The organism is Geodermatophilus obscurus (genome assembly GCF_900115395.1).
GTDB lineage: Bacteria > Actinomycetota > Actinomycetes > Mycobacteriales > Geodermatophilaceae > Geodermatophilus > Geodermatophilus obscurus_B.
In genome coordinates, this window is the sequence record NZ_FOWE01000009.1 from 172,598 (window position 1) to 230,131 (window position 57,534).

The following is a 57,534-nucleotide window of genomic DNA, read 5'->3' on the forward strand; positions in this document are numbered from 1 at the left end:
CGTGCAGACGTTCTCGTCGTACGAGGACGCCACGACGCCGCCGACGACGAGGCCGGCGCCGTGGCGACGCGAGCCGTAGGGGCGGCGCTCCTCCCGTCGCCGACCGGTCCCGACCTCGGCGGCCTGCTGCGCTGCTATGCCCGCGCCGTCGCCCGGCCGGGCTGGGCTTCGCCCGAGGCGACCCGCCACACGTCGTCGATCTCCAGTGACCCCGATGCGCGGGTCGCGGCCGCGGTCGCCCGAGCGCAGCAGGCCGGCATCAGCGAGACCCTGGTGGCCCAGGTCGTGGCAGCCGAGCGCGGCCGCGTCACAGCGCGGTGGGACCGTCTCGCCGAGGCTCGCCATCGGCGCCGGCCATCGCGACGGCGCTCCTGATCGGCTGCGTCGCCATCACCGTCGCGTCCACGGCCGCGTTCGCCGGCCGCGACATGCGCCCGAGCTGCGGTCGACGCTTCTCGGCGTCACCGCGCTCATCTTCACGGCGTCGCTGCTCGTGATCCTCAACCTCGACCAACCCTTGGCGGCATGGCCAGGATCGATCCCACGGCCATGCGCGCCGTAAAGGAGCAGATCGGCACCTCGCCCTTCGGCGCCAACCCTCCGTGTGACCTGTCAGGTGCCCGCCGGTAGGTGAACTGGGGCGCGTCTCGGCTGCCGGACGGCGGCATCAACCGATCCCGGCCAAGACGCGGAACTCGTCGCCCTCCGTCGGCGGCGACCCTTCACGGCACTTTGCCTCGCCCACGAGGGCGGGCGTCACCGAGAGCTGGAGGCGCGCGGCCTAAGCCGCATGCGGGCCGCCGAGTGATGGCGGAGTCGGCGTCCTGAGCTGACGCGACACGGGCGGCCAGAGCCCGAGGCCTACTTCTGCAACGTCTTCTCTGCCTCTGCGAGCAGTCCGCCATCACGCACTGACGATCCTTCCGAGCAGTGCACGACCGCGCACGGACGCCGGCTGCCGTGGTCTCCTCACCTGCCGGTCGTGGCCCAACCACCCCTCCCGCGGCAGCGAAGCCACACCGCATCCCCCGGCGACCTTGGCCCAGCTCCTTGACCGTAGCTAGCCCGGTGACCACAATTTAGGTCATGACCACGCAGTCGCTGGCGGCGGTCAAGGCGCACTTCAGCCAGGTGATCGACGAGGTCGCCAGCACGCACGAACGCGTCACCGTCACCAAGAACGGCAACCCGGTCGCGGTCATCCTCGCCGTCGAGGACTACGAGTCCCTGGTCGAGACCCTGGAGATCCTCTCCGATCCTCGAGCACGCTCGGACATCAGACAGGCCGAGGAGGCGATGGCCGCCGGTGAGGTCCACGGCGAGGCCGAGGTGCGGGCCGCACTCGCGGCCCGCCGGCGGTGACCGGCCCTCCTCGACACACCGTCGTCCTCTCGGCAGCGGCCAAGCGGGCCACCGAGCGTGACGCGCGGGAACTCGCCCGACAACCACCCGATCCCGCTCACGGGCGACCTGGCCTCTTGTCGCGCTGGACAGCGCTTCCGGGTTTCGCTCCCCGAAGATGCCGGGCGAGCCGATGCGCGTCCAGCCCAGCCGCGCCAGACGTCCTACCAGCGAGGATGCCTCATCCGGCCGTCGGCGGAGGGGTAGCACAGCGCTGTTTCCCCGGATGACCTGCCGCCGTGGCGATCCGGCTCGAGGACCTGCTCGCGTCCTCCCGGCGGCATCTGCGGGCCGCCACCAAGGCGCCGCGGACGATCGAGTTCTACAGCCAGTCCGTCGTCTCCTTCAGCCGCTGGCTGAGCGACCGGAACCGGCCGGCGACGCTGGACGAGCTGACCCGGCACGCGATCTCTGCTTGGCCGGCCGAGCTCGCCGAGACGAACGAACCCTCCACCGTCGGCACCCGGCTGCGCGGGATGCGCCGGTCCTGCCGCTGGCTGGTCACTGAAGGAGAACTGGAGAAGGCCCCCACCGACGGCGTCGAGATCCCCAGCCCGCCCGACAAGCCGGTGCTGCCTGGGTGGCGGCCGAGAAGGACAGGACGTGCCGTCCCGCTCTCGCCAGTCACCGGCCCCGGAGGAGGTCGATCACCCGGTCCGTGGCGTGACCGTCCTCCAGGTGGCACCACAGTTCCCGGAAGGCGGCATACCGGTCCCGGTACTCGTGCTGCGTGGCGTCCAGCCGGGACAGCGCGTCGAGCAGCGTGGGCATCGTCTCCACCACCGGCCCGGGCGCCTCGGGGATGAAGTCGAAGTAGAACCCCCGCACCGAGTCCCGGTAGTGGGCCAGGTCGTAGGTGTAGAAGATCATCGGCTTGCCGGTGACGGCGAAGTCGAACATCGCCGAGGAGTAATCGGTGACCATGACGTCGGCGGCCAGGTACAGGTCACGGATGTCCGGGTAGTAGGACACGTCGCGCACCCTCGGGTCGTTCTGCGGCAGCGCGAAGCGATCGGCCATGTAGTAGTGGATCCGGGGCAGCAGGCACCAGCCCTCACCCATGTTGTCGGTGAACTGCTCGACGTCCAGGCCGAGGGCGACGTCCTGGGCGTAGTACTCGTCGTCGCGCCACGTCGGTACGTACAACACGGCCGTGGTGCCGTCGTCGAGACCGAGCTCCGCTCGCACGTCCGCCCGACGGCGATCCCGGTCGCCGGCGAGCAGCAGGTCGTTGCGCGGATAGCCGGTCTCCACCACCGTGCCCTCGTACCGGAACGCCTTCCGCAGCCGCTCGGTGCTGGGGTGGTTCGGCGAGAGCAGGTAGTCCCAGCGGGCGACGTCGACGTCCAGGAGGGCCAACCGGTTCTCCGGCCCGATGTCGGGCGCGTCGTAGTGGATCCGCTTCACCGGGGTGCCGTGCCAGGTCTGGAGGTACACCGCCTCTGGGCGCTTGGTCCAGTCCAACTCCAGGTAGGTGTTGCTGACCACGGCATCCGCCCCCTCCAGGGCCGCGCGGCACTCCTCACTGCCGATCGTCACGGTGTCGGCCTCCGCCGGGAAGCTGTGTTCGTGTCCTTCCCCTACCAGCCACACGTGGCTGTGGTCACCCTCGATCCCGAGCAGGCGTTCGTAGATGGCCCGCGGACTGTCGGAGTACCGGCCGTAGAACGAGTTGTAGACGAAGCGCACGGGTGCATCATCGCCTGCCCGCGTCCGCACGGTGGACCGGCGCTTGTTCCGGGGCCGTCCTGGTCGCTGCCGGTTCCGGCCGTACCACGGACAGGCGTGCGATGCGTCCGACCGTCGATCCGCCGCCTTCCGGCACGGGACACTGCGCGAGTGGCTGCACACTCCGAGGTCGAGATCGTCATCGAGACGCCGCGCAACAGCCGCAACAAGTACGAAGTCGACGAGCAGGGAGTGGTGCGCTTCGATCGGCGCCTGCCGGGCGCGTTCGCCTTTCCCGCCGATTACGGCTTCATCCCGGGCGCGGTCGGCACCGATGGCGAGCCGCTGGATGCTCTGGTGCTCATGGTCGAGCCCACCTACCCCGGTGTTCGGGTGCGGGCCCGGGTGGTGGGCGTGATCTGGGTGCGCACCGGCCACGGCCGAGAGGCCAAGCTGGTCTGCGTCCCGATGGGTGATCCGGCGTACCGTGAGGTGCAGGATCTGGGGCAGTTGCCGGATCACCTGGTACGTGAGATCACGCACTTCTTCGACATCTACCGCGACCTCGATCCGGGCAAGGACGTCTCCTTCGCCGGCTCGGACGGGGTGGACGTCGCCATCGAGACTCTCCAGCGGGCCCGCGGCTGAGTCGGGGTGGCCGGCTCGACGGCGGCGCGAGACTCAGGACCCGGGAGGCACGGACGGGCACTCGCGCAGATCCGGGGGTGCGAACTCACCTGATGACCCACCCACTCGCGCTCGCGCCGCCTGCGGTTTCGCCGCTCTGGACAGCGCTTCCGGGTTCCGCTCCCGGAGATGCCGGGCGCGATGCGGGTGCAGCCCGATCGCGCCAGGAAGCCGGCCGGCGCAGACGAGTAGTCCGGCCTTCGATGGATGGTGCTCAGGAACGATCCGGCGGGTGCAGCAGCGCCCGACCCGTGGCGGGGTCGAAGACGTGCGCGCGCGTGGCGTCGACGGTGATCCGCACCGCGTCCCCGGAGCGGATCACCGCCCGTGGGGGGAAGAAGGAGTGCAGGGTGCCGCCGGAGGGACCGCCTCCGAGCAGCCCGCCGCCCGGGTCGTCCGGCGCTGCCTCCACCTGGACCGCGACCACGTTCTGCCGTCCGGTGTACTCGACGTGGCTCACCACCGCGTCCAGCGCGACGGCGTCCGGGTCACGCCCGGCCTCGGCGGGGTGCACGTCCTCGGCACGCAGGCCGAGGACCACCTCACGGCCGACGTGGCCGAGCAGCGGCGGTGGCACCGCCTGCCACAGGGGCAGGGTCCGGGCGCCCACCCGGAACCCGGCCTGTCCACCGGCGGACACCAGCCGGGCGGGCAGCAGCCCGATCTGCGGGGCGCCGATGAACTCGGCGACGAACAGGTCCACCGGCCGCTCGTACAACTCCCTGGGCCTGCCCACCTGCACGATGCGGCCCTCGTGCAGCAGCGCGACCCGATCGGCGATCGCCAGACCCTCGGCCGGATCGTGCGTGACGTAGAACGTCGGGACGCCGAGGGACCGGGCGACCTCGACGATCTGACGCCGCACCTCGACGCGCTGCACGGCGTCGAGGTCGCCGAGCGGCTCGTCGAGCAGGAGGACGTCCGGGACCTGCACGAGCGCCCGGCCGATGCCGACCAGGCCTCGCTCGCCCCCGGACAGCTGGCCCGGTCGACGGCCCAGCAGGCGGCTGAGCCGCAACTGCCGAGCCCGGCCGCTGACCCGCTCCTGCACCTCTGCTTCCGGCCGGTGCTGCACACGCAGGCTCCACCCGAGGTTGTGCGCCACGTCGAGGAACGGGAGCAGGGCGGACGACTGGAACACCATGGCCACGTGTCGCTCACCGGACGGCAGCCTGGTGACCCGGCGGCCCCTGATCAGCACCTCACCGGAGCTGACCCCGTCGAGCCCCGCGACGACCCGCAGCAGCGTCGTCTTGCCGCTGCCCGACGAGCCCAGCACCACGATCAGTTCGCCGTCGGCCGCCAGCAGCGTCACGTCGCGCAGCACCGTCGCGCCGCCGCGGACCACGGTCACGCCGTCCACGCCCGTATCCGTCATCGGTCCCGCCCGCCGCCTCGTCCCGCCAGATCGTCCCGCCCGGTCTCCCCGCCCGATCGCCCCGTGGGAGGGAGTGTGCACCGAGGACGGGGTGGCGAGCTGCGCGGCAGCAGCACCCGTGGTGCGGAGCGGCCGGCTGATCGGCATGGTCCGCCTCAGGTCGTGCGCGGGCCCGCAGCACCGGCCCCCGCGGGTCGGGGGCTCGGCACGTCCCGGGCGCCGACGCAGCGACGCTGCCCAACGACCGCTCCGGGTCGGGGACCGCCCGATGACCCGCCCCTGCTCGCGCGCGACCCGCGGTCCTGCTGCTCCGAACAGCGCTCCCGGATCCCGCTCGCCCTCCCGGCCTCAGCTCCGGGCCGCCGGGAAGGCGCGGGGACGATCGAGCCGGAGAGCCGGCCGGTGCGGCACTCCAGCCATCGGCTGACCCTCCGTGACCGGCCGACGCCCCTGGATGAGCTCACCCACCCCAGGGGCCGGCCGGGAGCCGCGGTCAGTCGCGACTGAGCAGGAGCTCCTCGGTGTCGATCTCGCGCATGATGTCGGTGAGGACCTCCTCCTCGATGCGGCCCTCGTCCCTCGCGCGGAGGAACACCGCCCGCTCCACGGCCAGCATCTCCCGCCGCAGCCGGCGGTAGGCGTGCGACGGCAGCTCGCGGTCCTGGCTGCCGAGCCGCTCCCAGGCGAACAGCCCCCGGATCTCGGCCTTGTCCCGCAGCCGGTCGACCACCTCCGAGGGCACCTCGCCGTCGCCGGCGACGAGCTCGTCGAGCCGCTCGACCGCCGCCTCGGCCGCCTCGTGCTGGACGGCGGCCTCCTGCAGCGCGTCCTCGGTGGCACTGGGTCCCGGCAGCGCCAGCCGCCGGATCAGCCACGGCAGCGTCAGCCCCTGCCCGACGAGGGTGGCGACCACGACGACGAACGTGATGAACGTGAGCAGCTCGCCCTGCGGCACCCCTTCCAGGTAGGCCAGGGCCGCCGCCAGCGAGACGACGCCGCGCATGCCGGCCCAGGAGATGACGGCGGGGAACTGCCACGGCGGGGCCGGGTCGCGCCGGCGCACGCGCGGCACCAGCCGCGCCAGGTAGGTCGCCGGGAAGACCCACAGCGCGCGGCTGAGCACCACGGCGAGCGTCACGGTGACCGCGCTGCCGACGACGGTGCCCAGCGGCAGGCCCCGGATGCCGTCGAGGATGGCCGGCAGCTCCAGGCCGATGAGCACGAACACGAGCCCGGTGAGGACGAAGTCGATGACGGTCCACAGCGGGTCGGCCAGCGTCCGCGACGCCGCGGAGAAGGTGCGGTACCACCGGGTGCTCAGCCACAGCCCGGTGCTCACCACGGCGACGACGCCGGAGGCGTGCACGGCCTCGGCGAGCAGGTACGAGGTGAACGGCGTCAGGAGGGTGAGGACGACGTCGATCATCGGCTCGTCGTTGCGCCGGTGCAGCTGCGCGGCGACCCAGGCGGTGGCCAGCCCGATCGCGGCTCCCCCGGCCGCGGCGAGGACGAACTCCCCGGCGAAGTCCATGACCGTCACCGACCCGGCGACCGCGGCGATCGCCACGCGCAGCGTGGTCAGCGCGGTCGCGTCGTTCACCAGGCTCTCGCCCTCGAGGATGCTGACCACCCGCCGGGGCAGGCCGGTGCGCCGGGCGACCGCCGTCGCGGCGACGGCGTCGGGCGGGGCCACGATCGCGCCGAGCGCGAACGCCGCGGCGAGCGGGAGACCGGGGACCACCGCCCAGGCCACCAGCCCGACGACGAGCGTGGTGAACAGCACCAGCCCGACCGACAGCAGGGCGATGGGGCGCAGGTTCGCGCGCAGCGACCGGTTCGAGGTCCGCCAGGCCGCGGAGTACAGCAGCGGCGGGAGGAAGAGCAGCAGCACGACGTTGGGGTCGATCCGGTACTCCGGCACACCGGGCACGTAGGACAGCGCGAAGCCGACCAGCACGCACAGGATCGGGCCGGCCACCGGCACCCGGCGGCTCAGCGCCGCCACGGCCACGACGATGACGACCAGCCCCAGGATCTCGAACAGGCCCCCGACCGTGACCGCGCTGTCCGCCGCGGCCGCCAGGGTCGTCCCGTCCGTCGCCATGGAGCCTCCTCGGGGTCGCCCGGGGGTCGCTCCCCCGCGAGCAGTATCCCGGCCCCGCGACGGACCCTGGGTGTCGTGGGCAGGGGGCGGCCCGCGGTCACGGGTCGGTGACGGAACTGCCCGTTCCTTGACGCCGTCTCCCGCCCCGACGGACGATGCGCGCTCCGCGCGACCCGCGGTCCTCACGACGTCGAAAGGGCCAGTCCGTGCGCTCCTCCCCGAAGGTCCTGATGGTGTCCGCGTGCCTGCTGGCGACGGCCTGCACCGGCCAGACCGGCTCCGACGACGGCGGTGGCGGCGGTGGCGGCGACGGGGCGAACACCCTGCGCTACCTCATCGAGCAGCTGGAGGACGCCGACGAGCTCACCCGGCTCGAGGAGCACCTGGCCGACTTCGAGGAGTCCTCGGGCATCGACGTCCAGGTGCAGCAGCTCGACGTCGACACCATGCGCACCGTGCTCCAGACGCAGCTGCGCGCCGACGACGGCCCCGACGTCATCAGCTGGGGCTCGGGCCCGGGCAGCGGCGGGGCCCTCGCGGAGGCGGGACTGCTGTACGACCTCACCGACGCCTACGAGGAGAACGGCTGGGAGGTCTACGACTTCGCCAAGGAGCGGGTCACCTACGACGGCAGGGTGTACGGCATCCCCGGTGAGCTGGAGACGGTCGGGCTCTACTACAACACCCAGGTCCTCGCAGACGTGGGCATCGACCCGCCCCGGACGCTCGACGAGCTGCGCGCCGCCTGCCGGACCATCAGCGAGGCGGGCCTGGTCCCGATGGCCTTCGGCGACCAGGAGGGCTGGCCGGGCAGCCACCTGCTGAGCATGGCGCTGTCGAGCGCCCTGGGATCCGACGGCATGCAGGCGCTGCTGGCCGGCGAGGGTTCCTGGGAGTCCCCGGAGGTCGTCGACGCGCTCACCTTCTGGCAGGAGGCGAACACCAACGGGTGGCTCGGGGAGTCGCCGGTGTCGATCGACTACGACACCATGACGGCCCTCTACATCTCCGGCGAGGCGGCGATGATCCCCACCGGCAGCTGGTTCGTGAACGACCTGGCCATCGGCGCGGACTTCGAGTCCGGCTACGTCCCCTTCCCCGCGCCGGACGGCGAGGGCGTCTTCGCCAGCGGCCTGGGCTCGGGCCCCTTCGTCTCGGCCAACACCGACAACCCCGAGGGCGCGATCGAACTGCTGGACTTCCTGGCCTCCGAGGAGCACGCCCAGTGGGTGGTGGAGAACTTGCAGACCATCCCGGCCCGCCCCGTGGACACCGCGGGACTCGACGTCGACCCGCTGCTGGCGCAGGTGCTCGAGGAGGTCTCCGCGCTGTCGGAGGGCGGCGGCGGGCTCGGCTACAACATCGACGTCCTCATGCCCGAGGCCTTCAACGACGTGATGTTCGACGGCGTCCAGGCCGTGCTGACCGGCCAGTCGACACCGGCCGAGGTGGCGGCCGCGCTGCAGGCGGCGTCCGAGCAGTGAGCCCGGGCGGAGGCGGCGGGGGGCCGGCGTGAGCGCGGCGCCCGCCCCGACGGTGACAGCGGTGCCCGCCGCGCCGGGGCGGCCGGGCCGCCGGGGACGGCGCCCGGCGCGGCTGGGCGTCTCGGCGGCCACCCGCCGGCAGCAGGCCCGCCTGGGCGTCCTGCTCGTCGCGCCGGCGGTGGCGCTGATGCTGGTGTTCCTCGTCTTCCCGGTGCTCAACGCCGTCTACTACGTCTTCGTCGACTTCGACGGCCTCGACGTCACGCCACCGTGGGTGGGCCTCGGCAACTTCACCGAGCTGGCGCAGGACCGGCAGGTGTGGGCGGCGGCCTGGAACAACCTGATCTGGATCGTGCTCGGCACCGTCGGGCCACTGGTCCTGGGACTGACCCTGGCGCTGCTGCTGTGGGGGGTGCGGCGCGGCTCGACCCTCTACCGCATCGTCTTCTTCCTCCCGTACGTGCTGCCCCAGGTGGCAGTCGGCGTGGTGTGGGGCTGGATCTACGCACCCACCCGCGGCTGGCTCAACCGCGGGCTCGAGGCGGTCGGCCTCGGCGGGCTGGCCCGGGGCTGGCTCGGCGACCCGGACACCGCCCTCTACGCGGTGATCGCCACGGCGGTGTGGACGGCCACCGGCTTCGTCTTCGTGATCATCCTGTCGGCGCTGCGCAACGTCGACACCGAGCAGGTCGACGCGGCCATGCTCGACGGCGCGGGGTACCTGCAGCGGCTGCGCTACGTCGTCCTGCCCCAGATCAGGCCCGTCTTCCTCATGGTCACCGCGCTCACGCTCATCGGCGGGTTCGCCGTCTTCGACCTCGTCTTCGTGATGACCGGGGGCGGCCCGGCGAACGCCACGGAGGTCCTCGGCACCTACGCCTACAGCAACGCCTTCCAGCTCAGCCGGATCAGCTACGGCACCACCCTCGCCCTCGTGGTGACGGCACTGGCGGTGCCGGTCGCGGTGTGGCTCGACCGGCTGCAGCGGCGGGCCGCCCTGGACGGAGGAGGGGCGTGAGCCGGCCGCAGCGGGCTTACGTGACCGGCCGGCCGGGCGCGGGGCGCACCGTCGTGCTCGCCCTGCTCGCCGCCCTGACGCTGTTCCCCGTGGTCCTCGTCGTGTCGACGACGCTGAAGACCACCCAGGACGTGCGCGCCAACCCGTTCGGGCTCTTCAGCAGCTTCTCGTTGGAGAACCTCGAGACGGCCTGGACGGTCGGCAACTTCGACGAGTACCTGCTCAACAGCCTCCTGCTCAGCGTGCCCAGCACGCTGATCGTGGTCGTGCTCTCGACCATGGCCGGCTACGCGTTCGCGCGGTTGCCGTTCCCCGGGCGCACCGCCGCGTTCTACGTCGTGGTCTTCGGCCTGCTGGTGCCCTTCTTCGCCTACATGGTGCCGCTGTACTTCCAGATGCGGTCGATGGGCCTGCTCGACAGCCTGATCGGGGTCAACCTCGTCCTGGCCACGACCCAGCTGTCGTTCGGTGCCTGGTTCATGCGGGCCTTCTTCTCCGACCTGCCGAGCGAGCTGGAGCAGGCGGCCCGGATGGACGGCGCCAGCGAGTGGCAGCTCTTCCTGCGGATCATGGTGCCGCTGGTCACCTCCGGCATGGGCGCGCTGGCCGTCTTCACCTTCCTGCAGCAGTGGAACAACTTCCTCGTCCCGCTGCTCTACATGCCCGGCGGGGAGTACCGGCCACTGACCCTGGGCCTGTACCTGTTCATCGGCGGCCGCTCGGTCGACATCGGCCCGCTGGCCGCCGGCACCCTGATCACGATCCTGCCGGTGGTCGTGCTCTACGTCGTCCTGCAGCGCCAGGTCACCCAGGGCTTCCTGTCCGGAGCCGTCAAGGGCTGAGCCGACACGGGACGAGAGTCCGCCGGAGGTCCGTGACCACGGGAAAGGCGAGGTCACGGGCGCATCGTGCCCTCGCTCCCGGCTCCGCATCCGGTGGACTCTGGGTAGCCGCCCGGCTGCCGTCCGGGTCGACCAGCGGGGCGGACTGTGATTCCGCTCACAGGAGCCTCGCGAGAACCGTCCAGGGAGAGTCCCCTCGTCCCGTTCAGGGACCAACCCACGACTCACGGACGGGGACGGGCGTGACCCGGAAACTCACGGCAGTGGCGGCAGCGGGCGTACTGGTGGCGATGGGCACCGGCACGGCCGTGGCGGACGGAGGCGGCGGCGGGGATCCGCAACCCGGGGCGCCGGGCATCGGCGATCCGTACTACCCGCTCGACGGCAACGGCGGGTACGACGTCGACCACTACGACCTCGACCTGCGCTACGACCCGGCCACCGACGTCCTCGCGGGCACGGCGACCGTCTCGGCGCACGCCACCCAGGACCTGTCCAGCTTCGACCTCGACCTGCAGGGGCTGGAGGTCCGCTCGGTCGAGGTGGACGGGCAGGAGGCCGTGTGGAGCCGTCAGGGGCAGGAGCTGGTGATCACGCCGCACCGCCCGCTCCGCGAGGACCAGGAGTTCACCGTCGGTGTGACCTACGACGGCGTCCCGCAGACCCAGGAGGACGCGCTGGGCATCTCCGGGTTCATCCACACCGACGACGGCGCCGTGGTCGCCGGCGAGCCGCACGGCGCGGCGACCTGGTTCCCGGCCAACGACCACCCGCGGGACGCCGCGTCGGTGGACGTGCGCGTGGCCGTCCCCGAGGGCCTGGAGGGCGTCTCCAACGGCGTGCTGTGCGGCTCGTGGACGCACCACGGCTGGACCACGTGGGCGTGGTCTGCCGACGAGCCGATGGCTCCCTACCTGGTGACGCTGGCCGTGGGCGAGTTCGACCTGCGCGCCTACGAGGCCGAGGGGCTGGCCTTCTGGGACGCCGTCGACCCCGACCTGGCCACCTTCGACGCCGACCCGGAGACCGAGGGACCGCTGGTCGGCGAGGTCGTCGACCACGCGCTCGGCCGGCAGGCGGAGATCATCGGGTTCCTCGAGGAGCACTTCGGGCCCTACCCGTTCAGCGCCGCCGGCGGCATCGTCGACGACACCCCGGACCTGCAGTTCGCCCTCGAGACGCAGACCCGGCCGATCTACGCGCCGTTCTTCTTCGTCGACCCGGTGTTCGCCGAGGTCGTCGTCACGCACGAGTACGCCCACCAGTGGTACGGCGACTCGGTGCGCCTCGACCTCTGGCGGGACATCTGGCTCAACGAGGGCTTCGCCACCTACGCCGAGTGGCTGTGGCTCGAGCACGAGGGCCTCTCGACGCCGCAGCAGGAGTTCGACTTCCTGGCCACGCTCTCCGACGAGGAGCTGGGACCGGACTTCTGGCAGGTCACCATCGGTGACCCGGGTCCGGCGGTCGACCAGCTGTTCCACCCGGCGGTCTACCAGCGCGGCGCGATGACGCTGCACGCCCTGCGCACGGAGGTCGGCGACGACGCCTTCTTCACGATCCTGCGTGGGTGGGCGGAGTCGAACGCCGGGGAGACGGTGACCACGGAGGAGTTCGTCGCCTTCGCCGAGGAGGTGTCGGGCCGGGAGCTCGACGAGCTGTTCACCGCGTGGCTCTACACAGCGGGCCGCCCGGCCGGGCTGCCCGAGCAGGCCCCGGCGCCAGCACCCGCGCCCTGACCGGCCAGCGGTGAGCGCCCCCGGGTCCTGACCCCCTCCCCCGTGGCGGGGGTCAGGACCCGGCGGGCCGGCTCAGTCGGCCAGCAGGGCGGCGTGCGCGCCGAGGCGGTGCGCCAGGGCGGCGGCCGTGCCCATCGAGCGCAGGACCTCGCCCAGCAGGGTGGCCGGCTCGTCGCCGGTCCCGGGGCGCCCGGCGCCGGGGCCGGCGCCAGGGCCGTGGCCGGGGTCGTGGCCGGGGTCGTGGCCGGGGTCGGGGTCGGGGTCGTGGCCGGGGTCGGCCAGCTCCACCAGCACCAGGGGCGTGCGGGTGGCGGGCGCGGCGGACCCCATGACGGTGCTCCTCGGGTCGGGCCGGGTCGCTCCCCGGCACCCGCCGACCGTGGGCGCGCTCCCGCAGCGGTGGCGCGCTGCAACCGCACGATCGGCGCAAGACGCCTCCCGCTCACCCGTCGGGGTGGGACCCGGCCGTCCGGGGTGTGAGCGGGCCCGGCGCAGTCATCGAGGTTCCCCGTCCGGCACCGGCCGGACACGAGCGGATCCGCACGTCGCAGCCCCGGTCCCCCACGCTGGGCTCCGGACGGCTAGGGTCGACGCGTCGGGAAGGCCCTGCGCTCTGGCAGGACCCCGATGCACCAACGCAGCTAGGAGCGAGCAATGCCCGAAGGAACTGTCAAGTGGTTCAACGCGGAGAAGGGGTTCGGCTTCGCCACCCCTGACGGTGGCGGACCGGATGTGTTCGTCCACTACTCGGCCATCCAGTCCAGCGGGTACCGCTCGCTCGATGAGGGCCAGCGGATCTCGTTCGACGTCGAGCAGGGCCAGAAGGGTCCGCAGGCGGCGAACGTCACCCCGCTCTGATCCTCTAGATCAGCACAGCGCCCCCGTCCGGTCCGCCGGGCGGGGGCGCTGTCGTGTCCGGGGCCGGCCGGGCTCAGCGGGCGCGCGGCACGTACCCACCGATGAGGGCGGACATCAGCAGCGCGCCGTCGTCGGCCCCGACGGCGCTCGCGGCGTCGGCGAGGGCCCGCCAGCGGGACCGCTCGACGTCGGTCGGGGCGTTCGCCGCCCGCGTGGTCACCTGCTCCACCAGCCGCTCCCACTCCGACTGCGGCGTCGGCCAGAGCCCGGCCAGCCGGCGCGCCTCCGGCGAGATCCCGGTGAACCGGACGATCTCCCCCGAGTAGGTCGTGAGCACCTCGACGTAGCCGGCGGCGGCCAGCACGCGGGCCGCGGCCAGCACGTCGGGCTTCGGCAGGCCGCTGGCCGGCACCACCTGGCCGAGATAGGGGTTGCCGCCGTGCTCGGGGCCGTCGACCAGCCGCGCCACCGCGCGGAGGACGGGCAGGTCGCGGTGGAACCAGGTGTCGGGCAGGGGCCGGTCGAGGGCGCTCACCCGGGCAGTCTCCGCCGCGCGCGGCGGCGCCCCGCCACCCGGGTGCACGGGGTGGCGGGGCGCCGGCGGGCGGTTCAGTGGTCGCGGGCCCCGGTCAGCTCGGGCCGGGTGGCCAGGACGACGCCGAGGGCCACGTACCCGACCAGCAGGTGACCGCCGGCGGTGTAGGCCATGAGCTCCGGCGCGATCTGCGCGACCGGGATGTTCACCGGCGCCCAGCTCTCGGCGACCATCGGCCACCAACGCGCGGCGCCGGTCCAGCGGCCGGCGATCGCGATGCGGATGCCGATGAAGAACATGCCGACCATCGACAGCGGCCAGAAGACGTCGAGGGCGAGGTACCAGCCCTCCTCGGCGTACTGCGGCAGGAACGCCGAGCTCAGCGTCGACAGCATCGCCAAGCCCAGCAGGGCGTGCTCGAGGTGCAGGAAGAAGCGGGCCAGCCGGCCGGTGCCGGTCGCCCCCGTCCGCAACTGCACGGCGACCAGGGCGACGAGGCCGAGCTGGAACAGCAGCGCCGTCAGCTCGTAGACCAGGTCCTGCCAGGCGGTCGCGGAGTCGATGCCGAAGGCGAGGGTGGCGGCGGCCCAGGCCAGCGAACCGGTGGCCACCGCGATGCCGGCGCGGCGGACCGTGCGGGTGGCGACGGGCACGGATGCCGGTGCGCCGCCGCGGGCGGTCGCCGCCGTGTCGGTGCGGGCGGGGGCGGGGGTGGTGCTGAGGGACATCTCGTCTCCCGGGTCGTGGTCGCGGTGCCCTGCGCACCGCCTGGGAGAACCGTCTCGGGGCGCCGTCCCGGGCAGCCAGGGCGCGCCGCCCCCGATCCGGTCCCGCTCGCCGTCCCGGGGGACACGAGACACCTGCCTCCTGACGGCCGGGACGGGAGTCGGCGAGGATCGCCCGCGTGCACACCCAGGCCCCGGTGACCGGGCGCGCGACGCCACCCGAGGCCCCCTCCCCCACGGAGCCGAAGCCGGAGCCGAGGGACGCCGCGCCCGGGCTCCGGCTGCTCGGGTGGCTGGTCGTCGCGGTCACCGTCGCGGCAGCGGCGGGGGCCGCCCTGCTCGACGTCCTGACCCCGGCCGCGGCGCGCGAGGCGGCCGCGGCGACGCCCGGCTGGACCGTCGGGCTCCCGGGCGTCGGGCTCGCCGTCCCCGCGGCGCTCCTGCTGCGCCGCGTGCCGCGCCACGCCGTCTCGTGGGTGCTGGGCCTGACGGGACTGCTCTGGGCCCTCGACGGCCTGGCACAGTCGTGGCTGACGTTCGCGGTCCGGCACGACCCGCCGCTGGCCGGGGCCACGGCGTCCTTCTGGTTCGTCAACCGCTTCGGCGCCTGGTTGCTGCTGGGCCTGCCGCTGCTGCTCCTGCTCTACCCCGACGGCCGGCTGCCCACCGGCCGCTGGCGCCCGGTCGCGGTGCTGAGCCTGGCGTCGACGGCGCTGCTGCCCACGCTGCTCATGGTCGTGCCGTCCGAGATCGCCGACGCCCGGGCCGGCAGTCGGGTGCCGGAGGTGTTCCGCGACCTCGACCTCGACCTCGACCCGACGAGCCTGCCGCTGCCCGGAGCGATCGCGCTGCCCCTGCTGCGGCTGGCGTTCCCGGTGGCCGTCCTCGGTGTGGTGGTGCCGGTCGCGGTCGTCGTCGGCCGGTACCGGCGGTCCGGCGGCGAGGACCGGCGGCGGATGCGGTGGCTGCTCTGGGCCGCGGTCATCGACCTCCTGGTCATGGTCGCGATCCTGTTCCTCCCCGGCGACGAGGCGTCGTTCGGGCTGTCGCTCGCCGTCACCCTCACCGGGGCGGCGGTCGCGGTCGGCGTCCTGCAGCCGCAGGCGGTCGACGTCGACCGGCTGCTCGGCGCCACCCTGGTCTACGGCGGGCTCGCCGTCGGGGTCGTGCTGCTCGACCTCGCCGTCCTGGGTGCCGCCGGCGCGCTGCTCGGCGACGCGCTGGGCGAGCGCGACGCCACCCTGCTCACCCTGCTGCTCGTGGCGGTCGTCTACGTCCCGCTGCGCGACCCGCTGTGGCGGCTGGTCCGCCGGTGGGTGCTCGGCGAGCGGGAGGACCCCTACCGCGTCGTCTCCGGGCTGGCCGAGCGGCTGGAGCGATCCGACGGTGCCGAGGAGCAGCTCATGGCGGTCGCCGCGGGCATCGCCGAGGCGTTCCGGGTGCCCTACGTCGGCGTCGAGGTCGACTCCGCCGACGGCGGCCGGCTGGTCGCCGAGCACGGCACCCGGCCCGCCGTCGTCACGCCGCTGCCCATCGCCTACCGCGGCGAGCAGGTCGGCCGCCTGCTGCTCCCCCGCGACGGCGTCCGCGCGCACCTGGTCACCCGCGGCGAGCGGCTGCTGGCCGACGTCGTCCGGCAGGCCGCCGCGGCCGCGCGGGCCGGGTCGCTGGCCGCGCAGGTGCAGGCCAGCCGCGAGTCCCTGGTGACCGCCCGCGAGGAGGAGCGCCGCCGGCTGCGCCGCGACCTGCACGACGGCCTGGGCCCGTCGCTGGGCGCCGTCGTGCTGCGCATCGACACCGCCCGCAACCTGGCCGCCACCCGGCCGGACGACGCCGACCGGCTGCTGCGCCAGGCCCGCGACGACGTCGCCGCCGCGTTGGCCGACGTCCGCCGGCTGGTGCACGACCTGCGCCCTCCGGCGCTGGACGACCTCGGCCTGGCCGGCGCCGTCCGCCAGCAGGCCGAGCGGCTGCTGGCGCCGCCGGTGACGGTCACCGTCGACGCCGACGGGGTCGCCGACCTGCCCGCCGCCGTCGAGGTGGCGGCCTACCGGATCGCGTCGGAGGCGCTGGCCAACGTCGCCCGCCACGCGGCCGCGTCCCGCGCGCGGGTGCGCCTGTCCCGCGCCGGCGGCGACCTGGTGGTCGAGGTCGCCGACGACGGCGTCGGCATCCCGCCGGGGCGCGCGGCCGGCGTCGGGCTGGTGTCCCTGCGCGAGCGGGCCGCCGAGCTCGGCGGACACTGCACGGTCAGCTGCCCGCCGGAGGGCGGCACGCGGGTGCGGGCGGTGCTGCCCGCCCAGGGAGGGGGATCCGGTGACCGAGCCTGACGAGCCGCTGCGGGTGGTCGTCGCCGACGACCACCCGGTCTACCGGGACGGGCTGGCGATGCTGCTCGGCTCGGTGGCCGGCCTGCAGGTGGTCGGGACGGCGGCCGACGGTGCCGAGGCGGTCGCGGTCGTGCGCGAGCAGCTGCCCGACGTCGTCGTGATGGACGTGCAGATGCCGGTGCTCGACGGCATCGAGGCCACCCGCCGCATCGCCGCGGAGACCCCGTCGGTCGGCGTGGTGGTGCTGACGATGAGCGAGGACGACGGCACGGTCTTCGCCGCCGTCCGGGCCGGGGCGCGCGGGTACCTGCTCAAGGGCGCCGACCAGGAGGAGGTGGTCCGCGCGATCACCACCGTCGCCTCCGGCGGGGCGGTGTTCGGCGCGGCGCTGGCCCGGCGTATCGCGGAGTTCTTCACCGCCGGCCCTGCCGGCCCGGAGACGGCGTTCCCGCAGCTGACCGCCCGCGAGCGCGAGGTGCTCGGGCTGGTGGCCGCCGGGCGCTCGAACGCGCAGATCGCCGCGGCGCTGTACCTGTCGCCGAAGACGGTGCGCAACGTCGTCTCGAACGTGCTCACCAAGCTGCAGGTCACCGACCGCGCGCAGGCCATCGTCCGCGCCCGCGAGGCGGGGCTGGGGCGCTGACACCGGAGGTCCGCGACGTCGTCGGGCGCGTGGTGCGCTGGGCCGCCGGCCGGCCGGACGTCGTCGCCGTCGGGCTGGCCGGGTCGCAGGCCCGCGGGACCGCCGGGCCGGACTCCGACGTCGACGTCGTCGTGCTCACCCGCGACCGCGACGGCTACACGGGCGCGGCGTGGGTGCCGGGCCTGTTCGGCGCCGGGTGGACCGACCTGCGGACGCGGCGGTGGGGGCCGCTGCTCGAGCGGCGCCTCGGGCTGCCCGGCGGGCCGGTGGTCGAGCTGGGGTTCGCGCCGGAGGGCTGGGCCGCCCTCCCGGCCGACCCGGGCACGGCGGGGGTGGTGGCCGGCGGCTTCGTCGTCCTGCACGACCCGGCCGGCGTGCTCGCCCGGCTGGTGGGGGCGGGGAATCCGCCTCCGGCCGGGGCCGTTCCCCCTGGCATGACGACCACTCCCCAGCCCAGGGTGACCAAGACCGACGAGGAGTGGCGGGCGCAGCTCTCGCCGCAGGAGTACGCCGTGCTGCGGCAGGCCGGCACCGAGCGCCCGTGGACCGGTGAATACGTCGACACGAAGACCGTCGGCGTCTACACCTGCCGTGCCTGTGGCGCCGAGCTCTTCCGCTCGGGGACCAAGTTCGACTCGCACTGCGGCTGGCCGTCGTTCTACGAGCCCTCGGCCGCCGACGACGTGGTGCTCCGCGAGGACCGCAGCCTCGGCATGGTCCGCGTCGAGGTCCTCTGCGGGACCTGCCACAGCCACCTGGGGCACGTCTTCGAGGACGCCCCGCAGACCCCGACCGGCGACCGCTACTGCATCAACTCGGTGTCCATCCGGCTGGAGCCCGCCGAGGCCTGAGCCCCTGCGCGCACGATCAGGTGGGATCGCCGCAGCGCGTCCTGGCTCACCTCCCACGGTGAGCCAGGACGCAGCACGATCAGCTCACCTGATCGTGCGTGGCCCCCGCGTCAGGCCAGGTCGCGGACCAGCTCGGCGACCGGCTTGCGCATGCCGGTGTAGAAGGGGATCTCCTCGCGGACGTGCCGGCGCGCGCGGCTGGCCCGCAGGTCGCGCATGAGGTCGACGATGCGGTGCAGCTCGTCGGCCTCGAAGGCGAGGATCCACTCGTAGTCGCCGAGGCCGAACGAGGCGACGGTGTTGGCCCGCACGTCCGGGTAGGGCCGGGCCTGCATGCCGTGCTCCTTGAGCATGTCCCGCCGCTCCTCGTCGGGCAGCAGGTACCACTCGTAGGACCGCACGAACGGATAGACGCAGACGTAGCGCCGCGGCTCCTCGTCGGCGAGGAACGCCGGGATGTGGCTGCGGTTGAACTCCGCGGGGCGGTGCAGCGCCATCTGCGACCACACCGGCTCGAGCGAGCGGCCCAACGCGGTGCGGCGCAGCCGGGTGTAGGCCTCCTGCAGCGCGTCCGGCGTCTCGGCGTGCCACCAGACCATCAGGTCGGCGTCGGCACGCAGGCCCGCGACGTCGTAGGTCCCGCGGACGACGACGCCCTTGCCGGCCAGCTCCTCGAACAGCCCGGCGACCTCCTCGGCGGCCGCGGTCCGCTGCTCGTCGGCGAGCGACCGGGCGAGCCGGAACACCGACCACATCGTGTAGCGGATGGTCGCGTTGAGCTCGTTCGCCCGCTTGCCGACGCTCTTCGTCCCGGTCTCCTCGCTCATGCCCCCATCATCCCGCGCCGGCGGGGGCCGGCGCCGTGGGATCCCGGTCTCAGCACCGACGGTCCCGGGACCGGGCCCCGCTAGGCCCGGACGACGCGCAGCCGCGCCCGCCCGCCGTTCGTGCGGCCGGGCACGCAGGCGGCCGCGGCGAGGGCCAGGGCGAGCGCGTCCTCGACGAGCGCGGCCTGCCAGTCGGGCACCCGCCGCGACGCCCAGCGCCGCCAGGCCACCCCGCCGAACGAGCCGGCCAGCGCGCCGAGGAGGCCCACGGTGACCGGCACCGCCGCGTTGGCCCCCTCCCGGCCGGCCAGCCGCCCGGCACCGCCCGCCCCGCCGAGCAGCCGCGCGGGCAGACTCTGCGGACTGGTCCGCGCCGGGGTGCCCGGCAGCTTGTCGGCCACCAGCTCCCCGCCGACGGCGGCCAGCGCCCCGGCCCGGATCGAGGGCCGCGTGCGCCGGTCGGTGAGCGCCGGCCCGGCCAGGGCGAGGGAGCTGCGGCCGCCGGTGGCCACGCCCAGCACGGCCGAGCGCAGCACCAGCCCGGCCGGCGCCGGGGTGCGCCGGTCCCGCTGCTCGCGCGCCGTCGGCACCGCGGAGACGACGCCGTGCAGCGCGGCGCCGTAGGCCAGGTGCGGTACCGCAGCGGCCGCCCAGTCCGCGGCGCTCCGGGTGCGCGGGTCGGTGACGCCGAGCGCCGCGGCCGGGCCGTCGGCGGCCGCCATCGCCACCGCCCCGGTGACCACGGCACCGGCCGGGCCGGAGAAGCGCGCACCGTGCGACCGCGTGGCGCTGGCCAGCACGCCGACGCCCAGCCCGGTGCCGACGTCGAGGAGTGCCCCGAGCGCGGCCCGCCGGTGCCCGTCGGGAGTCTTCCGGCCGAGGCGCGCCGCGAGCGCGTCGACCACGCGCTCCGGCACCGCCCCGGGCGTCCGCCCGCGCCACAGCACGTCCAGGTACGTCACGGTCTGCAGGACGGTCGTGCCCACCGCGCCCGCGGCCAGCCCCCGTGCGACGGATCCGGTCATGCGGCCACCCTGCGCCGACGGCGGCCGGGGCGGCAACCCGGGTCAGGCGAGGGCGTCGACGGCACGGCGGGCGCCGCGGATGCAGGCCGGCACGCCGACCCCGTCGTAGGCCGCGCCGGCCACCGCCAGGCCCGGGACGGCGGCCACGGCCTCCCGGATCGCCACCACCCGCTGCGGGTGCCCGACCAGGTACTGCGGCAGCCCGCCGCCCCAGCGCACCAGGTGCGCCTCCACCGGCTCGCGGCGGTCGAGGTCGAGCAGGTCGGCGACGTCGGCGACCACCGCGGCGGTGAGGTCGTCGTCGTCGCGCTGCAGCTGCGACTCGTCGCCGTAGCGGCCCACCGAGGCGCGCACCCGCAGCAGGCCGTCGCCGGACAGGTGCGGCCACTTCGACGACGACACGGTGACCCCCTTGACCAGCCGGCCGGTCACCGGCGGCACCAGCAGCCCCGACCCGGCGGCGACGGGCTGGGCGGGGAAGGCCATCGCCACCACCGCCATCGACGCGTAGGGGATGCCGCGCAGCGGCTCGACGGCGTCCGGCGCGACCCCGGCGAGCAGCCGCGCGGCCTTCCCCGCCGGCGCGGCGAGGACCACCGCGTCGGCCTCGAGCACCTCCGGCGCCGCCACCGGACCCACGGCGACCTCCAGCCGTCCGTGCGCCCGGCGGATGGCGTGCGCCGGCGTGCGCAGCCGGACGTGTGCCCCGGACGCGGCCGCCAGCGCCTCCGGCAGCGACCCGATGCCGTCGGCGACGGTCACGAAGACCGGCCCGTCGGCGTCGCCGCGGCTGCGCGCGCCGGCGTCCCGGGCGGCCAGCGCGGCGGCGAGCACCGAGTCGGCGTGCGCCAGTTGGGCGGCCAGCGCCGGCATGGTGGCGGCCAGCGACAGGTCGTCGGGGCGGCCGGCGTAGACCCCGCCCAGCAGCGGCTCGACCAGCCGGTCGACCACCTCGTCGCCGAGCCGGGCGCGCAGCAGGTGCCCGACCGACACGTCGCCGTCGAGCCGCAGCGGCGGCAGCTCCGCCTCCGCGCGCACCCGCGCGACGCCCTCGGGGGTGAGCACCCCGGCCAGCCCGTCGGCCGACGTCGGCACGCCCTGCACGGTGCCCGGCGGCAGGGGGTGGCGGCCGTCGGGCAGGACGATGGAGGCCTGGGTGGTCGAGGGCCGGACCAGCCGGTCGGCCAGCCCCAGCTCCCCCACCAGCTCGAGCGCCTCGGGCACCAGGGCGAGCACGGCCTCGGGCCCGGTGTCGTACCAGGTGCCGGCCAGCTCGAGGCGGTCGACCTTCCCGCCGGTGCGCCCGCCGGCCTCGACGACGACCACCTCGTCGCCGGGCCGCTGCCGCGACCAGGCGAAGGCGGCGGTCAGGCCGGTGATCCCGGCACCGACGACGACCAGCCTCATCGCTGCGACAGCTCGTGCACCAGCTCGACGACGTGGGTGAGCACGCCGGGGTCGGTCTCGGGCAGCACGCCGTGGCCGAGGTTGAACACGTGCCCGCGGGCGGCGCGGCCCTGCTCCACGACGCGGCGGACCTCGCGGTCGACGGTCTCCCGGTCGGCGAGCAGGACGGCGGGGTCGAGGTTGCCCTGCAGCGTCCGCTGCGGCCCGACCCGGCGGGCGGCCTCGTCGAGCGGCACCCGCCAGTCGACGCCGACGACGTCGGCACCGACGTCGCCCAGCAGCGGCAGCAGCTCACCGGTGCCCACGCCGAAGTGGACGCGCGGCACGTCGCGCTCCCCCCGCTCGCGGTCGCCGAGCCCGTCGAACACCGCGCGGGAGTGCGGCAGCACGCGGGCGGCGTAGTCGGCCGCCGACAGCACGCCGGCCCAGGAGTCGAACAGCTGCACCGCCGAGGCCCCGTTGTCGACCTGGACCCTCAGGAAGGTCGCCGCGGAGACGGCCAGCCGCTCCAGCAGCCGGGTCCACGCCTCGGGCTCGGCGTACATGAAGGCCTTGGTGCGGGCGTGCTCCTTCGACGGGCCGCCCTCGATCAGGTACGTGGCCAGCGTGAACGGCGCGCCGGCGAAGCCGATCAGCGGCGTGGGCCCGAGCTCGGCGACCAGCCGGCGCACCGCCGTCGCGAGGAAGTCCAGCCGGTCGGGCTCCAGGCCCGGCAGCGCGTCGACGTCGGCGACCGTGCGCACGGGGCTGGCGACCACCGGGCCGACGCCGGGCTTGATCTCGATGTCGACCCCGGCCACCACCAGTGGCAGCACGATGTCGGAGAACAGGATCGCGGCGTCCACGCCGTGCCGGCGGACCGGCTGCAGGGTGATCTCGGTGACCAGGTCGGGGTCCTGGCAGGCCTGCAGCATCGCCGTCCCCGCCCGCAGGGCCCGGTACTCGGGCAGTGAGCGGCCGGCCTGCCGCATGAACCACACCGGCGTCCGGTCGACGGGCAGTCCGCGCGCGGCGCGGACCAGGTCCGAGTCGGCGGGGGACGGCGGGACGGCGGGTGCGGTGCTCACGACGGTCGATCCTCCCAGACCGGGCGTGCCCCGGCCCCCGGCCGGCCGGGTCCCGCGCGCGGCTCCGGGCGGATCCGGGCAGGTCCGGGCCGTGGTCCTGCGGGCGCGTCCGAGACAGAGCGGGTCCGGGACCCCTACCCTGCGAGCGTGGAGCCTCGCAGCCTGGCCGGTCCCCGGGAGGGTGCCGGTGCCCGCGCGGCCTCCGAGCCCCCGCCGGCCGACTTCGCGGCCGGCGTCGCCGCGCTGACCGCGCTGCGCGTGCGGCCCGAGATCGTCGTCGAGCCCATCCCCGCCCCGCAGCGGCTGGCACCCTTCGCGCACGCGCTGGGCGCACGGGTCACCGAGGGCGAGGGCGACGACGAGGTCGAGCTCGCCGTCGGCCGGTTCATCGTGCTCCACGACCCCGCCGGCCACGAGGCCTGGGACGGCACCACCCGCTGCGTCGGCTACCTGTCGGCCGCCACCGACGAGCACATGGTCGACGACGCGATGTTCTCCGAGGTCGCCTGGAGCTGGCTGACCGAGGCCCTGTCCGGCTGCGGCGCCGCGGCGCACGCGCTCGGCGGCACCGTCACCCGCACCGCCTCCACCCGCTTCGGCGACCTGGCCGGCCCGGAGCACTCGGTCGACGTCGAGATCCGCGCCTCGTGGACCGCCGAGGACACCGCGCTGGACCGCCACCTCGACGCGTGGCTGGAGGTCCTGGGCACCGCGGCGGGGCTGCCGCCGCCGGGCGTCTCCCTCCTGGGTCCCTCCGGGTCGGTCGACGACGACGCCTAGGATCGGAACCGGAACAGCGGTGGACGAGACGGGCGAGAAGGTGGACGGCAACTGAGCACCGAGCCCCTCCCCGACGCCCCGCCCGCGGACGACGGATCCTCGTCCGAGGGCCCCGCACCGGTCCCCCTCCTCGCTCCGCGCGACGGCCTGCCACCGGTCATCGACACCTCCACCGCCCTCGTCGACTACGCCGCCGCGCTGCGGACCGGCACCGGCCCGGTCGCCGTCGACGCCGAGCGCGCCTCCGGCTACCGCTACGGCCAGCGCGCCTACCTCGTGCAGCTGCGCCGCGCCGGCGCCGGCACCGGCCTGGTCGACCCCGTCCCGCTGCCCGACCTCTCCTCCGTCCAGGACGCGATCGGCGACGAGGAGTGGGTGCTGCACGCGGCCAGCCAGGACCTGCCGTGCCTGGCCGAGATCGGCCTGGTCCCGGCGCGGGTCTTCGACACCGAGCTCGCCGCGCGCCTGGCCGGGCTGCCCCGGGTGGGGCTCGCCGCCGTCGTCGAGTCGCTGCTGGGGTACTCGCTGGTGAAGGGCCACTCCGCCGCCGACTGGAGCACCCGGCCGCTGCCGGAGGAGTGGCTGGTCTACGCCGCGCTCGACGTGGAGGTGCTCGTCGACCTGCGCGACGCGCTCGCCGCACTGCTGGCCGAGCAGGGCAAGACCGAGTGGGCGCGGCAGGAGTTCGCCGCCGTGCTCGCCGCCGGGCCGCCCCCGCCGCGGCAGGACCCCTGGCGTCGCACCTCCGGCGTCCACGGACTGCGCAGCCGCCGCCAGCTGGGGATGCTGCGGGCGCTGTGGGAGGCCCGCGACGACCTGGCCCGCCGGCGCGACGTCGCGCCCGGCCGGGTGCTGCCCGACGCCGCGATGGTCTCCGCCGTCCAGGCCGACCCGCGGACGGAGTCGGCGCTGCTGGAGCTGCCGGTCTTCCGCGGCCGGGCCAACCGCCGGCTGGTGGGCACCTGGTTCGGGGCGCTCGCCCGCGGCCGCGCGCTGCCGGAGGCGGAGCTGCCCCTGCACAGCAAACCCGGCGACGGACCGCCGCCGGTCAACCGCTGGGCCGACCGCGACCCCGCCGCGGCCACCCGCCAGCAGGCCGCCCGCGCCGCGCTGACCGAGCTGTCGGAGAAGCACGCCGTGCCGGTGGAGAACCTGCTCTCCCCCGACCTCGTCCGCCGGCTGATGTGGACCCCGCCCGAGCCGCGCGACCCCGCGACGGTCGCCGCGGCGCTGCGGGCCGGCGGTGCCCGCGAGTGGCAGGTCGAGTTGACCCGCGACCTGCTCACCGACGCGCTGTCCCGCGCCTGACCGGAGACCGGTCCCCCGGCCGGGCGCGGGCCGCGCTCAGCGGTCCCGGACCGCCGTCACTGCCCGTAGGCGTTCTGGTAGCGGGCGTAGAGGGAGTCGATGTCGGCCTGCGCGATCGGCACCGGCTCGCCGAGCTGGCGCGCCAGGTGCACCGTGCGGGCGACGTCCTCGGTCATGACCGCCGCCTTGACCGCGGCCCGCGCCGACCGGCCGATCGTGAAGACGCCGTGGTTCTGCATGAGGACCGCAGGCGAGCGCGAGTCGCCCAGCGTGGCCACGATGCCGCGGCCGATCGAGTCGTCGCCGATGAGGGCGAACGGGCCGACCGGGATGGGCCCGCCGAACTCGTCGCCCATCGCGGTGAGCACGCACGGGATCGGCTCGGCCCGCGCCGCCCAGGCGGTGGCGTAGGGGCTGTGCGTGTGCACCTGGCCGTTGACCTCGGGCATGTGCCGGTAGACGTAGGCGTGCGCGTCGGTGTCGCTGGAGGGCCGCTTGACGCCGTCGACGGCGGTGCCGTCGAGGTCGCAGACGGTGATGCCCTCCCACGTCAGCTCGTCGTAGAGGACGCCACTGCCCTTGATGACGAACAGGTCCTCGCCCGGCACCCGCTCGCTCACGTTGCCCGACGTCCAGGTGACCAGCCCGTTGCGGGTCAGCTCGGCGTGCAGGGCGGCGACGCGCTCGCGCTGCTCCCGGTGGGTACCGCGCTCGGTGCGCGACTCGGTGGTGGTCATGCGGGCTCCTCGACGGGTGCGGCGGACGTGGTCTCGGCGTCGGCGTCCGGGGCGGGGACCCTGGTACCCGCGGCCGGGGTGGTCACTGACAGGACGGGGCTCACACGTTCGTCACGGCGGCCCGCTCGACCGGGAGGCCGGCGACGTACCGCTGCATGAACGCGTCGAAGCCGGCGACGTCGGCCGGCTCGGGCTGGACGGTCTGCAGGGCGGTGCCGCTGAAGACCGTCGTGTCCAGGTAGTCGGCCAGGCTCTGTCCCGGCGCGCGCCGGGTGGCGAAGGCCGCCAGGACGGCGATCCCCCAGGCGCCACCCTCGGCAGCCACGTCCCCGACGGACACCGGGGTGTCGATCGCGGCGGCCAGGAAGCGCTGTGCCACGCCCCTGGTCCGGAACAGGCCGCCGTGCGCGAACATCCGGTCGAGCCGCACGCCCTCGGTCTTCTGCAGGACGTCCATGCCGATCCGCAGCGTGGCGAGCGACGCGAACAGGTGCGTCCGCATGAAGGTGGCGAGGTCGAACCTGCTGTCCGGGGACCGCACGAACAGCGGCCGCCCCTCCTCGAGACCGGTGATCGGCTCCCCGGAGAGGTAGTTGTAGGCCAGCATCCCGCCGCCGTCGCTGGCACCACCGAGCGCGGCCGTGAACAGGACCTCGAAGACGGTCGACGGGTCCACCTCGGTGCCCAGCGCCCGGGCGAACTCGGTGAACAGGCCGGCCCAGGCGTCCAGCTCACTGGCGCCGTTGTTGCAGTGCACCATGGCCACCGGGTCGCCGGCCGGCGTCGTCACGAGGTCGATCTCGTGGTGCATCCGGGCGAGGTCGCCCTCGAGCACGACCATGGCGAAGATGCTCGTCCCGGCGGAGACGTTGCCGGTGCGCGGGGCGACGGAGTTGGTGGCGACCATCCCCGTGCCGGCGTCACCCTCCGGCGGGCACAGCGGGATGCCGGGGCGCAGCCGCCCCGACGGGTCGAGCAGCTGCGCGCCCGCCTGGGTGAGCTCGCCGGCCGGCTCGCCGGCGGACGCGATCCTGGGCAGCAGGTCGGCGAGGGTCAGCTCGACCCCGGCCTCGGCGGCGAGCTCGTCGAACCGGGTGAGCATCGGAGCGGAGTAGGCGCCGGTGCCGGCGTCGATCGGGAACATGCCGCTGGCGTCGCCGACACCGAGGACCTTCTCGCCGGTGAGCTGCCGGTGCACGTAGCCGGCCAGGGTCGTGAGGTGGTCGAGCCGGCCGACGTGCTCCTCCCCGTCCAGGATCGCCTGGTAGAGGTGCGCGACGCTCCAGCGGTGCGGGATGTTGACGCCGAACTCCGCGCTGAGGCGCTCCGTCGCCCGGCCCGTGTTCGTGTTGCGCCACGTGCGGAAGGGCGTGAGCAGCTCACCGTCGGCGTCGAACGCCAGGTAGCCGTGCATCATCGCCGACACGCCGAGCGCGCCGACCCCCGGCAGCTCGACGCCGTGGCGTCGCCGCACGTCGTCGGCCAGCGCCGCGATGCTGTCCTGCACCCCGGCCCAGACGGCGTCCAGCGAGTACGTCCACCGCCGGTCGACGAACTGGTTCTCCCAGTCGTAGCTGCCGACGGCGAGCGGAGCGTGGTCCGGTCCGACGAGAACCGCCTTGATGCGGGTCGACCCCAGCTCGATCCCCAGGGCCGTGCGGCCTCCGGTGATCGCCTCGCCGGCATCCATCGTCATGTCTCGCGACCCTCTCGCCCTCGAGTGCAGTGCCCGGTCCCGGAGCCCGCCCGGCCCGGCACCGCCGGGTCCGCGCCCGTCGCGGACGAGGCCGGTCGTGGGGATGTTAGCGATAACAGGGGTGGCCGTCACGCCCCGCCGGGGTCCTGCTCACCGGGACGGGGCCCGTGCTCGACCGCACGACGAGCACGGGCACCACGGGCTCGGGCACGACGTCCTCGCCGGCCAGCCGGGCGAGCACCAGCTGCACGCCGCGACGGCCGAGCTCGGCGAAGTCCTGCCGGACGGTGGTCAGCGGCGGGGCCAGGTACGGGGCCTCGGGGAGGTCGTCGAACCCGACGACGCTCACGTCATCGGGGACCGACAGCCCCTCCTCGTGCAGCGCGGCGAGCAGCCCGAGGGCCATGTGGTCGTTGGCGAGGAAGACGGCGGTGACCTCCTCACCGCGACGGATGCGGTCGGCGAGCTGCCGCCCGGCCGCGTGCCCGGACGGCGCCGTCCAGTCGCCGCACAGCGGCGGCGGCACGGGGGCGCCCGCGGCTTCGAGCACGTCGCGCCAGCCGGTGACGCGCCCGCGCGCCTCCTGCGAGCCCTCCGGGCCGGTGACGTGGTGGACGGTGCGGTGCCCCAGCGACAGCAGGTGGGCGGTCGCCAGCCGGGCCCCGGCCTCCTGGTCGACGCCGACGGCCGGCCGGCCCTCCCCACCCGAGACCTGGACGGTGACCAGCGGCACGGGTGTCTCGAGGAGGCCGATGGCACGGGCGGCGTCGTCGTAGGTCGACAGCGCCACCACCGCGTCGACGCGATGGGACACCAGCCGGTCGACCGCCTCGCGCACGGCGGCCGCGGTGGCCTCGTCGAGGATCGAGACCGACAGGGAGTAGCCGGCCACGCGGGCGGCCTTCTCCAGGCCGATCAGCGTCTGTGCCGGCCCGTAGTGGTTGACGTGGACGGTGACCAGGCCGATGGTCCGGGAGCAGCCGGTGACCAGGGCACGGGCCGCGTAGTTGGGCCGGTAGCCGAGCTGGGCGATCGCCTGCTCGACCCGCTCCCGGGTCCGCGGCGCGACGTTGGGGTGCCCGTTGACGACCCGGGAGACCGTCTGGTGGGAGACCCCCGCCCACGCGGCGACGTCGGCCATGACCAGTGCGCGCGACGCCACGCCGGACTCCACGGTCTCCCCTCCCGGGCCGTCCCCGGCCCCGCGCGTCGTGCCCGGCTGGTCCTGCCCCGCTCGCCGTGTCCGCCCGTCGTGTCCCGGACACGGTGGTGCCCCGCGGCGGAGTCCGCCGCGGGGCACCCGGGAGGTCAGCGCGAGGAGCCGGCCCGCCGCTTGTTGTAGACGTCGAAGGCCACGGCCAGCAGCAGCACCAGGCCCTTGACCACCGACTGCAGGGACTGGTCGACGCCCAGGATCTGCATGCCGTTGGTCATGACGGCCATGATCAGGCCGCCGACCATGGCGCCGATGACGGTGCCGACGCCGCCGGTGACCGCCGCACCGCCGATGAAGGCCGCGGCGATCGCGTCGAGCTCGAACATGTTGCCGGCGTTGGGCTGGGCACCGTTGGACCGCGAGGAGAAGACCACGCCGGCGATGGCCGCCAGGAAGCCCATGTTCACGAAGATCCAGAAGTTGACCGCCCGGACCTTGACGCCCGACAGCGTCGCCGCCGACAGGTTGCCGCCGATGGCGTAGACCTGGCGACCGAAGACGGTGCGCTTGGTGATCACGCCGTAGGCCAGGATGAGCACGGCCAGGATGATCAGCACGATCGGCAGGCCGCGGGCGTGCGCGAGCTGCCAGGCGAAGGCCATGACGACGGCGCCGACGGCGACGATCTTGGCCACGAAGAGCGGGAAGGACTCGACCGGCTGCTGGTACTTGACCCGGGCGAGGCGGGTGCGGAAGTTGCTGAACGCGTAGCCGGCGACGGCGATGGCGCCGATCAGCAGGGTGAACGCGTCGTAGCCGTTGCCGCCGAGGAGGCCGTTGAGGAAGCCGCCGGCGATCCGGCCGTACTGCGAGGGGAACGGCGAGAGCGAGATGTTGTCCAGCACCTGCAGGGTCAGGCCGCGGAACAGCAGCATGCCGGCCAGGGTCACGATGAAGGCCGGGATCCCGACGTAGGCCACCCAGAAGCCCTGCCAGGCGCCGATGAGCAGGCCGACGGCGATGGCGGCCAGGACGCCGACGTACCACGGCATGCCCTGGCGGATGACCAGGACCGCCGACGTGGCCCCCGTCAGCGCGACCACCGACCCGACCGACAGGTCGATGTGCCCGGCGATGATCACGATCACCATGCCGATGGCCAGGATCAGGATGTAGCTGTACTGCAGGACCATGTTCGTGACGTTGCCGGGGCTCAGCGACGTGCCCCCGGTCAGGATCGCGAACAGCGCGACGATGACGACGAACGCGACGTAGATGCCGCTCTGCCGCAGGTTGCTGGTCAGCAGTGCGCGGACGTCGCTGGTGCCGGCGTTGAGCGCGGCCGCGGGCGCGACGTCCTTGGGCGCGGTGGCCGTCTGGGCTTCGGGCTCGGACGAGGGGGGGACGGTCCTGGTCATGCCGCGAGCTCCTTCTCCTTGGTCATGAGCTGCATCAGGTTCTCCTGGGTCGCCTGGGCGACGGGCACCTCACCGGTGATCCGTCCCGCCGACAGCGTGTAGATGCGGTCGCAGATGCCCAGCAGCTCGGGCAGCTCCGAGGAGATGACCAGCACCGCCTTCCCGGCCGCGACCAGCCGGTTGATGATCGTGTAGATCTCGTACTTCGCACCGACGTCGATGCCGCGGGTGGGCTCGTCGAGGATCAGCACCTCCGGGTCGGTGAACAGCCACTTGGACAGCACGACCTTCTGCTGGTTGCCGCCGGAGAGCTTGCCGACGACGGAGGTCACGCTCGGGGCCTTGACGTTCATGCTCTGGCGGTAGCCCTCGGCGACCTTGATCTCCTCGTTGCCGTTGACGAAGCCCCGGGTGGAGAGCTTGCCGAGGGCGGCCGCGGAGACGTTGCGCCGGATGTCCTCGATGAGGTTGAGGCCGTAGTGCTTGCGGTCCTCGGTGGCGTAGGCGATCCCGGCGTCGATGGCGTCGGAGACGTTGTGCGGCCGGATCTCCTTGCCGTGCACGAAGAGCCGGCCGGAGATGTTGCGGCCGTAGGCGCGCCCGAAGACGCTCATCGCCAGCTCCGTGCGGCCGGCGCCCATGAGGCCGGCGATGCCGACCACCTCGCCGGCGCGGACGGTGAGGGAGGCGCCGTCGACGACCTTGCGGTCCTGGGTGGGATGCCAGACGGTCCAGTCCTCGATGCGGAGGACCTCCTCGCCGGGGTGCGACTCGCGCTCGGGGTAGTAGCTCTCCAGGTCGCGGCCGACCATGCCGCGGATGATGCGCTCCTGGGTGACCTCGCCGGAGGCCAGGCTCAGCGTCTCCACCGTCCTGCCGTCGCGGATGACGGTCACGTTGTCGGAGACCGCGGTGATCTCGTTGAGCTTGTGCGAGATCATGATGCAGGTGATGCCGCGGTCCCGGAGCCGGCGCAGCAGGCCGAGCAGGTGCTCGGAGTCGGTGTCGTTCAGCGCGGCGGTCGGCTCGTCGAGGATCAGCAGCTTGACGTCCTTCGACAGCGCCTTGGCGATCTCGACCAGCTGCTGCTTGCCGACGCCGAGCTGGCCCACCGGGGTGACCGGGTTCTCGTCGAGCCCCACCGAGCGCAGCAGCTCGCCGGCCGCGGCGTTGGCCGCGTTCCAGTCGATGAGGCCGAAGCGCCCGCGCCGCTCGCTGCCGAGGAAGATGTTCTCCGCGATCGACAGGTAGGGCACCAGGGCGAGCTCCTGGTGGATGATCACGATGCCCACGTGCTCGCTGTCGCGGATGCCGCCGAAGCGCACGACCTCGCCGTTGTAGACGATCTCGCCCTCGTAGCTGCCCGTCGGGTACACCCCGGAGAGCACCTTCATCAGCGTCGACTTGCCGGCGCCGTTCTCGCCGCAGATGGCGTGGATCTCCCCGCGCTCGACCGCGAGGTTGACGTCCTCCAGCGCCTTGACGCCGGGGAAGGTCTTGGTGATGGAGCGCATCTCCAGGATGTGGTCGGCCATCAGGCGTCGTCCTCAGTCTCGCGCGGGTGTGCGGTGGGATCAGGATGACCCCGTCCCGGCGCGCGTGCGCCGGGACGGGGTCCGGGAACGGCCGGGTCCGGCAGCAGCGCTACCGGACCCGGCCGGGTCGGAGGGGACGGACGTCAGTCCGCCTGGCCGCTCGCGACCTCCTCCTCGGTCCAGTACTCCGAGTCGATGAGGGAGGACTGGATGTTGTCGGCGTAGACGGTCTCGACCGGCAGCAGGTAGGACGGGACGACCTTGACGCCGTTGTCGTACGTCTCGGTGTCGTTGGCCTCCGGCTCGTTGCCCTCGGCGAAGGCCGTGGCGGCGACGACGGCCTGCTCGGCCAGCAGACGGGTGTCCTTGAAGATCGTGGAGCTCTGGACACCGTCGGCGATGAGCTTGACCGACGCGATCTCGGCGTCCTGACCGGTCACGACCGGCATCGGGTTCGGCGAGTCGAGGTTCGGGCCGTACCCGGCAGCGGTCAGCGCGGTGATGATGCCGCGCGAGAGGCCGTCGTAGGGCGAGAGGACGCCGTCGACGCGCGAGCCGTCGTTGTACGTCGAGGTCAGCAGGGTCTCCATGCGCTGCTGGGCGGTCTCCTGCTGCCAGCGCAGGGTCGCGGCCTGCTCGATGTCGGTCTGACCCGACTTCACGACCAGCGTGCCGTCGTCGATGAGCGGCTTCAGGACCGACATGGCGCCGTCGAAGAAGAAGAAGGCGTTGTTGTCGTCCAGCGAGCCGGCGAACAGCTCGATGTTGAACGGACCGGTGGCGGTGCCCGGCGAGCCGTCGGCGTTGAGCAGGCCGAGGCCGGTCAGGAGGGCGTTGGCCTGGGCCACGCCGACCTCGAAGTTGTCGAACGTGACGTAGAAGTCGACGTTCTCGCTGTCGCGGATCAGCCGGTCGTAGGAGATGACCGGGATGTCGTTGGCCGCCGCGTTCTCCAGCTGGCCGGCCAGCGCCGTGCCGTCGATCGCCGCGATGATGAGGATGTCGGCACCCTCGGTGATCATCTGGTCGATCTGCTGCGACTGGGTGGGGATGTCGTCACCGGCGTACTGCAGGGAGACGGTGTAGCCCTCGTCCTCCAGCTGCTGCTGGACGTTCTCACCGTCGGCGATCCAGCGCTCGGAGGTCTGGGTCGGCATCGAGACGCCGATCGTCAGTTCCTCCGCTTCGGCACCCCCGCCGGCGCCGCCGCTCCCGCCGGCGCCCTCGCCGCCGCAGGCCGCCAGGGTCAACGCCATCGAGGCGCCGAGGGCGGCGAAGCCGAGCCTCTTGCTCACGTGTTCTCCTTCTCAGGACCTCTGCGCGCTCGCACTCCGGCGCAGACCCGCCTGTGGCGAGCGCGACGATTGTGAGCGTTAACACGGGGGCAGCGTCAAGAGCGCAGAGGTCACCTCCTCGTCACGTTCGCGTAACGCCCGGGACGTCCGCGCCGCTCACCGGCCCACCGCCCGTCCCGCGGGCCGACGGGGACTCCCCCGTCCGAGGGGGTCCGGTGACGCACGATCCGGTTACCGGCGGGTAACTTCTCCCCTGTCGCGCCCGCCACCGGGCCGGCTCCCGTCCCCGCTGCGGAGGTCCTGTGTCCAATCAAGAGCGGCGGCCACGCTCGCTGCGCGAGGTCGTCTTCGTCGACGGCGTGCGCACCCCCTTCGGCAAGGCCGGCCCGAAGGGCGTCTACGCCGAGACGCGCGCCGACGACCTCGTCGTCCGCGTCATCCGTGAGCTGCTGCGCCGCAACCCGGCACTGCCGCCCGACCGCGTCGACGAGGTGGCCATCGCCGCCACCACCCAGATCGGCGACCAGGGCCTCACCATCGGGCGCACCGCCGCCCTGCTGGCCGGGCTGCCGACGTCGGTGCCCGGCTACGCCATCGACCGCATGTGCGCCGGCGCGATGACCGCCGTCACCACCACCGCCAGCGGTATCGCCTTCGGCGCCTACGACGTCGCCATCGCCGGCGGCGTCGAGCACATGGGCCGCCACCCGATGGGCGAGGGCGCCGACCCCAACCCGCGGTTCTTCAGCGAGGAGCTCGTCGACGGCTCGGCGCTCGTCATGGGCTCCACCGCCGAGAACCTGCACGACCGGTTCCCGCACCTGACCAAGGAGCGGGCCGACGCCTTCGCCCTGGCCAGCCAGCAGCGGTACGCCAAGGCCGTCGCCAACGGGCAGATCGGCCCGGAGCTGGTGACCGTGGCGACGCGCAGCGCCGAGCACGGCTGGGGCCTGGCCACCGTCGACGAGCCGCCGCGGCCGAACACGACCCTCGAGGGCCTGGCCACGCTCAAGACGCCGTTCCGCCCGCACGGGCACGTCACCGCCGGCAACGCGGCGGGCCTCAACGACGGCGCCACCGGCTGCATCCTCGCCGCCGAGGAGGTCGCGCAGGAGCTCGGCCTCACCGCCGGCATGCGGCTGGTAGGCTACGGCTTCGTCGGCGTCGAGCCCGAGGTGATGGGCGTGGGCCCGGTCCCCTCGACCGAGCGCGCGCTGGCCCGCACCGGCCTGACCATCGACGACATCGGCCTGTTCGAGCTCAACGAGGCCTTCGCCGTCCAGGTGCTGGCCTTCCTCGACCACTTCGGCATCGCCGACGACGACCCGCGGGTCAACCCGTGGGGCGGCGCCATCGCCGTCGGCCACCCGCTGGCCTCCTCCGGCGTGCGGCTGATGACGCAGCTGTCGCGCCAGTTCGCCGAGCGGCCCGACGTCCGCTACGGCCTGACCGCCATGTGCGTGGGCCTGGGCATGGGTGCCACCGTGATCTGGGAGAACCCGAACTGGGAAGGGGCGGCGAAGTGACCGCGGTGTTCGAGAACGAGGTCGTCACCGAGGCGCGGGTCCGCTACATGCGGGTGCCCGGGCTGGCCGGTGAGATCGCCCTGGTCACCCTGGACAACGGGCACGACCACACCCGCCCGTCGACCTTCGGCCCCGGCGGACTGGCGTCCCTGGACGCCGCGCTCGACGAGATCGCCGCGCACACCCCGGCCCCGGCGGCGATCGCCGTCACCGGCAAGCCGTTCGTCTTCGCCGTCGGCGCGGACCTCTCGGGCGTCCCGGCGGTCACCTCCGCCGGGCAGGCGCGGGAGATCGCCGAGACCGGCCACCGGGTGTTCCGGCGACTCAAGGACTCCGCGGTCCCGACGTTCGCCTTCGTCAACGGCGTCGCGCTCGGCGGCGGCCTGGAGCTGGCCCTGCACTGCCGGTACCGCACGATCGCCTCGACGGCGATGGTCGCCTTCCCCGAGGTCTTCCTCGGGCTGGTGCCCGGGTGGGGCGGCACGCAGCTGCTGCCGAACCTGATCGGCATCGACCCGGCGGTGACGGTCGTGGTCGAGAACGCCCTGGCGCAGAACACGATGACCCGGGCGCCGAAGGCCGCGGCGCTGGGCATCGCCGACGTCGTCCTGGAGCCGGCCGACTTCCTCGAGCGGTCGCTCGAGTGGGCCGTCGGCGTCCTGACCGGCGACGTCGTCGTCTCCCGTCCCGAGGTCGACCGCACCGGCTGGGACGCCGCGATCGAGCGGGCCCGGGCGATCGTGGCGGCCCGCACCCGCGACGCCTCGCCGGGCGCGCTGCGGGCTGTCGAGCTGCTCGACCTCGCCCGGGACGGCGTCGGTGGTGAGGCGTTCACGGCCGGCACCGCCGCCGAGGACGACGCGCTCACCGACCTGCTGATGAGCGACGAGCTGCGGGCGAGCCTCTACGCGTTCGACCTGGTCAACAAGCGGGCCAAGCGGCCGGCCGGGGCTCCCGACCGGAAGCTGGCCCGGAAGGTGACCAAGGTCGGCGTCGTCGGCGCCGGGCTGATGGCGTCCCAGCTGGCGCTGCTGTTCGTGCGGCAGCTGGAGGTGCCGGTCGTGCTCACCGACATCGACCAGGCGCGCGTCGACAAGGGCGTGGCCTACGTGCGCGGCGAGCTGGAGAAGCTGGCCGGCCGCGGCCGGCTGTCGCCGGACCGGCTGAACCGGCTCACCGGCCTGGTCAGCGGCTCGCTGGACAAGGCCGCGTTCGCCGACGCCGACCTCGTCATCGAGGCGGTGTTCGAGGAGATGTCGGTCAAGCAGCAGGTGTTCGCCGAGGTGGAGGCCGTCGTCTCCGCCGAGTGCGTGCTCGCGACCAACACCTCCGCGCTGTCGGTGACCGAGATGGCCTCCAAGCTCGAGCACCCGGAGCGGGTCGTGGGCCTGCACTTCTTCAACCCGGTCGCGGTCCTGCCGCTGCTGGAGGTCGTGCGCGCCGAGCAGACCGACGACGCCACGCTGGCCACCGCCTTCGCCGTCGGGAAGTCGCTGAAGAAGTCCTGCGTGCTCACCGCCGACGCCCCGGCGTTCGTGGTGAACCGCCTGCTCACCCGCTTCCTGGGTGAGGTCACCGCGGCGGTGGAGCAGGGCACGCCGGTGGCGGTGGCCGACCGGGCGCTCGACCCGCTGGGCCTGCCGATGTCGCCGTTCGACCTGCTGACGCTCGTCGGCCCGCCGGTGGCGCTGCACGTGGCCGAGCGCATGCACGAGGCCTTCCCCGACCGGTTCGCCGTCGGCGAGGGGCTCAAGCGGATGGTCGAGCTGGGCAAGACGTCGGTCTACTCCGAGCCGAGCGTCGTCGACGCCGACCTCGAGGGCATCGACGCCGGCGACTCCCCACTCACCGAGGAGCAGGTCCGCGACCGCGCGGTGCGGGCGCTGGCCCAGGAGGTCCGCCTCATGCTCGACGAGGGCGTCGTGCAGGCGGTGCAGGACATCGACCTGTGCATGCTGCTGGGCGCCGGCTGGCCGTTCTGGCTGGGCGGGATCTCGGCGTACCTCGACCGCAGCGGCGTCTCCGAGACCGTGACCGGCCGGCGGTTCCTGCCGGAGGGCGTGGCGAGCCTCCCGGCATGACCTCTCGTGCACTTCCGCGGAGGTGCACGGCTGACCGACGGCCCGGGTCCCCGCGTGGGGCCCGGGCCGTCGGCGTCCCGGGCGGCGGGTCGGCCCCCGGCTCGTGCCCGGACCCCGTCGCGACCCGAACGACCGGCGCCGGATGCCGCCCGTCGTCCTCCCGCACCGCAGCGCGTCCTCCCGCACCGCAGCGCGTCCTCCCGCACCGCAGCGCGTCCTCCCGCACGGTGGGACGTGAGGGAGGACGCGCGACGATCAGGTCACCTGATCCCGGCGGGAGGCCCGCTACTGCTGGGCGCCGTCCACGGGCGCGACGGCGGCCGCCTGCTCGGCGCGCTCGGTGACCACCGCGCTCCACTCGGCGATCCGGCGGGCGACGTCCTGCTCGGTGAGGCCGACGTCGGCCCGGACCTGCCCGACGCTGCCGTGCTCGAGGAAGGCCTGCGGCAGGCCCACCGCCCGCACCGGCACGTCGACCTGGCGGTCCTGCAGCGCCCGGCTCAGCGTCGCGCCGACGCCGCCGGCCCGCCCGCCGTCCTCGACGGTCACCACCAGCCGGTGCCGGGCGGCGAGGTCGAGCAGCTCGTCGGCGACCGGCAGCACCCACCGCGGGTCGACGACGGTGACGCCGATGCCGTGGTCGGCGGCGCGCTCGGCGGCGGCCAGGCACATCGGCACCATCGAGCCGACGGCGACCAGCAGCACGGTGCTGTCCACTCCCCCACCGTCCCCGTCCGCCCGCTCACCCCGGCGCAGCACGTCGACCGGGCCCCGCCGCTCCAGCGCCGGGATGTCGACCGGCGGCGCGCCCTTCGGGAAGCGCACGACCGTCGGCCCGTCGGTCACGGCCACCGCCTCGCGCACCGCCTCGCGCAGCGTCGGCTCGTCGCGCGGCGCGGCCAGCCGCAGCCCGGGCACCACCGAGCAGATCGACATGTCCCACATGCCGTTGTGCGAGGCGCCGTCGGCGCCGGTGACGCCGGCGCGGTCGAGGACGACGGTGACCGGCTGGCGGTGCAGCGCGACGTCCATGAGCAGCTGGTCGAACGCCCGGTTGAGGAACGTGGAGTAGACCGCGACCACCGGGTGCAGGCCGCCCATCGCCATGGCCGCGGCGCTGGTCAGCGCGTGCTGCTCGGCGATGCCCACGTCGAAGGTGCGGTCGGGGAACCGCTCGGCGAAGGCGGCGAGGCCCGTGGGGTGCAGCATCGCGGCGGTGATCGCCACGACGTCGGCCCGCTCGGCGCCGATGCGCACCAGCTCGTCGGAGAAGGCCGCCGTCCAGTCGCGGGCGACGGCCGGGCCGACGCCGCTGTCGGGGTCGAAGACGCCGGTGGCGTGCCAGGCGTCGACCTGGTCGGTCTCGGCCGGCGGGTAGCCGAAGCCCTTGGTGGTGACGGCGTGCACGATCACCGGACCGCCGAAGGACCGCGCCCGGCGCAGCGCCGACTCCATGACCTCGACGTCGTGGCCGTCGACGGGGCCGACGTACTTCAGGCCGAGGTCCTCGAACATGCCCTGCGGCGCGAGGACGTCCTTGACGCCCTTCTTCAGGCCGTGCAGCGCGTCGTAGAGGGCCGAGCCCACCACCGGCGCCCGGTGCAGCGTCTGCCGGATCGCCAGCAGCGCCTGCTCGTAGCCGGGGCGCAGCCGCAGGCCGGCCAGGAGGTCGGCCACGCCGCCGATCGTCGGCGAGTAGGAGCGGCCGTTGTCGTTGACCACGATGACCACCGGGCGGTCCTTCGCCGCCGCGATGTTGTTCAACGCCTCCCAGGCCATGCCGCCGGTGAGCGCGCCGTCGCCGATGACCGCCACGACCGGTCGCCGGTCGCCGCGGACGGCGAAGGCCTTGGCCAGCCCGTCGGCGTAGGACAGCGCGGTGGAGGCGTGGCTGTTCTCCACCCAGTCGTGCTCGCTCTCCGACCGGCTCGGGTAGCCCGACAGCCCCCCGCGCTGGCGGAGCCGGTCGAAGCCCTCGACCCGGCCGGTGAGCATCTTGTGCACGTAGGCCTGGTGGCCGGTGTCGAAGACGATCGGCTCGCGCGGCGACTCGAACACCCGGTGCAGGGCGATGGTGAGCTCGACGGTGCCGAGGTTGGGGCCGAGGTGGCCACCGGTGCGGGCGACGCTGCTGACCAGCGCGTCACGGATCTCCGCCGCCAGGGCGGGCAGCTGCTCGGCGGGCAGGGCCCGGAGGTCGGCGGGGTCGCGGAGCGAGCGCAGGAGCGACACGGCGCGGCGGTGTCCTCATCTGTCGGCGGCAGGGGCACGGCTCGTCGAGGGCCGCCGGCCCACTGTAGTCGCGTTCCGGGGACCGCTCCGGCCGAGCGCAAGGGCCGCTCAGAGCCGGGGCACCCACACCTCGCCGCGCAGCGCGCCGGCCACGACGGTCACCCCGCGGGCGGCGGCGGCCAGGCGCGCGCCCTCCCGCTCGTAGGCACCGACGGCGGCCTCCATCGCGTCGGGCGGCAGGTGGTCGGCGAGGTCGACCCGGACCGTCCGCCAGCCCGCACGCGCCGCCTCGAGCCCCGCCCCGACGTGGTCACCGGCCATGCGGGCGAGGAGGACGGGGTAGCGCCGCAGCACCTCGTGCGCCCGGTAGTCCGGCGGCACGAGGTCGAACAGCCAGGTGACCGCCGTGCGCTCCCAGTCGGGCGCGCCCGGCGGGCGGACCTCCTCCGGCCAGCCCGGCGGCACGCTCGCTCCCACGCCGGCAGTCTGCCGCAGGTCGAAGCGTGTTCGACCCGGCGACCCGGGTCGTCACCGGGTCGTGATCAGGGACCCGGGCGCTTGAGCCAGAACTGCTCGAAGCCCCAGGTGCCGGCGCCGCTGGAGTGGTAGCTCACCAGCTCCCACCCCTCGGCACCGAGCCGGTTGAGCACCGAGCTGGTGTCACCCTGCTGCCGCTCGAGCTTGCCGTTGGGCAGCTTGACGCTCACCCCGGCACGCTGGGACTCGGCGTCGTTGGCCGTGATGACCGAGGCGTACTCCCACGAGGTCACCGGGACACCGTAGCGACCGCGCTCCCACCGCCCCCGCCCAGCCGGACCCACGGCCCGGCGCCCGCCCCGGTCGCGGGGTCGTAGGAGAAGACGCTCCCCTGCCCGGGCTGGTCCCGGCGCCGGTCGACGGGCACGCCCAGCACGGAGCACAGCAGGAGCGTGCCGACCCCGCCGTGGCAGACGACCGCGACGTCGCCTCCGGCACCGGTCACCGCCCGCGCGACCGCCGCGACCACCCGCGCCTGCGCGTCGACCGCCCGTTCCCACCCGCGGACGCTCTCGGTGGGACGGGCGAAGAACGCCTCCGCCGTGGCCTCGAACTCCGCGGGCGGCAGGAACCCGGTGGCCGAGCGGTCGTTCTCCCCCAGGTCCGGGTCGACGGTGACCGGCAGCCCGGTGGCCCCGGCCAGCGCGGCCGCCGTCTCCCGCGCCTTGCGCTCGGCGCTGCTGACGACCCGGGTCAGCAGCGGCACCCACGGCAGGGCGAGCAGGTGCGCCAGCCGGGCACGGCCGGCGTCGGACAGGCCCCACTCGGGGACGGGCACGCCCGGGTCGACCCGGACCTCGGGATGGGTGACGACGTGGACCCGCACGCCCCGGTGCCTACCGCACCGGCGACCCGCGCGGTGTGCTCAGGGGCGCCGGTGCCCGGACCGGTTCTGACCCGACCCCGGGCACCGTGCGGCCTCGGCCCGCCGGCCCTGGCCCCACAGCTCCGGCGCCCAGTCGTGGTCGACGAACACCAGCGGGTCGGTGACCTCGTCGTGCCGCTCGTCGGGCGCCCCGCTGTCGCGGCGCTGGGTCGCCTGCCCGCACACCGGGCAGGTGTCGGCGCCGCTCACGCGGGCTCCAGCAGGGCCACGCACTCGACGTGCGCGGTCATCGGGAAGGCGTCGAAGGCGCGCAGCGCGGTGAGCCGGTACCCGGCCGCGGCGAAGGCGGCGACGTCGCGGCCCAGCGACGCCGGGTCGCAGGCCACGTAGACGACGGCGCGCGCCCCGGTGCCGGCGAGCACCCGGCTGACCGCCGGACCCGCGCCGGCGCGCGGCGGGTCGAGCACGACGACGTCGGGAGCCCCGCCGAGCTCCTCCAGCAGGCCGGTGAGCCCCTCGGCGTCCACCTCGCCCTGCCAGACCTCGGCCTGCGGCAGCCCGGCCAGGTTCGCCTCCGCCGCGGCGCACGCCCCTTCGTCAGCCTCCACGCACACCACGCGGCCCGACTCGCCCACCGCGGGCGCCAGCGCGCCGCCGAACAGGCCGGCGCCGGCGTAGAGGTCGAGCACCGTCTCCCCGGGCCGCACCGCCGCCGACCCGGCCACCGCCGACACCAGCGCGTCGGCCGCCGAGCCGTGCACCTGCCAGAAGCCGGTGCCCTCGACTTCCCAGTCGCGGCCGGCGGCGTGCCGCCCCGCGCGGCCGCCGGCCGCCTCCGGGGCGTCCGCCCCGGCGCGCAGCACCCGGGTCGTCGTCGGCACGCCCCGGCGGTCGAGCCGGGTGGTGGTGACCGTCCCCGCGGAGTCGACGGCGACGTCGACCGCCCCGGCGCCGGGCCAGCGGCGCGTCAGCACCGCCTGCGCGGCGGGCTCGACGGTGATCGGGCAGTCGTCGAGGGGGAACAGGTCGTGGGACCGGTGGCGCCGCAGCCCGGGCGTCCCGGCCCGGTCGACGGCGAACCGGGCCCGCGACCGCCAGCGCAGCGGCCCGCCCGGGAGCGCCTCGACGACGAGCCCGGCCAGCAGCGGGTCGGCGGGCTCGAGCCCGCCCAGCCGGCTGAGCTGCTCGCGGACGACGTCGGCCTTGAGCCGCCGCTGCCCCTCCCAGGACACGTGCTGCCAGTCGCAGCCGCCGCAGCGCCCGGGCCCGCTGTACGGGCACGGCCGCTCGACCCGGTCGGGCGAGGCCTCGAGCACCTCGACGGCGTCGGCCCGGCAGTAGCCGGGCTGGCGGTCCTCGGTGACCCGCACGCGCACCCGCTCACCGGGCAGCGCGTGCCGGACGAACACCACCCGGCCCTCGTGGCGTGCCACGCAGTGCCCGCCGTGCGCGACCTGCCCGACGGCGACCTCGAACTCCCGCCCGGTCCACCCCGCCCCACGCTCGGGACGGGACGCACGGGCGGCACGGGACCGGCGGCCGGCCCCGCCCGGAGGCTCGGCCCGAGCTCGCGAGGGGTGAGGGGGGCGGGGTCCTTCAGCCATAGGGCGTCGACTCGACCTGGTCGTCGGTGAGGCCGCGGCGCAGGTCGCCGGGCATCGGGCCGTCCCGCCGGTCGTCGTCGCGGCCGATCGAGCTCTCCAGCTGCCACGGCACCGTGGTGATCATGACGCCGGGCTGGAACTGCAGGCGGGCCCGCAGCCGCAGCGCGCTCTGGTTGTGCAGCACGTTCTCCCACCAGTGTCCGACGACGTACTGCGGCACGAAGACGATGACCAGCTCCCGCGGGCTGCTGCGGCGGATCGCCTTGACGTAGTCGACGACCGGCCGGGTGATCTCGCGGTACGGCGACTCCAGCACGGTCAGCGGGACGGGGATGTCGTAGCGGTCCCAGTCGCCCTGCAGCCCGCGGGTGTCGGCGTCGTCGACGTTGACCGTCAGCGCGGTCAGCACGTCCGGCCGGGTCGCCCGCGCGAAGGCGAGCGCGCGCAGCGTCGGCTTGTGCACCTTGGAGACCAGCACGATGGCGTGCACCTTGCTGGGCAGCAGCCGCGAGTCGGTGTCGGGCCGCAGCTGGTCGGCGACGTGCGAGTAGTGCCGGTTGATCGCCCGCATGAGGACGATGAGGAACGGCATGGACACCAGCACCAGCCAGGCGCCGTGGACGAACTTGGTCACCACGATGACCGCCAGCACGACGGTCGTGAGCGTGGCTCCTGTGAGGTTGATCGCCTGCGAGCGGCGCATCCGTGCCCGGTCGCCGGCGTCCGTGCCGGAGCGCAGCTCGCGGTTCCAGTGCCGGACCATCCCCCACTGACCGATGCTGAAGCTGATGAACACCCCGAGGATGTAGAGCTGGATCAGCTCGGTGACCGACGCCTCGAAGACGACGATCAGCAGGGCGGCGAACCCCGCCAGCAGCAGGATGCCGTTGCTGAAGGCGAGCTTGTCCCCGCGGGTGTGGAGCTGCCGGGGCAGGAAGCGGTCCTGGGCCAGCACCGAGCCCAGCAGCGGGAAGCCGTTGAAGGCGGTGTTCGCCGCGAGGACGAGGACGGCGGCGGTGAACGCCTGCACGGCGAAGAAGCCCACCGACTGGGACCCACCGAAGGTGGCCGCCGCCACCTGCGCGATGACCGTCCGCTGCGGCTGGGTCTCGCAGTCGGTGAAGCCGACCAGGTCGCACGCGGACTCGGCGTAGCGGACGTCGGACAGCAGGGCCAGCGCGGTGATGCCGGCGAACATCGTCGCCGCCACACCGCCCATGAGGGCCAGGGTGGTGGCGGCGTTGCGGCTCTTGGGCGGACGGAAGGCCGGGACGCCGTTCGCGATCGCCTCCACGCCGGTCAGCGCCGTGCAGCCGGAGGCGAAGGCGCGGAGCACGAGCAGGACCAGCGCCAGCCCACCCAGCTCGGCGTAGTCGGCCTGCGGGCTGATCGTGTACCCGGCGCTCTCGGCCACCAGGTCCGGGCCGGTGACGAAGTACCGCACCAGGCCGGTGGCGATCATCACCAGGATCGCGGAGATGAACAGGTAGGTGGGGGCGGCGAAGGCCCGCCCGGACTCCCGGAGCCCACGCAGGTTGAGCGCCGCGAGCAGGGCCACCAGGCCCAGGGCGATGGCGACCCGGTGCTCGTCGAGGGCGGGGAAGGCCGAGATGATGTTGTCCGTGCCGGCCGACACCGACACGGCCACGGTGAGCACGTAGTCGATGAGCAGCGCACTGGCCACCACGAGGCCCGCGAACTGGCCGTGGTTCACCATGGCCACCTCGTAGTCGCCACCACCGGACGGGTAGGCGCGCACCACCTGCCGGTAGGACGCCACCACCGTGATCAGCAGGACCACCACGCCGACCGCCAGCCACGGGGTCAGGTACAGGTACGCCGTCCCGGCCAGGGCGAGGATGACCAGGAGCTCCTGCGTGGCGTACGCCACGGACGAGAGCGGGTCGCTGGCGAAGATCGGCAGCGCGAGACGCTTCGGCAGCAGGGACTCCCCGAGCCGGTCGCTGCGCACGGGGCGGCCCAGGACGAGGCGTTTCGGGAGTTGCCCGAGGTCGGACAGGCTGGGCACGGCGGCGATGGTACGGACGCCGGGGCCCGGTGAGCCCACCCGCGCCGGGCGGCTCGCCCGGCGGGGTGGGAGCCCTGACGCGGCGCCCCGCCGGGGCCCGTGGCGGGTGTAGCTTCGCGCCCGGTGTGCGGGCGGACGGCGCCCGCGAGCGGACGGCAGGAGCGACACGTGCACGTGGTCGTGATGGGCTGCGGCCGCGTCGGCTCGGCGATCGCGCGCCGGCTGGAGCAGATCGGCCACAGCGTCGCGGTCATCGACCAGGACCCCGAGGCGTTCCGCCGGCTGGGCCCGGAGTTCACCGGCCGCCAGGTCACCGGGCTGGGCTTCGACCGGCAGACGCTCCTCGACGCCGGCATCGACTCGGCCGGGGCCTTCGCGGCGGTCAGCAGCGGCGACAACTCCAACATCATCAGCGCCCGGGTGGCGCGGGAGACCTTCGGCGTCCAGCACGTCGTCGCCCGCATCTACGACTCCAAGCGGGCCGAGGTGTTCGAGCGGATGGGCATCCCGAGCGTGGCCACCGTCCCGTGGACGGTGAACCGGCTGATGCGCGAGCTGCTGTCGGTCAAGGTCAGCGAGATCTGGCGCGAGCCCACCGGCAAGGTGCTGCTCATGCGGGTGACCGTCACCGACGGGTGGGTCGGCCGCCGGCTCGCCGACCTCGAGACCGCCTCCGGCGCCCGCGCCGCCTGGCTGGTCCGCTTCGGCGAGGCCCAGCTGCCCACGCCGGGCACGGTGCTCCAGGACGGCGACCAGCTCGTCGTCGCCGCGACCGACGACATCTCCGACCGCGTGCACCACACGGTCGAGCACCCCGAGGGGGGCAGGGCCTGATGCGCGTGGCCATCGTGGGCGCCGGCGCGGTCGGCCGCTCCATCGCCGGGGAGCTGCTGTCCAACGGGCACACCGTGATGCTCATCGAGAAGGACGGCCGCAAGGTCCGCACGCGCTCGGTGCCGGGCGCGGAGTGGGTGCAGGCCGACGCGTGCGAGGTGTCCTCCCTCGAGGAGGCGCAGCTGGCCACCTGCGACGTCGTCGTCGCGGCCACCGGCGACGACAAGGCCAACCTGGTCGTCTCGCTGCTGGCCAAGACGGAGTTCGCGGTCAACCGCGTCGTCGCCCGGGTCAAGGACCCGCGCAACGAGTGGCTCTACACCGAGGCGTGGGGCGTCGACGTCGCCGTCTCCACGCCTCGGGTGCTCGCCGCCCTGGTCGAGGAGGCCGTGACCGTCGGCGACGTCGTCCGGCTGATGAGCTTCCGCAAGGGCGCGGCGACGCTGGTGGAGATCACCCTCGACGAGGACACCCCGTGGGCCGGCCGGCCGCTGCGGGAGGTGCCGCTGCCGCGCGAGACGGTGCTCACCGCCATGCTGCGCGGCGACCGCGTCATCAAGCCCACCCCCGACGAGCCCCTCGAGGTCGGCGACGAGCTGCTGTTCATCACGCACGCCGACGTCGAGGAGCAGCTGCAGCAGGTCCTCTCCCCCGCCGGGGCGTGATCCGGGGCGGTTGACCGCTGCCCCGCCGCGCGGCCAGGATGGCCGGGTCCGGGCGGACGGCCGCGCGGCGGTCCCCGGGGAGGGGGACCTGTGAGCGACACGCAGACGATCACCGTGCCGCACCTGGGCACCTCGGAGGTCGGCCACCGGTTCGCGCGGCCGTACGACGCGTCGCTGCCGACGCTGGTGCTGGTCAACTCGTTCACCACGTCCGCCGACCTGTACCGCCCGCAGTTCGCCGACGACGAGCTCGCCGCCACCGCCAACCTGCTGGCGATCGAGCCCTACGGCCACGGCCGGACCCGCGCCGGGTACGCCCAGTTCACCTACTGGGACACCGCCGTCGCCGGCCTGCAGGTCCTCGACGCGCTCGGCATCGGGGAGGCGTTCGTCCTGGGCACCTCGCAGGGCGGCTGGATCGCCGCGCGGATGGCGCTGCTGGCCCCGCGCACCGTCCGGGGCGTGGTCGCGCTCGGCACCTCGATGGACACCGAGAGCCCGCGCAGCCGCGCGCTCGGGTGCTGGGACGGGGTCGGGTTCTGCTCCCCCGCGATCGACGCCCTGGCCGAGCCGGTCGGGGAGGACTGGGTGATCCCGGTCGAGCTGGTCGACGCCGTCCTCGCCGAGGGCCTCGGCCCCGACGTGTCACCCGACGAGCGCGCCTTCTGGCACGCGCGGCACCAGGAGCACTACACCGGCGACGCCGGCCGCGAGCGGCTCCGGCTGAGCACGGTCAACCTGCGCGACCGCGACGGCCTGCACGCCCGGCTGGGCGGTGTGCACTGCCCGGTGCTGTGGCTGCACGGCACCGAGGACACCGTCTACTCCGTGGCCAACGCCGAGGAGGAGATCCGGCTGTTCGGCAGCAGCCCGCACGCGGAGCTGCGCGTCGTCGACGGCGGCCGGCACTTCCTCAGCGCCTCGCACCCCGGGGCCGTCGACGCCGCGACGGTGGAGTTCGTCCGCCGCTTCGCCTAGCGCGCCGGACCCTCCTGCTCGGCCGGTCCGGCCTCGTCCAGGGGCCCGCCCTGGGCCTGCGAGGGGTGGGGAGGGCGAGGTCCTGCCACCGTCTCCACCCGGTGGCGGTGCAGCCGGGAGACGACCCACAGCGTCACGGCCAGGGCCACCGCCGTCACCGGCAGGCCCAGCACGAGCGAGGCGACGCCGAGGAGGCCCTCCTCGTTGGCCAGGTACAGCGGCGTCTGCACCGCGACGCGGAGCAGGAAGGTCAGCGCCCACATCACGGTCAGCCAGCCGTAGGCGCGGACCACCCGCGGGTCGTCGCGCCAGTGCCGCTCGGGCTCGGGATCGGACGCGCGCCCCTCCGCGGCCTCGGGGGCCGGCCGGTGCTGCAGCCGGGCCCGGGCGGTGTCGACCCGCCGCCCCAGCCCGGGCACCGAGTGCGAGGCCATCGAGCCCAGGTGGCTGGGGGCGAGGAACTCGGCCAGGACGCCGACCAGCGGCCAGCGCAGCGGGACCGACCCGAGCAGCACCACGCCGATGACGGCGTTGCGGATGATGCCGGGCACGAAGTAGTTGCGGGCCTGGCCGGACGCGGCGGCGATCGCCACGGCGATGGCCACGCCGAACAGCCCGCTGAAGGCCTGCTGCACGCTCTCGCGGCGGACCATCCGGAAGGCGAGGACCAGCAGGGCGGCGCCGATGGCGAACCAGACGCCCGTGCGCAGGCCGCCGATCGCGTTGGCGACGATGAACGCGACGGTCGGCAGGGACGCGTCGACCATCCCCCGCCAGCCCCCGAGCTGCTCGAGCACCAGGTGGCGGTCGAAGGTCACGCCCTGGCCGGCGTCCCCCGTCCCGTCCTGCCGTGCCGGTCCCCCGGGTTCGCGCCGGCCCTCGTCGTCGGCCGCCGCCGTCACCCCGCGCTCAGCTCGTACCAGGGGTTGTAGATCACCTTGCGGCCGTCGAAGGAGGCGAAGCGTCCCCGTGCGGTGAGCGTGCGGCCGGGCTCGATGCCCGGGATGCGCCGGCGGCCCAGCCACACGAGGGTGACCGAGCCCGAGCCGTCGAACAGCTCGGCCTCCAGCGTGGGCACCGTCTCGCGGGGGGTGTAGACGACCGACTTCAGCCGTCCGGTCACGGTGACCACCGCCCCCTTGCGGCAGGCACTGACCAGCTCGCAGCCGGCGCGGTCGGTCTCGGCGCGCAGGTGCTCCGCGTCGATCGTGGAGTCGTCGGCGGTCAGCCGCTGCAGGGTGCGCGCGAGCCATCCGCCGGGACGCGTCTGTGTCACGGCTCCAGCGTAGTGCGGCCCGCGCCGCTGTCGCGGCGCCGCCGCAACCAGTCGCGCACGACCGCCCACTGGGGTCCGGCCGGGTCGATCGGCTCGCGGTGGCCGCCCGGCACCGGCACCACCCGGACCCGGTCGCCGGCCGCGGTCGCCGCCGCGGCGTAGCGCTCGCTCTGCTCGGGCGGGACGACGTCGTCGCCGGTGCCGTGCACGCACAGCACGTCGGCGCCCGTGGGCAGCAGCCGCACCGGGTCGACGACGGCGTACCGCCCGGGCACGTCGGCGGGCCCGCCGCCCAGGAACTCCTGCACCGCCCGGCGGCCCAGGCCCTGCCCGGCGGCGCGGTCGAGGTCGAGCACGCCGGCCTGCAACACCGCCGCGGTGACCCGTACCCGCGGCCCCGCGCCCGGCGCGCCGTCGGGGAGCCGCCCGCGGCCGGCGGCCCAGGCGGCGAGGTGCCCGCCGGCCGAGTGGCCGACGACGGTCAGGTCGGCGAGGTCGAGGCGGTCACGCTCGGCGAGGCCGGGCAGCGCGTCGAGGGCGGCGGCGACGTCCTCCAGCGGAGCCGACCAGCCGCCGGTGCCTCCCCGCCGGTACTCGACCGCGACGGCGGCCCAGCCGGCCGCGGCGAGGTCGGCGGCCAGCGGGCGGGCCAGCTCGATGCCGTACGCGGCGCGCCAGAAGCCCCCGTGCAGGACGACGGCCACGGGCGCCGGACCGTCCCCGGACGGGAGGGTGAGCTCGAGGAACTGGTCGGGGTGCGGCCCGTGGCGGTGGGGCCCGTAGTGGTGCGTCCGTGCGCTCACGCGGCCGGGCCGTCGCCCGGCGGGCGGGGGGCGGGGGGCGGCTGCGGCGCCCCTCGCTGCGGCACCCCCGGCTGCGGCACCCCCGGCTGCGGCGCCCCCTGCTGTGGCGCGCCCTGCTGCTGGCGGGCCAGCTGCGCGGCGGCCTGCGGCGGGAGGGTGAGCGGCAGCTGCTCGCGGACCGGCATCGGGTCGCTCCCCCGCACCACGACGACCTGGCGGAACACGTCCTCGAGGACGGCGGCCGCGTCGGGGTTCTCGGCCGCCGGGCCGCTGATCATCCCGCGCAGGAACCAGCGGGGGCCGTCGACGCCGAGGAAGCGGGCGGCGCGCCGCTGGGGCTTCGGCGGCGGCCCGCCGGGCTGGGCGGGCGGGGTGACGACGACGGTGCCGGCGAGCTCGGGGCCGAACGGCCCCTCCACCTCGGTCAGCCGGCCGCCCTGACCCGAGGCGCTGCGCGCGAGGTCGGCGCGGACGTCGTCCCAGATGCCGGAGGCGCGGGGCGCGGCGAACGCCGACACCTGCAGCAGCGAGTCGCCGTAGCGCAGGGTCGCGCCGATGACCTTCTGCTGCTGGTTGAGGTCGACCCGCAGCTCGGTGCCCGCGACGGCCGGCAGCCGCAGCGCGCCGAGGTCGACGCGCGGCCGGCCGTCGTCGGGGGCGTCGGAGGCGTCGTAGGGGCCGCTGGTCTCCTCGACCTCGCGCTCGCGGTGCTGCGGCTCCGGGGGCACCCCGCGCTCGCGCAGACTGCGGTCGATCCGGTTGCGCCGGCGTCCGAAGGGCATCTCAGGCCTCCTCTCCCAGCGGGCGGGTCGTACCCGTCGAGCCGTGCCCGCCCTCACCGCGGACGCTCGCCGGGAGCTCGTCGACCGCCACGAACCGCGCCCGCACGACCGGCTGCACCACCAGCTGGGCGACCCGCTCCCCGCGGCGCAGGGTCACGGGCGTCTCGGGGTCGAGGTTGACCAGGTTCACCTTGATCTCCCCGCGGTAGCCGGCGTCGATGGTGCCCGGGGCGTTGACCAGGCTCAGCCCGTGCCGGGCGGCCAGGCCCGAGCGCGGGTGCACGAACCCGGCGTAGCCCTCGGGGATCGCCACGGCCACGCCCGTGCCGACCAGGACCCGCTGGAACGGCGCCAGCTCCACGTCCTCGGTGAGCGTCAGGTCGGCTCCGGCGTCACCGGGGAGGGCGTAGGACGGCGGCGTCGCCCCGGGTGCGGTCAGCCGCACCGGGACGTCGACGGCGGAGGGCACCGCGGGGGGCTGAGCCACGACGGCGATCCTATGAGGGCCCCCGTCTCACGGGTGCGGGCGGCGCAGGTCGGCCCGGACGCGCCGGGCCAGCGCCTCGGTGGCCTTGAGGTTGCCCCGCCCGCCGATCGCCGCGCCGACGAGCAGCGGCGCCGCCGTCCCGACGTTGCGGGCCAGCCGCCGCGTCAGCCGGCGGCTCAGCGAGCGCAGGCCCACCGTGCCCAGCACGGCGCCCAGGCCCTGGCGGGCGCCGCTGTCGACGGCACGCTGGGAGGTCCAGCTGGCCAGGTAGGCCAGGGCCCGCTCGCGGTCGGTGCCGGCGGCGGCCCGGCCGTGCAGCTCGTGCAGCTCACCGAGCAGCACGACCTCGACGGCGGCGGTGAGCAGCGTCTCGGCACCCAGCTCCAGCGGCAGGGCGACCAGCGACGGCGGCGCGAACCAGTGCGCCGCCGACAGCCCGCCGGTGGCCGCCCCGACAGCGGCGGTCAGCCGCGAGGCCCGCGCGGTCAGGGCGTCGGCGATCTCCTCCTCGGACAGGCCGGGGTGGGCCGCGCGGAGCTGGGCGGCGTCGCGGATGGGCAGCCTCGGCGCCGCCGCGGCGAGCAGCTCGGAGAGCACCGAGCCGGGGCTGCGCCCGCCGTCGTCCCCCGCGGGGGTGCCGGCGGGCACGTCCGCCCGCCGGCCGGCCGCCGCGGCCACCGCCATGACGGCGTCGCGCAGCAGGCCGGCGGTGGACCGGCGCTCGCCACCGGCCGCCGGACCGGCGTCGTCACCGAGGCCCAGCAGGCCGGCCACCGCGTCGGCGAGGGCCCGAGCGGCCCGGCCCGGGCCGGTGTCGGGGTCCGGCCAGGACGTGCCGGGCGACCCCGCGGCGGGGCCGTGGCCGGACGGCCGCTGCACCGGCCGCGGTGGCGGGACGTCCCTGGGCGCGCCGGTGCGCCCGCTGTCGCCGGTCATCGACATCTCCCTCGGCGGGTCCGGTGGACTGTTGGAACGGCCACCCCCAGGGTCCCGCGCCGGCCGTGCGCGCGGCGTGGGGAGGGGTGGTCCTCCGACTAGGCGGCGCAGTCGCGGCAGTAGTTCTCCCCGCCACGGGTGGCGGCCAGGCGGCTGCGGTGCTGCACGAGGAAGCACCGCGAGCAGGTGAACTCGTCCTCCTGCTTGGGCAGCACGCGGACGGTCAGCTCCTCGTTGGACAGGTCCGCTCCGGGCAGCTCGAGGCTCTCGTTGAAGTCCGTCTCGTCGACGTCGACCGAGCTGGACTGTGCCTCGGCGCGCCGGGCCTTGAGCTCCTCGAGGGAGTCCTCGCCGAGCTCGTCGGCCTCGTTGCGGCGCGGGGCGTCGTAGTCGGTGGCCATGGGGTGTGCCCCTCCTCCGGGGTTCTCGCGGGCGGAACGCGCCCGCGTCGTGCGACGGCGGCGACGACCGCCACCGTCCTGGCCGGCCGCTCGGGGCGGCCGCTGGTTCCGGGCCGGCCCCGCGCGGGTCCGGCCCTGCGGTCGGCCCGGTGCTGGACCGGCAGCCCCCCAACGCCGTGCGGTCCCGGTTTGTGCCCGCCCGCAGGACACCGGGGACGGCGGCGCGCGGACCGGCCCGGGACGGGCCCGTACGGGCCGGTCTGGGGGCGGAGCGCTGGAGGTTACCCTGCGGCCCGTGTCGAGTGCCGTGGGAGCCGATCCCGCCGTCGTCGGTCCGTACCTCGCCTCCGTCCTCGCGGACGAGCGCTGGCGCGAGGTGACCGTCGACCTCATCGCCGCGGGCATGTCCAACCTCACCTACGTCGTCACCCCGGCCGGCGGTACGGCCGACGACGCCGTGATCCTGCGGCGCCCGCCGACCGGCGCGGTCCTCGCGACGGCGCACGACATGGCCCGCGAGCACCGGGTGATCAGCGCGCTCGGGCCCACCGCCGTGCCGGTGCCGCGGACGCTGCACCTGTGCACCGACACCGACGTGCTCGGCGCGCCCTTCTACGTCATGGAGCGGGTGGTCGGCCTGCACGTCGTCGACGAGATCCCGCCCGGCTACGCCGACGAGCCCGCGCAGCGCCGGCGGATCGGCGACGGGCTCGTCGACGTGCTCACCGACCTGCACGCCGTCGACCCCGAGGCGGTGGGGCTCGGCGACTTCGGCCGGCCCGAGGGCTTCCTCGCCCGCCAGGTGCGCCGCTGGAGCAAGCAGTGGGACGCCACCCGCGACCGCGACCGCCCGCACATGGACGCCCTGGCGGCCCGGCTGGCCGACACCGTCCCCACCACGCAGCGGACCGGCATCGTCCACGGCGACTACCGGCTCGACAACTGCCTGCTCGACCCGGAGCGGCCCGGCGGCATCCGGGCGGTCCTCGACTGGGAGATGTCGACGCTGGGCGACCCGCTCACCGACATCGGGATGCTGTTCGTCTACTGGCCCGAGGCCGGCGAGACGCGGCCGGTGCTCAGCCCGGTGACGACCCTGCCGGGCTTCCCGACCCGCCGGGAGATCGCGCAGCGCTACGCCGAGCGCAGCGGCGTCGACCTCGCCGACCTGCACTGGTACGTCGGGTTCGCCTTCTTCAAGTTCGCGGCGATCGTCGCCGGCATCGTCGCCCGCTCGGCGGCCGGCGCGATGGCGGGCAAGGACACCTCCGGCTACGCCGACCGCATCGACCCGTGCGTCGAGCTGGGACGCGCCGCGCTGGAGGACGGTGTCCTCTGAGGCCCGCGACCGCCCCTAGACTCCGCGCGACCCGCCGGTCCGGTCCAGGTGGGCGCCGAGGAGGACGAGCGTGAGCACCACCACCGACAGCCCTCCGGCCCGGCCGCGCAGGGACCGCCGCCCGGTGGGGCCGCTGGTCTTCCTCCTCGTGCTCGCCCTCGCCGCGCTCGGGGTGTGGTGGAAGGTCCTGTCCGACGAGGGGGCACGGGCCGAGGCCGACGAGGCCGCCTGCGCCACCGCCGCCGAGGCGCCGCCGTCGCTGGACCCGGGCACCGTGTCGGTGCGGGTGTTCAACGCCACCGACCGCGCCGGGCTGGCCAACGAGGTCGCCGCCCAGCTGCAGCAGCGCGGGTTCGTCGTCGACGAGATCGCCAACGACAGCAGCGACCGGGAGGTCACCGGCACCGGGGAGGTCCGGCACGGCCCGCGCGGCAGCGAGGCCGCCCGCTTCCTGGCCCTGTTCCTGCCGGGCGCCGGCTCCTTCCAGGACACCCGCGCCGACGCCCGGGTCGACCTGGTCGTCGGCCCGGACTTCACCGAGCTGACCCCGCCCGACCAGGTCGCGTCGACGCTCAGCCCGATCGCCAGCGCCGAGGCCGCCTGCTCCGAGCCCGTCTAGTCGAAGGACCCCCTCGCCCCCCACCGTGCCCTGCAAGGGGACCCGCGCGTCACCAGGGGGCGTGCAGGCGGTCGAGCAGCGCCAGGAGCGGCCCGGCCACGGTCTCCGGGGCGACGACGGCCATGGGCTCGGCGAACGGCCGGCCGCGCAGCCCGGCGACGACCAGGCCCGCCTCCGCGGCCACCAGTCCGGCGGCCGCGTGGTCCCACGGCTTGAGGTCGAGCTCGTAGTAGGCGTCGACCCGGCCGGCCACCGCCGAGCACATGTCCAGCGACGAGCAGCCGGCCCGGCGGATGTCGCGCACCTCGGGCAGCAGCTGCGCGACGACCGCCCCCTGTGCCCGGCGCTGCTCCGCGCGGTAGCCGAACCCGGTGGCGACGAGGGTGTGGCCGAGGGACGGCGGCCGCGTGCCGGTGAGCCGCACCGGCGTCGGGTCGGCGGCCGCCGTCAGGAACGCGCCGCCGCCCCGGGTGGCCGTGAACAGGTCCCCGCTGGGGACGTCGAGGACCGCGCCGGCCACCGGGACGCCGTCGACCTGCGCGGCGATGGACACCGCGTAGGGGCGCAGCCCGTAGAGGAAGTTGACCGTCCCGTCGATCGGGTCGACCACCCAGCGCACCCCGGAGGTGCCCGCGCGGTCGGCCCCCTCCTCACCGAGCAGGCCGTCGTCGGGCCGGGCGCCCAGCAGCCGGCCGGTGATCAGCCGCTCGGAGGCGGTGTCGACCGCGGTGACGACGTCGGTCGGGCTGGACTTGACGTCGACGGCGGCCGCGGCCCGGCCCCGCTCGCGGGTGATCAGGTCCGCCGCCTCCCGGGCGGTGGCGACGGCGAGGTCGAGCAGGTCGGCGGGGGACGCGGCAGCACTCACCCGGGCGATCCTGCCCGAGCACCGGGCGCGACCACGGCGCCGGTCACTAGGGTGACCGGCGTGCAGGGGTTCGGCGTGGACATCGGCGGCAGCGGCATCAAGGGGTGCCTGGTCGACCTCGAGGAGGGGGCGCTGATCGGCGAGCGGATCCGCGTCGAGACACCGAGGCCCTCGGTGCCCGAGGCCGTCTACGAGGTGGTCACGGGCATCGTGTCGTCCTTCGGCTGGACGGGGCGGGTCGGCTGCACCTACCCGGGGGTCATGAAGAAGGGCGTCGCGCACACCGCGGCCAACATGGACCCGAGCTGGATCGGCACCGACGTCGACGCCGGGCTCACCGCGCTGGTGCCCGGGTCGGTCGAGACGCTCAACGACGCCGACGCCGCCGGGCTGGCCGAGATGCGCTACGGCGCCGGCCGCGGGCACGACGGCGTCGTCCTGCTGCTGACCTTCGGCACCGGCATCGGCAGCGCGCTGTTCGTCGACGGGCACCTGGTGCCCAACACCGAGTTCGGCCACATCCAGGTCGACGGCGAGGACGGCGAGCGCCGGGCCTCGGCCGCGGCGCGCGAGCGCGAGGACCTGTCCTACCCGGCCTGGGCGGCCCGCGTGGACCGCTACCTCGACGTCCTGGAGGCCGGCGTGTGGCCGGACCTGATCATCGTCGGCGGCGGGGTGAGCAAGAAGGCGCACAAGTGGGTGCCGCTGCTGAGCACGCGCACCCCGGTGGTGCCGGCGCAGCTGCAGAACGACGCGGGGATCGTGGGCGCCGCCCTCGCCGCTGCGGAGCGGATCGAGTCGCGCGGGACCGAGGCACCGGTCGAGCCCTGACCCGACCGCCCCCTCCGGGCGAGGGGATGCGGCTCGAGTCGCTGGTCACACGGCGTCACGTCGCTACAATGGAGGAGTCCCAGCCCGTCACCACCCAGCCGGGAGTCATCCCCCCTCCGCGTCGCGGCCAAACACCGCGCCGGTCCCTGGGACTCCCCGCTCCGCGGCCGACGGCCGGGGCCGCTACCCGGGAGCCGGTCCGCTCCCGGGGAACGCACCCAGCACGGGAAGGAACCTGAGTGCCCGCCGACAAGCCTGCACCGGACACCGACGCCGCGAGCAGCACCCGCTCCCGGACGGTGGCCGCGAGCACCCGGCCCTCCCGGACCAGCGCCTCCGTGGGAGTCGCCGACGGCACGGCCGCCAAGCCCGCCGCCACCCGGAAGAGGGCCCCGGCCAAGACGGCCGCGAAGAGCACCACCCAGGGCACCACCAAGCCGAGCATCGCCCCCTCCCCGGGCGCCGGTGAGGGGGCGGTGCTGACCGCCGTCGCCACCGACGACTCCGCCGTCGCGGTGATCGACGCCGGCGCCGAGGGCCTGACCCTCGACGAGGCCGTCGTCGCCGGTCCCGACGGGGCCGAGGCCGCCGAGGCCCCCGCCGTCGTCGAGGAGACCACCGAGGGCGGCCCCGACTTCGAGTGGGACGACGAGGAGGAGTCCGAGGCGCTGCGGCAGGCCCGCAAGGACGCCGAGCTCACCGCCTCGGCCGACTCCGTCCGCGCGTACCTCAAGCAGATCGGCAAGGTCGCGCTCCTCAACGCCGAGGAGGAGGTCGACCTCGCCAAGCGCATCGAGGCCGGGCTCTACGCCGCCGAGCGGATGCGCCAGGTCGAGGAGGAGGGCCAGAAGCTCTCCCCGCAGATGCGCCGCGACCTCAACTGGATCATCCGCGACGGCGAGCGCGCGAAGAACCACCTGCTGGAGGCCAACCTCCGCCTCGTGGTGTCCCTGGCCAAGCGCTACACGGGCCGCGGCATGGCGTTCCTGGACCTCATCCAGGAGGGCAACCTCGGCCTGATCCGCGCGGTCGAGAAGTTCGACTACACCAAGGGCTACAAGTTCTCCACCTACGCCACCTGGTGGATCCGGCAGGCCATCACCCGCGCCATGGCCGACCAGGCCCGCACCATCCGCATCCCGGTGCACATGGTCGAGGTCATCAACAAGCTCGGCCGCATCCAGCGCGAACTGCTCCAGGACCTGGGCCGCGAGCCCACCCCGGAGGAGCTGGCCAAGGAGATGGACATCACCCCGGACAAGGTGCTGGAGATCCAGCAGTACGCCCGGGAGCCGATCAGCCTCGACCAGACCATCGGCGACGAGGGCGACAGCCAGCTCGGTGACTTCATCGAGGACTCCGAGGCGGTCGTCGCCGTCGACGCGGTCAGCTTCACCCTGATGCAGGACCAGCTGACCAGCGTGCTGCAGACGCTGTCGGAGCGGGAGGCCGGCGTCGTCCGGCTGCGGTTCGGCCTCACCGACGGTCAGCCGCGGACGCTCGACGAGATCGGCCAGGTCTACGGGGTGACCCGGGAGCGGATCCGGCAGATCGAGTCGAAGACGATGTCGAAGCTGCGCCACCCCAGCCGTTCCCAGGTGCTGCGCGACTACCTCGATTGACGCGCCGGTCCCGCGCAGAGGCCCCGACCCCCCGAGGGTCGGGGCCTCTGCGCGTCCGGGGACCCGAGATGCGGGCCGCCCGCCTGCGCCGGATCATCTCCGCAACGCCGCTCAGGGGCTCGACGAGCCGGGCGGTCGTCGTCCTCCCGAGGTCGCCGTGACGGCGTCGCCCGGGCCGACACACGGAGGTCCGTGCGGTGGACTTCATCGAGCAGCACCTGATCGCCCCCGTCTCGGACGTGCTGTGGACCTACGTGCTCGTCTACGTCCTGCTCGGGGTGGGTCTCTACTTCGGGATCCGGACACGCTTCGTCCAGGTGCGGATGTTCGGCCGCATGATCCGGCAGATCACCTCCTCGAGGAGTGGCTCGGAGGGCGGGATCTCGTCCTTCCAGGCCTTCTGCGTCGGCCTGGCCTCGCGGGTGGGGACGGGGAACATCGCCGGCGTGGCCATCGCGCTCACCCTCGGTGGCCCCGGAGCGATCTTCTGGATGTGGGTCGTCGCCCTGGTGGGGATGGCGACCGCGCTCATCGAGGCGACGCTGGCGCAGATCTTCAAGATCCCGGCCGGTGACGGCAGCTTCCGCGGTGGCCCGGCCTTCTACATCGAGCGCGGCCTGGGCTCCCGGCGCGGGGGGATCCTCTTCGCCGTCCTGCTGATCTTCACGTTCGGCATCGCGTTCAACATGGTGCAGGCCAACACGATCAGCGACGTGCTGGCCGGCGGGCACGGGGTCGGCGAGTGGTGGTCCGCGGTCCTGCTCATGGTCCTCACCGCCTCGGTGGTGTTCGGCGGGGTCCGTCGCATCGCGCGGGTGGCCGAGTGGCTCCTCCCGGCGATGGCGCTGGCCTACGTCCTCCTCGCCGCCGTCATTATCGCGCTCAACGTGACGCAGGTGGGCGCTGTCCTCGGCCAGATCTTCTCGGCGGCCTTCGGCGTCGGCGAGGCAGCCGCCGGGATCACGGGTGGTCTCGCGGCGGCGCTGCTCAACGGCGCCAAGCGGGGACTGTTCTCCAACGAGGCGGGGATGGGCAGCGCCCCCAACGCGGCGGCGACCGCGACCACCAGCCACCCGGTGAAGCAGGGGCTGGTCCAGTCCCTCGGCGTCTTCGTCGACACGATCATCGTGTGCTCGGCGACGGCCTTCATCATCCTGTTCGCCGGATCGGCGGTGTACCGGCCCGGTGAGACCACGGAGGGGGCGTCCCTCACCCAGGCCGCGGTGGCCCACGAGCTGGGCAGCGGGACCACCTGGATCATGAGCGTCCTGATCTTCGTCTTCGCGTTCTCCTCGGTGCTCGGGAACTACTCCTACGCCGAGGTGAACATGACCTTCCTGCGCGCCCGGCCCGTGGCGCTGACGGTGTTCCGGGTCCTGGTCGTGGCCGTGGTGGGTGCCGGGGCGCTGCTCGAGCTGGCGACCGTGTGGGCACTGGCCGACGTCGCCATGGGCTTCATGGCGCTGGTCAACCTGGTGGCCCTGGTGCTGCTCGGCCGGTGGGCCCTCGGAGCGCTGCGCGACTACGAGCGCCAGGTGCGGGCCGGGCAGGACCCCGTCTTCCGCACCACCGACAACCCCGACCTGCCAGGGACCGTGACCGACAGCGTGTGGGGCTCCGACCGGACCGCCCGGTCCGCCGGACGCAGCGTCTGACGCCGTGCCCGGGTGTGTCACCCGCGTTGCGGGATGGTCACGATCTCACCCCAGTGGGCGGACGGGGCGGTGTACCGCGGCACCTGCCG

53 protein-coding genes and 1 pseudogene are annotated in these 57,534 nt (G+C 74.6%); 23 read left to right on the forward strand and 31 right to left on the reverse strand.

What is annotated here, in order from left to right; all coding sequences use genetic code 11:
* Positions 1 to 1,086: 1,086 nt before the first annotated feature.
* Complete coding sequence (locus BM165_RS18390) at positions 1,087 to 1,362, forward strand: type II toxin-antitoxin system Phd/YefM family antitoxin (RefSeq protein WP_075015001.1); 276 nt, start codon at positions 1,087 to 1,089, stop codon at positions 1,360 to 1,362.
* 278 nt (positions 1,363 to 1,640) lie between these two features.
* Positions 1,641 to 1,820: pseudogene (locus BM165_RS26325) on the forward strand (hypothetical protein); the annotation flags it as partial.
* Between the two features lie 205 nt (positions 1,821 to 2,025).
* On the opposite strand, the gene BM165_RS18400 reads toward BM165_RS26325, so the two are convergent.
* Complete coding sequence (locus BM165_RS18400) at positions 2,026 to 3,090, reverse strand: CDP-glycerol glycerophosphotransferase family protein (RefSeq protein WP_075015003.1); 1,065 nt, start codon at positions 3,088 to 3,090, stop codon at positions 2,026 to 2,028.
* Positions 3,091 to 3,240: 150 nt separating this feature from the next.
* Here BM165_RS18400 and BM165_RS18405 point away from each other — a divergent pair, with 150 nt between their 5' ends.
* Positions 3,241 to 3,717 (forward strand): inorganic diphosphatase, encoded by a 477-nt coding sequence (locus tag BM165_RS18405; RefSeq protein ID WP_075015004.1) that lies wholly within the window; start codon positions 3,241 to 3,243, stop codon positions 3,715 to 3,717.
* A 253-nt stretch (positions 3,718 to 3,970) separates the two neighbouring features.
* Here BM165_RS18405 and BM165_RS18410 read toward each other — a convergent pair whose 3' ends face one another.
* Together BM165_RS18410 and BM165_RS18415 are read right to left on the reverse strand one after the other, a co-directional pair.
* Entirely contained in the window at positions 3,971 to 5,119 is a 1,149-nt protein-coding gene (locus BM165_RS18410; protein ID WP_177225244.1) for an ABC transporter ATP-binding protein, read from the reverse strand.
* A gap of 508 nt (positions 5,120 to 5,627) precedes the next feature.
* Entirely contained in the window at positions 5,628 to 7,238 is a 1,611-nt protein-coding gene (locus BM165_RS18415; RefSeq protein ID WP_075015006.1) for a Na+/H+ antiporter, read from the reverse strand.
* 206 nt (positions 7,239 to 7,444) lie between these two features.
* On the opposite strand from BM165_RS18415, the gene BM165_RS18420 reads away from it, so the two are divergent.
* The 4 genes from BM165_RS18420 to BM165_RS18435 all read left to right on the forward strand — a co-directional run bounded on the left by BM165_RS18420 (position 7,445) and on the right by BM165_RS18435 (position 12,321).
* Positions 7,445 to 8,722 carry an ABC transporter substrate-binding protein gene (locus BM165_RS18420; protein ID WP_075015007.1) on the forward strand — a complete coding sequence of 426 codons (1,278 nt, stop codon included), beginning with the start codon at positions 7,445 to 7,447 and terminating at the stop codon, positions 8,720 to 8,722.
* Between the two features lie 61 nt (positions 8,723 to 8,783).
* On the forward strand, positions 8,784 to 9,740 hold the full coding sequence (locus BM165_RS18425) for a carbohydrate ABC transporter permease (RefSeq protein ID WP_143108226.1): 957 nt from the start codon (positions 8,784 to 8,786) through the stop codon (positions 9,738 to 9,740).
* On the forward strand, positions 9,737 to 10,582 hold the full coding sequence (locus tag BM165_RS18430) for a carbohydrate ABC transporter permease (RefSeq protein ID WP_083427488.1): 846 nt from the start codon (positions 9,737 to 9,739) through the stop codon (positions 10,580 to 10,582). The genes BM165_RS18425 and BM165_RS18430 overlap by 4 nt, the downstream gene beginning before the upstream one ends.
* Positions 10,583 to 10,845: 263 nt before the next feature.
* Entirely contained in the window at positions 10,846 to 12,321 is a 1,476-nt protein-coding gene (locus tag BM165_RS18435; protein ID WP_244274318.1) for a M1 family metallopeptidase, read from the forward strand.
* A gap of 72 nt (positions 12,322 to 12,393) precedes the next feature.
* Here the strand turns inward: BM165_RS18435 and BM165_RS24925 are convergent, their stop codons facing one another.
* Complete coding sequence (locus BM165_RS24925) at positions 12,394 to 12,651, reverse strand: hypothetical protein (protein ID WP_177225245.1); 258 nt, start codon at positions 12,649 to 12,651, stop codon at positions 12,394 to 12,396.
* 324 nt (positions 12,652 to 12,975) lie between these two features.
* Here BM165_RS24925 and BM165_RS18445 point away from each other — a divergent pair, with 324 nt between their 5' ends.
* Positions 12,976 to 13,179, forward strand: a complete 204-nt coding sequence (locus BM165_RS18445) for a cold-shock protein (protein ID WP_075015009.1) — start codon at positions 12,976 to 12,978, stop codon at positions 13,177 to 13,179.
* 73 nt (positions 13,180 to 13,252) lie between these two features.
* On the opposite strand, the gene BM165_RS18450 is transcribed toward BM165_RS18445, so the two are convergent.
* A complete protein-coding gene (locus tag BM165_RS18450) occupies positions 13,253 to 13,714 on the reverse strand; it encodes a hypothetical protein (protein WP_075015010.1) in 462 nt (153 codons plus the stop codon).
* A 74-nt stretch (positions 13,715 to 13,788) separates the two neighbouring features.
* On the reverse strand, positions 13,789 to 14,442 hold the full coding sequence (locus BM165_RS18455) for a hypothetical protein (protein WP_075015011.1): 654 nt from the start codon (positions 14,440 to 14,442) through the stop codon (positions 13,789 to 13,791).
* 176 nt (positions 14,443 to 14,618) lie between these two features.
* Here BM165_RS18455 and BM165_RS18460 point away from each other — a divergent pair, with 176 nt between their 5' ends.
* The 3 genes from BM165_RS18460 to msrB are packed head-to-tail and all read left to right on the forward strand — an operon-like array spanning position 14,619 to position 18,263.
* Positions 14,619 to 16,769, forward strand: coding sequence for a sensor histidine kinase (locus BM165_RS18460; RefSeq protein WP_083427489.1), 2,151 nt, complete (start codon positions 14,619 to 14,621; stop codon positions 16,767 to 16,769).
* Positions 16,756 to 17,412: a response regulator transcription factor gene (locus BM165_RS18465; RefSeq protein ID WP_075015012.1), complete on the forward strand. Its 657-nt coding sequence runs from the start codon at positions 16,756 to 16,758 to the stop codon at positions 17,410 to 17,412. The genes BM165_RS18460 and BM165_RS18465 overlap by 14 nt, the downstream gene beginning before the upstream one ends.
* Before the next feature lie 29 nt (positions 17,413 to 17,441).
* Complete coding sequence (gene msrB, locus BM165_RS26330) at positions 17,442 to 18,263, forward strand: peptide-methionine (R)-S-oxide reductase MsrB (protein ID WP_083427490.1); 822 nt, start codon at positions 17,442 to 17,444, stop codon at positions 18,261 to 18,263.
* A gap of 110 nt (positions 18,264 to 18,373) precedes the next feature.
* Here the strand turns inward: msrB and hemQ are convergent, their stop codons facing one another.
* The 4 genes from hemQ to hemE all read right to left on the reverse strand — a co-directional run bounded on the left by hemQ (position 18,374) and on the right by hemE (position 22,589).
* On the reverse strand, positions 18,374 to 19,090 hold the full coding sequence (gene hemQ / locus BM165_RS18480; protein ID WP_075015013.1) for a hydrogen peroxide-dependent heme synthase: 717 nt from the start codon (positions 19,088 to 19,090) through the stop codon (positions 18,374 to 18,376).
* 80 nt (positions 19,091 to 19,170) lie between these two features.
* Positions 19,171 to 20,115, reverse strand: coding sequence for a hypothetical protein (locus BM165_RS18485; protein ID WP_075015014.1), 945 nt, complete (start codon positions 20,113 to 20,115; stop codon positions 19,171 to 19,173).
* Between the two features lie 42 nt (positions 20,116 to 20,157).
* Complete coding sequence (hemG, locus tag BM165_RS18490; protein ID WP_075015015.1) at positions 20,158 to 21,522, reverse strand: protoporphyrinogen oxidase; 1,365 nt, start codon at positions 21,520 to 21,522, stop codon at positions 20,158 to 20,160.
* On the reverse strand, positions 21,519 to 22,589 hold the full coding sequence (gene hemE / locus BM165_RS18495) for a uroporphyrinogen decarboxylase (RefSeq protein WP_083427491.1): 1,071 nt from the start codon (positions 22,587 to 22,589) through the stop codon (positions 21,519 to 21,521). Before hemE ends, hemG begins: the two co-directional genes overlap by 4 nt.
* A gap of 147 nt (positions 22,590 to 22,736) precedes the next feature.
* Between hemE and BM165_RS18500 the strand changes: the two genes are divergently transcribed.
* Positions 22,737 to 23,369, forward strand: coding sequence for a DUF3000 domain-containing protein (locus BM165_RS18500; RefSeq protein ID WP_083427492.1), 633 nt, complete (start codon positions 22,737 to 22,739; stop codon positions 23,367 to 23,369).
* 51 nt (positions 23,370 to 23,420) lie between these two features.
* Entirely contained in the window at positions 23,421 to 24,677 is a 1,257-nt protein-coding gene (locus BM165_RS18505) for an HRDC domain-containing protein (protein WP_075015016.1), read from the forward strand.
* Positions 24,678 to 24,733: 56 nt separating this feature from the next.
* Here the strand turns inward: BM165_RS18505 and BM165_RS18510 are convergent, their stop codons facing one another.
* From BM165_RS18510 to chvE, 6 genes are all read right to left on the reverse strand, one after another.
* A complete protein-coding gene (locus BM165_RS18510) occupies positions 24,734 to 25,414 on the reverse strand; it encodes an L-ribulose-5-phosphate 4-epimerase (protein ID WP_075015017.1) in 681 nt (226 codons plus the stop codon).
* Between the two features lie 100 nt (positions 25,415 to 25,514).
* Complete coding sequence (locus tag BM165_RS18515) at positions 25,515 to 27,110, reverse strand: xylulokinase (protein ID WP_075015018.1); 1,596 nt, start codon at positions 27,108 to 27,110, stop codon at positions 25,515 to 25,517.
* Positions 27,111 to 27,216: 106 nt separating this feature from the next.
* On the reverse strand, positions 27,217 to 28,272 hold the full coding sequence (locus BM165_RS18520) for a LacI family DNA-binding transcriptional regulator (RefSeq protein WP_244274319.1): 1,056 nt from the start codon (positions 28,270 to 28,272) through the stop codon (positions 27,217 to 27,219).
* A gap of 146 nt (positions 28,273 to 28,418) precedes the next feature.
* On the reverse strand, positions 28,419 to 29,684 hold the full coding sequence (gene mmsB, locus BM165_RS18525; protein ID WP_075015019.1) for a multiple monosaccharide ABC transporter permease: 1,266 nt from the start codon (positions 29,682 to 29,684) through the stop codon (positions 28,419 to 28,421).
* Complete coding sequence (gene mmsA, locus BM165_RS18530; RefSeq protein WP_075015020.1) at positions 29,681 to 31,219, reverse strand: multiple monosaccharide ABC transporter ATP-binding protein; 1,539 nt, start codon at positions 31,217 to 31,219, stop codon at positions 29,681 to 29,683. The genes mmsB and mmsA overlap by 4 nt, the downstream gene beginning before the upstream one ends.
* A gap of 143 nt (positions 31,220 to 31,362) precedes the next feature.
* The gene (gene chvE, locus BM165_RS18535) at positions 31,363 to 32,514 is read right to left on the reverse strand and encodes a multiple monosaccharide ABC transporter substrate-binding protein (protein ID WP_075015021.1); all 1,152 of its coding nucleotides are present in this window, start codon (positions 32,512 to 32,514) and stop codon (positions 31,363 to 31,365) included.
* A 302-nt stretch (positions 32,515 to 32,816) separates the two neighbouring features.
* Here chvE and BM165_RS18540 point away from each other — a divergent pair, with 302 nt between their 5' ends.
* Both BM165_RS18540 and BM165_RS18545 read left to right on the forward strand, forming a co-directional pair.
* The gene (locus BM165_RS18540; RefSeq protein WP_075015022.1) at positions 32,817 to 34,040 is read left to right on the forward strand and encodes a thiolase family protein; all 1,224 of its coding nucleotides are present in this window, start codon (positions 32,817 to 32,819) and stop codon (positions 34,038 to 34,040) included.
* On the forward strand, positions 34,037 to 36,121 hold the full coding sequence (locus tag BM165_RS18545) for a 3-hydroxyacyl-CoA dehydrogenase NAD-binding domain-containing protein (RefSeq protein ID WP_075015023.1): 2,085 nt from the start codon (positions 34,037 to 34,039) through the stop codon (positions 36,119 to 36,121). Before BM165_RS18540 ends, BM165_RS18545 begins: the two co-directional genes overlap by 4 nt.
* A 285-nt stretch (positions 36,122 to 36,406) precedes the next feature.
* Here the strand turns inward: BM165_RS18545 and dxs are convergent, their stop codons facing one another.
* The 7 genes from dxs to BM165_RS18580 form a co-directional block, all read right to left on the reverse strand.
* Positions 36,407 to 38,353: a 1-deoxy-D-xylulose-5-phosphate synthase gene (dxs, locus tag BM165_RS18550; protein WP_075015024.1), complete on the reverse strand. Its 1,947-nt coding sequence runs from the start codon at positions 38,351 to 38,353 to the stop codon at positions 36,407 to 36,409.
* Positions 38,354 to 38,461: 108 nt separating this feature from the next.
* Complete coding sequence (locus BM165_RS18555) at positions 38,462 to 38,830, reverse strand: hypothetical protein (protein WP_083427493.1); 369 nt, start codon at positions 38,828 to 38,830, stop codon at positions 38,462 to 38,464.
* Between the two features lie 65 nt (positions 38,831 to 38,895).
* Positions 38,896 to 39,123: a DUF4177 domain-containing protein gene (locus tag BM165_RS18560; protein ID WP_075015026.1), complete on the reverse strand. Its 228-nt coding sequence runs from the start codon at positions 39,121 to 39,123 to the stop codon at positions 38,896 to 38,898.
* The gene (locus tag BM165_RS18565; RefSeq protein ID WP_075015027.1) at positions 39,120 to 39,716 is read right to left on the reverse strand and encodes a histidine phosphatase family protein; all 597 of its coding nucleotides are present in this window, start codon (positions 39,714 to 39,716) and stop codon (positions 39,120 to 39,122) included. The genes BM165_RS18560 and BM165_RS18565 overlap by 4 nt, the downstream gene beginning before the upstream one ends.
* 39 nt (positions 39,717 to 39,755) lie before the next feature.
* Positions 39,756 to 39,965, reverse strand: coding sequence for a hypothetical protein (locus BM165_RS18570; RefSeq protein ID WP_075015028.1), 210 nt, complete (start codon positions 39,963 to 39,965; stop codon positions 39,756 to 39,758).
* Positions 39,962 to 41,320 (reverse strand): class I SAM-dependent RNA methyltransferase, encoded by a 1,359-nt coding sequence (locus tag BM165_RS18575; protein ID WP_083427494.1) that lies wholly within the window; start codon positions 41,318 to 41,320, stop codon positions 39,962 to 39,964. Before BM165_RS18575 ends, BM165_RS18570 begins: the two co-directional genes overlap by 4 nt.
* Positions 41,313 to 43,349 carry an APC family permease gene (locus BM165_RS18580; protein ID WP_075015098.1) on the reverse strand — a complete coding sequence of 679 codons (2,037 nt, stop codon included), beginning with the start codon at positions 43,347 to 43,349 and terminating at the stop codon, positions 41,313 to 41,315. Before BM165_RS18580 ends, BM165_RS18575 begins: the two co-directional genes overlap by 8 nt.
* A gap of 168 nt (positions 43,350 to 43,517) precedes the next feature.
* Between BM165_RS18580 and BM165_RS18585 the strand changes: the two genes are divergently transcribed.
* The 3 genes from BM165_RS18585 (at position 43,518) to BM165_RS18595 (ending at position 45,826) form a co-directional block, all read left to right on the forward strand.
* Positions 43,518 to 44,183, forward strand: coding sequence for a potassium channel family protein (locus BM165_RS18585; RefSeq protein WP_075015029.1), 666 nt, complete (start codon positions 43,518 to 43,520; stop codon positions 44,181 to 44,183).
* Entirely contained in the window at positions 44,183 to 44,848 is a 666-nt protein-coding gene (locus BM165_RS18590) for a potassium channel family protein (RefSeq protein ID WP_075015030.1), read from the forward strand. Before BM165_RS18585 ends, BM165_RS18590 begins: the two co-directional genes overlap by 1 nt.
* A gap of 90 nt (positions 44,849 to 44,938) precedes the next feature.
* Complete coding sequence (locus tag BM165_RS18595; protein WP_075015031.1) at positions 44,939 to 45,826, forward strand: alpha/beta fold hydrolase; 888 nt, start codon at positions 44,939 to 44,941, stop codon at positions 45,824 to 45,826.
* Here BM165_RS18595 and BM165_RS18600 read toward each other — a convergent pair.
* From BM165_RS18600 to BM165_RS18630, 7 genes are all read right to left on the reverse strand, one after another.
* On the reverse strand, positions 45,823 to 46,644 hold the full coding sequence (locus BM165_RS18600; protein WP_083427513.1) for a DUF3159 domain-containing protein: 822 nt from the start codon (positions 46,642 to 46,644) through the stop codon (positions 45,823 to 45,825). The genes BM165_RS18595 and BM165_RS18600 overlap by 4 nt on opposite strands.
* 80 nt (positions 46,645 to 46,724) lie before the next feature.
* A complete protein-coding gene (locus tag BM165_RS18605; protein WP_075015033.1) occupies positions 46,725 to 47,102 on the reverse strand; it encodes an OB-fold nucleic acid binding domain-containing protein in 378 nt (125 codons plus the stop codon).
* Positions 47,099 to 47,905 carry an alpha/beta hydrolase family protein gene (locus BM165_RS18610; protein ID WP_075015034.1) on the reverse strand — a complete coding sequence of 269 codons (807 nt, stop codon included), beginning with the start codon at positions 47,903 to 47,905 and terminating at the stop codon, positions 47,099 to 47,101. The genes BM165_RS18605 and BM165_RS18610 overlap by 4 nt, the downstream gene beginning before the upstream one ends.
* On the reverse strand, positions 47,902 to 48,687 hold the full coding sequence (locus tag BM165_RS18615) for a DUF3710 domain-containing protein (protein ID WP_083427496.1): 786 nt from the start codon (positions 48,685 to 48,687) through the stop codon (positions 47,902 to 47,904). The genes BM165_RS18610 and BM165_RS18615 overlap by 4 nt, the downstream gene beginning before the upstream one ends.
* A gap of 1 nt (position 48,688) precedes the next feature.
* Positions 48,689 to 49,174 carry a dUTP diphosphatase gene (dut, locus tag BM165_RS18620; RefSeq protein WP_083427497.1) on the reverse strand — a complete coding sequence of 162 codons (486 nt, stop codon included), beginning with the start codon at positions 49,172 to 49,174 and terminating at the stop codon, positions 48,689 to 48,691.
* 27 nt (positions 49,175 to 49,201) lie between these two features.
* Positions 49,202 to 50,110 carry a hypothetical protein gene (locus BM165_RS18625; protein WP_075015099.1) on the reverse strand — a complete coding sequence of 303 codons (909 nt, stop codon included), beginning with the start codon at positions 50,108 to 50,110 and terminating at the stop codon, positions 49,202 to 49,204.
* A gap of 98 nt (positions 50,111 to 50,208) precedes the next feature.
* On the reverse strand, positions 50,209 to 50,511 hold the full coding sequence (locus BM165_RS18630; RefSeq protein WP_075015036.1) for a DUF4193 domain-containing protein: 303 nt from the start codon (positions 50,509 to 50,511) through the stop codon (positions 50,209 to 50,211).
* Between the two features lie 295 nt (positions 50,512 to 50,806).
* On the opposite strand from BM165_RS18630, the gene BM165_RS18635 reads away from it, so the two are divergent.
* Both BM165_RS18635 and BM165_RS18640 read left to right on the forward strand, forming a co-directional pair.
* A complete protein-coding gene (locus tag BM165_RS18635; protein ID WP_075015037.1) occupies positions 50,807 to 51,850 on the forward strand; it encodes a phosphotransferase family protein in 1,044 nt (347 codons plus the stop codon).
* Positions 51,851 to 51,920: 70 nt separating this feature from the next.
* Positions 51,921 to 52,469 carry a LytR C-terminal domain-containing protein gene (locus BM165_RS18640; RefSeq protein WP_075015038.1) on the forward strand — a complete coding sequence of 183 codons (549 nt, stop codon included), beginning with the start codon at positions 51,921 to 51,923 and terminating at the stop codon, positions 52,467 to 52,469.
* Positions 52,470 to 52,518: 49 nt separating this feature from the next.
* Here the strand turns inward: BM165_RS18640 and BM165_RS18645 are convergent, their stop codons facing one another.
* Positions 52,519 to 53,337: an inositol monophosphatase family protein gene (locus tag BM165_RS18645; RefSeq protein ID WP_075015039.1), complete on the reverse strand. Its 819-nt coding sequence runs from the start codon at positions 53,335 to 53,337 to the stop codon at positions 52,519 to 52,521.
* 60 nt (positions 53,338 to 53,397) lie between these two features.
* Here BM165_RS18645 and ppgK point away from each other — a divergent pair, with 60 nt between their 5' ends.
* The 3 genes from ppgK to BM165_RS18660 all read left to right on the forward strand — a co-directional run bounded on the left by ppgK (position 53,398) and on the right by BM165_RS18660 (position 57,445).
* The gene (gene ppgK, locus BM165_RS18650; RefSeq protein WP_143108227.1) at positions 53,398 to 54,168 is read left to right on the forward strand and encodes a polyphosphate--glucose phosphotransferase; all 771 of its coding nucleotides are present in this window, start codon (positions 53,398 to 53,400) and stop codon (positions 54,166 to 54,168) included.
* A 239-nt stretch (positions 54,169 to 54,407) separates the two neighbouring features.
* The gene (locus BM165_RS18655; RefSeq protein WP_075015041.1) at positions 54,408 to 55,790 is read left to right on the forward strand and encodes an RNA polymerase sigma factor; all 1,383 of its coding nucleotides are present in this window, start codon (positions 54,408 to 54,410) and stop codon (positions 55,788 to 55,790) included.
* A 197-nt stretch (positions 55,791 to 55,987) separates the two neighbouring features.
* The gene (locus tag BM165_RS18660; RefSeq protein WP_075015042.1) at positions 55,988 to 57,445 is read left to right on the forward strand and encodes an alanine/glycine:cation symporter family protein; all 1,458 of its coding nucleotides are present in this window, start codon (positions 55,988 to 55,990) and stop codon (positions 57,443 to 57,445) included.
* The last annotated feature ends 89 nt before the right edge of the window (positions 57,446 to 57,534 follow it).

Coding starts and splice junctions, on each gene's coding strand:
- mmsA (WP_075015020.1), bottom strand. CDS start 31,219: ATGGCCGACCACATCCTGGAGATGCGCTCCATCACCAAGACCTTCCCC.
- BM165_RS18415 (WP_075015006.1), bottom strand. CDS start 7,238: ATGGCGACGGACGGGACGACCCTGGCGGCCGCGGCGGACAGCGCGGTC.
- BM165_RS18515 (WP_075015018.1), bottom strand. CDS start 27,110: ATGACGATGGATGCCGGCGAGGCGATCACCGGAGGCCGCACGGCCCTG.
- BM165_RS18455 (WP_075015011.1), bottom strand. CDS start 14,442: ATGTCCCTCAGCACCACCCCCGCCCCCGCCCGCACCGACACGGCGGCG.
- BM165_RS18615 (WP_083427496.1), bottom strand. CDS start 48,687: ATGCCCTTCGGACGCCGGCGCAACCGGATCGACCGCAGTCTGCGCGAG.
- BM165_RS18390 (WP_075015001.1), top strand. CDS start 1,087: ATGACCACGCAGTCGCTGGCGGCGGTCAAGGCGCACTTCAGCCAGGTG.
- BM165_RS24925 (WP_177225245.1), bottom strand. CDS start 12,651: ATGGGGTCCGCCGCGCCCGCCACCCGCACGCCCCTGGTGCTGGTGGAG.
- mmsB (WP_075015019.1), bottom strand. CDS start 29,684: ATGACCAGGACCGTCCCCCCCTCGTCCGAGCCCGAAGCCCAGACGGCC.
- BM165_RS18630 (WP_075015036.1), bottom strand. CDS start 50,511: ATGGCCACCGACTACGACGCCCCGCGCCGCAACGAGGCCGACGAGCTC.
- BM165_RS18510 (WP_075015017.1), bottom strand. CDS start 25,414: ATGACCACCACCGAGTCGCGCACCGAGCGCGGTACCCACCGGGAGCAG.
- hemG (WP_075015015.1), bottom strand. CDS start 21,522: ATGAGGCTGGTCGTCGTCGGTGCCGGGATCACCGGCCTGACCGCCGCC.
- BM165_RS18590 (WP_075015030.1), top strand. CDS start 44,183: ATGCGCGTGGCCATCGTGGGCGCCGGCGCGGTCGGCCGCTCCATCGCC.
- BM165_RS18625 (WP_075015099.1), bottom strand. CDS start 50,110: ATGACCGGCGACAGCGGGCGCACCGGCGCGCCCAGGGACGTCCCGCCA.
- hemQ (WP_075015013.1), bottom strand. CDS start 19,090: ATGAGCGAGGAGACCGGGACGAAGAGCGTCGGCAAGCGGGCGAACGAG.
- BM165_RS18445 (WP_075015009.1), top strand. CDS start 12,976: ATGCCCGAAGGAACTGTCAAGTGGTTCAACGCGGAGAAGGGGTTCGGC.
- BM165_RS18575 (WP_083427494.1), bottom strand. CDS start 41,320: ATGGCTGAAGGACCCCGCCCCCCTCACCCCTCGCGAGCTCGGGCCGAG.
- BM165_RS18485 (WP_075015014.1), bottom strand. CDS start 20,115: ATGACCGGATCCGTCGCACGGGGGCTGGCCGCGGGCGCGGTGGGCACG.